At 65.3% G+C, this 56747-nt stretch carries 51 protein-coding genes (1 of these 51 cut by a window edge); 27 read left to right on the forward strand and 24 right to left on the reverse strand.

Features of this window, described 5'->3' with window-relative positions; translation table 11 throughout:
* The 5 genes in view from Q9K01_RS04170 to crcB are tightly spaced (each overlapping or abutting the next) and all read right to left on the reverse strand, a layout consistent with a single transcriptional unit that may run on beyond the window.
* A protein-coding gene (locus Q9K01_RS04170; protein ID WP_305928932.1) for a hypothetical protein crosses the window boundary here: on the reverse strand, positions 1 to 133 show its start. The gene continues 176 nt to the left of window position 1, outside the view; the window shows 133 of its 309 coding nt (coding positions 1-133); the start codon lies at positions 131 to 133; the stop codon falls past the left edge of the window.
* Complete coding sequence (locus Q9K01_RS04175; protein ID WP_305928933.1) at positions 126 to 794, reverse strand: HAD-IA family hydrolase; 669 nt, start codon at positions 792 to 794, stop codon at positions 126 to 128. Before Q9K01_RS04175 ends, Q9K01_RS04170 begins: the two co-directional genes overlap by 8 nt.
* Entirely contained in the window at positions 791 to 1390 is a 600-nt protein-coding gene (locus Q9K01_RS04180) for an FMN-binding negative transcriptional regulator (RefSeq protein WP_305928934.1), read from the reverse strand. The genes Q9K01_RS04175 and Q9K01_RS04180 overlap by 4 nt, the downstream gene beginning before the upstream one ends.
* On the reverse strand, positions 1390 to 2634 hold the full coding sequence (locus Q9K01_RS04185) for an RluA family pseudouridine synthase (RefSeq protein ID WP_305928935.1): 1245 nt from the start codon (positions 2632 to 2634) through the stop codon (positions 1390 to 1392). Before Q9K01_RS04185 ends, Q9K01_RS04180 begins: the two co-directional genes overlap by 1 nt.
* Positions 2631 to 3038, reverse strand: coding sequence for a fluoride efflux transporter CrcB (gene crcB / locus Q9K01_RS04190; protein WP_305928936.1), 408 nt, complete (start codon positions 3036 to 3038; stop codon positions 2631 to 2633). Before crcB ends, Q9K01_RS04185 begins: the two co-directional genes overlap by 4 nt.
* Positions 3039 to 3289: 251 nt before the next feature.
* On the opposite strand from crcB, the gene rpsU reads away from it, so the two are divergent.
* The 7 genes from rpsU (at position 3290) to Q9K01_RS04225 (ending at position 10342) form a co-directional block, all read left to right on the forward strand.
* A complete protein-coding gene (gene rpsU / locus Q9K01_RS04195) occupies positions 3290 to 3490 on the forward strand; it encodes a 30S ribosomal protein S21 (RefSeq protein ID WP_067611817.1) in 201 nt (66 codons plus the stop codon).
* A gap of 116 nt (positions 3491 to 3606) precedes the next feature.
* The gene (locus tag Q9K01_RS04200) at positions 3607 to 4221 is read left to right on the forward strand and encodes an FKBP-type peptidyl-prolyl cis-trans isomerase (protein WP_305928937.1); all 615 of its coding nucleotides are present in this window, start codon (positions 3607 to 3609) and stop codon (positions 4219 to 4221) included.
* A gap of 55 nt (positions 4222 to 4276) precedes the next feature.
* Positions 4277 to 4579 (forward strand): Asp-tRNA(Asn)/Glu-tRNA(Gln) amidotransferase subunit GatC, encoded by a 303-nt coding sequence (gene gatC, locus Q9K01_RS04205; protein ID WP_305928938.1) that lies wholly within the window; start codon positions 4277 to 4279, stop codon positions 4577 to 4579.
* A gap of 1 nt (position 4580) precedes the next feature.
* The gene (gatA, locus tag Q9K01_RS04210) at positions 4581 to 6065 is read left to right on the forward strand and encodes an Asp-tRNA(Asn)/Glu-tRNA(Gln) amidotransferase subunit GatA (RefSeq protein WP_305928939.1); all 1485 of its coding nucleotides are present in this window, start codon (positions 4581 to 4583) and stop codon (positions 6063 to 6065) included.
* Complete coding sequence (locus Q9K01_RS04215; protein WP_305928940.1) at positions 6059 to 6202, forward strand: hypothetical protein; 144 nt, start codon at positions 6059 to 6061, stop codon at positions 6200 to 6202. Before gatA ends, Q9K01_RS04215 begins: the two co-directional genes overlap by 7 nt.
* Before the next feature lie 209 nt (positions 6203 to 6411).
* Positions 6412 to 7911: an Asp-tRNA(Asn)/Glu-tRNA(Gln) amidotransferase subunit GatB gene (gatB, locus tag Q9K01_RS04220; RefSeq protein ID WP_305928941.1), complete on the forward strand. Its 1500-nt coding sequence runs from the start codon at positions 6412 to 6414 to the stop codon at positions 7909 to 7911.
* A 256-nt stretch (positions 7912 to 8167) separates the two neighbouring features.
* Positions 8168 to 10342, forward strand: coding sequence for a S46 family peptidase (locus Q9K01_RS04225; protein ID WP_305928942.1), 2175 nt, complete (start codon positions 8168 to 8170; stop codon positions 10340 to 10342).
* An 82-nt stretch (positions 10343 to 10424) separates the two neighbouring features.
* Here the strand turns inward: Q9K01_RS04225 and Q9K01_RS04230 are convergent, their stop codons facing one another.
* From Q9K01_RS04230 to Q9K01_RS04240, 3 genes are all read right to left on the reverse strand, one after another.
* On the reverse strand, positions 10425 to 10730 hold the full coding sequence (locus Q9K01_RS04230; RefSeq protein ID WP_305928943.1) for a hypothetical protein: 306 nt from the start codon (positions 10728 to 10730) through the stop codon (positions 10425 to 10427).
* A 95-nt stretch (positions 10731 to 10825) separates the two neighbouring features.
* Positions 10826 to 13759, reverse strand: a complete 2934-nt coding sequence (locus Q9K01_RS04235; protein WP_305928944.1) for a M16 family metallopeptidase — start codon at positions 13757 to 13759, stop codon at positions 10826 to 10828.
* A 39-nt stretch (positions 13760 to 13798) separates the two neighbouring features.
* Positions 13799 to 16024: a penicillin acylase family protein gene (locus Q9K01_RS04240; RefSeq protein ID WP_305928945.1), complete on the reverse strand. Its 2226-nt coding sequence runs from the start codon at positions 16022 to 16024 to the stop codon at positions 13799 to 13801.
* 214 nt (positions 16025 to 16238) lie between these two features.
* On the opposite strand from Q9K01_RS04240, the gene clpB reads away from it, so the two are divergent.
* From clpB to Q9K01_RS04255, 3 genes are all read left to right on the forward strand, one after another.
* Positions 16239 to 18818, forward strand: coding sequence for an ATP-dependent chaperone ClpB (gene clpB, locus Q9K01_RS04245; RefSeq protein WP_305928946.1), 2580 nt, complete (start codon positions 16239 to 16241; stop codon positions 18816 to 18818).
* Between the two features lie 266 nt (positions 18819 to 19084).
* Positions 19085 to 22537 carry a TonB-dependent receptor domain-containing protein gene (locus Q9K01_RS04250; protein WP_305928947.1) on the forward strand — a complete coding sequence of 1151 codons (3453 nt, stop codon included), beginning with the start codon at positions 19085 to 19087 and terminating at the stop codon, positions 22535 to 22537.
* A 105-nt stretch (positions 22538 to 22642) separates the two neighbouring features.
* Positions 22643 to 24637 carry an alpha/beta hydrolase family protein gene (locus Q9K01_RS04255; protein WP_305928948.1) on the forward strand — a complete coding sequence of 665 codons (1995 nt, stop codon included), beginning with the start codon at positions 22643 to 22645 and terminating at the stop codon, positions 24635 to 24637.
* A gap of 96 nt (positions 24638 to 24733) precedes the next feature.
* On the opposite strand, the gene Q9K01_RS04260 is transcribed toward Q9K01_RS04255, so the two are convergent.
* On the reverse strand, positions 24734 to 25324 hold the full coding sequence (locus Q9K01_RS04260; RefSeq protein WP_305928949.1) for a hypothetical protein: 591 nt from the start codon (positions 25322 to 25324) through the stop codon (positions 24734 to 24736).
* Between the two features lie 228 nt (positions 25325 to 25552).
* Here Q9K01_RS04260 and Q9K01_RS04265 point away from each other — a divergent pair, with 228 nt between their 5' ends.
* Together Q9K01_RS04265 and Q9K01_RS04270 are read left to right on the forward strand one after the other, a co-directional pair.
* A complete protein-coding gene (locus tag Q9K01_RS04265) occupies positions 25553 to 28492 on the forward strand; it encodes a TonB-dependent receptor domain-containing protein (protein ID WP_305928950.1) in 2940 nt (979 codons plus the stop codon).
* 359 nt (positions 28493 to 28851) lie between these two features.
* On the forward strand, positions 28852 to 29040 hold the full coding sequence (locus tag Q9K01_RS04270) for a hypothetical protein (RefSeq protein WP_305928951.1): 189 nt from the start codon (positions 28852 to 28854) through the stop codon (positions 29038 to 29040).
* Between the two features lie 172 nt (positions 29041 to 29212).
* Here the strand turns inward: Q9K01_RS04270 and Q9K01_RS04275 are convergent, their stop codons facing one another.
* The 3 genes from Q9K01_RS04275 to Q9K01_RS04285 are packed head-to-tail and all read right to left on the reverse strand — an operon-like array spanning position 29213 to position 32561.
* Positions 29213 to 30133 (reverse strand): class I SAM-dependent methyltransferase, encoded by a 921-nt coding sequence (locus Q9K01_RS04275; RefSeq protein ID WP_305928952.1) that lies wholly within the window; start codon positions 30131 to 30133, stop codon positions 29213 to 29215.
* On the reverse strand, positions 30130 to 31839 hold the full coding sequence (locus Q9K01_RS04280; protein WP_305928953.1) for a 2OG-Fe(II) oxygenase family protein: 1710 nt from the start codon (positions 31837 to 31839) through the stop codon (positions 30130 to 30132). Before Q9K01_RS04280 ends, Q9K01_RS04275 begins: the two co-directional genes overlap by 4 nt.
* On the reverse strand, positions 31821 to 32561 hold the full coding sequence (locus Q9K01_RS04285) for a 2OG-Fe(II) oxygenase (protein ID WP_305928954.1): 741 nt from the start codon (positions 32559 to 32561) through the stop codon (positions 31821 to 31823). The genes Q9K01_RS04280 and Q9K01_RS04285 overlap by 19 nt, the downstream gene beginning before the upstream one ends.
* A gap of 142 nt (positions 32562 to 32703) precedes the next feature.
* Between Q9K01_RS04285 and Q9K01_RS04290 the strand changes: the two genes are divergently transcribed.
* The 4 genes from Q9K01_RS04290 to Q9K01_RS04305 all read left to right on the forward strand — a co-directional run bounded on the left by Q9K01_RS04290 (position 32704) and on the right by Q9K01_RS04305 (position 36249).
* Positions 32704 to 33876 (forward strand): acetyl-CoA C-acetyltransferase, encoded by a 1173-nt coding sequence (locus Q9K01_RS04290; protein ID WP_305928955.1) that lies wholly within the window; start codon positions 32704 to 32706, stop codon positions 33874 to 33876.
* Between the two features lie 106 nt (positions 33877 to 33982).
* Positions 33983 to 34768: an SDR family NAD(P)-dependent oxidoreductase gene (locus tag Q9K01_RS04295; protein ID WP_305928956.1), complete on the forward strand. Its 786-nt coding sequence runs from the start codon at positions 33983 to 33985 to the stop codon at positions 34766 to 34768.
* A gap of 73 nt (positions 34769 to 34841) precedes the next feature.
* A complete protein-coding gene (locus Q9K01_RS04300; RefSeq protein ID WP_305928957.1) occupies positions 34842 to 35714 on the forward strand; it encodes a crotonase/enoyl-CoA hydratase family protein in 873 nt (290 codons plus the stop codon).
* Positions 35715 to 35766: 52 nt separating this feature from the next.
* The gene (locus Q9K01_RS04305) at positions 35767 to 36249 is read left to right on the forward strand and encodes a MarR family winged helix-turn-helix transcriptional regulator (RefSeq protein WP_305928958.1); all 483 of its coding nucleotides are present in this window, start codon (positions 35767 to 35769) and stop codon (positions 36247 to 36249) included.
* 40 nt (positions 36250 to 36289) lie between these two features.
* Here the strand turns inward: Q9K01_RS04305 and Q9K01_RS04310 are convergent, their stop codons facing one another.
* From Q9K01_RS04310 to Q9K01_RS04340, 7 genes are all read right to left on the reverse strand, one after another.
* A complete protein-coding gene (locus tag Q9K01_RS04310; RefSeq protein WP_305928959.1) occupies positions 36290 to 37288 on the reverse strand; it encodes a type II secretion system F family protein in 999 nt (332 codons plus the stop codon).
* 15 nt (positions 37289 to 37303) lie between these two features.
* On the reverse strand, positions 37304 to 38275 hold the full coding sequence (locus Q9K01_RS04315; protein WP_305928960.1) for a type II secretion system F family protein: 972 nt from the start codon (positions 38273 to 38275) through the stop codon (positions 37304 to 37306).
* Between the two features lie 78 nt (positions 38276 to 38353).
* Positions 38354 to 39649, reverse strand: a complete 1296-nt coding sequence (locus Q9K01_RS04320) for a pilus assembly protein CpaE (RefSeq protein WP_305928961.1) — start codon at positions 39647 to 39649, stop codon at positions 38354 to 38356.
* 3 nt (positions 39650 to 39652) lie between these two features.
* A complete protein-coding gene (locus Q9K01_RS04325) occupies positions 39653 to 40297 on the reverse strand; it encodes a CpaD family pilus assembly protein (protein WP_305928962.1) in 645 nt (214 codons plus the stop codon).
* Positions 40298 to 40311: 14 nt separating this feature from the next.
* Positions 40312 to 41883 (reverse strand): type II and III secretion system protein family protein, encoded by a 1572-nt coding sequence (locus Q9K01_RS04330; RefSeq protein ID WP_305928963.1) that lies wholly within the window; start codon positions 41881 to 41883, stop codon positions 40312 to 40314.
* An 89-nt stretch (positions 41884 to 41972) separates the two neighbouring features.
* The gene (cpaB, locus tag Q9K01_RS04335; protein ID WP_305928964.1) at positions 41973 to 43007 is read right to left on the reverse strand and encodes a Flp pilus assembly protein CpaB; all 1035 of its coding nucleotides are present in this window, start codon (positions 43005 to 43007) and stop codon (positions 41973 to 41975) included.
* A 92-nt stretch (positions 43008 to 43099) separates the two neighbouring features.
* On the reverse strand, positions 43100 to 43813 hold the full coding sequence (locus Q9K01_RS04340) for an A24 family peptidase (RefSeq protein WP_305928965.1): 714 nt from the start codon (positions 43811 to 43813) through the stop codon (positions 43100 to 43102).
* Positions 43814 to 43960: 147 nt separating this feature from the next.
* On the opposite strand from Q9K01_RS04340, the gene Q9K01_RS04345 reads away from it, so the two are divergent.
* Together Q9K01_RS04345 and Q9K01_RS04350 are read left to right on the forward strand one after the other, a co-directional pair.
* On the forward strand, positions 43961 to 44905 hold the full coding sequence (locus Q9K01_RS04345; protein ID WP_305929178.1) for an alpha/beta hydrolase: 945 nt from the start codon (positions 43961 to 43963) through the stop codon (positions 44903 to 44905).
* Complete coding sequence (locus Q9K01_RS04350; protein ID WP_305928966.1) at positions 44902 to 46017, forward strand: NAD(P)/FAD-dependent oxidoreductase; 1116 nt, start codon at positions 44902 to 44904, stop codon at positions 46015 to 46017. The genes Q9K01_RS04345 and Q9K01_RS04350 overlap by 4 nt, the downstream gene beginning before the upstream one ends.
* A 2-nt stretch (positions 46018 to 46019) precedes the next feature.
* On the opposite strand, the gene rnhA is transcribed toward Q9K01_RS04350, so the two are convergent.
* The 3 genes from rnhA to ispH are packed head-to-tail and all read right to left on the reverse strand — an operon-like array spanning position 46020 to position 48443.
* Entirely contained in the window at positions 46020 to 46463 is a 444-nt protein-coding gene (gene rnhA, locus Q9K01_RS04355; RefSeq protein WP_305928967.1) for a ribonuclease HI, read from the reverse strand.
* A gap of 27 nt (positions 46464 to 46490) precedes the next feature.
* Positions 46491 to 47462 carry a homoserine kinase gene (thrB, locus tag Q9K01_RS04360; protein ID WP_305928968.1) on the reverse strand — a complete coding sequence of 324 codons (972 nt, stop codon included), beginning with the start codon at positions 47460 to 47462 and terminating at the stop codon, positions 46491 to 46493.
* A gap of 9 nt (positions 47463 to 47471) precedes the next feature.
* A complete protein-coding gene (gene ispH, locus Q9K01_RS04365; protein ID WP_305928969.1) occupies positions 47472 to 48443 on the reverse strand; it encodes a 4-hydroxy-3-methylbut-2-enyl diphosphate reductase in 972 nt (323 codons plus the stop codon).
* Positions 48444 to 48517: 74 nt separating this feature from the next.
* Here ispH and Q9K01_RS04370 point away from each other — a divergent pair, with 74 nt between their 5' ends.
* The 9 genes from Q9K01_RS04370 to tatC all read left to right on the forward strand — a co-directional run bounded on the left by Q9K01_RS04370 (position 48518) and on the right by tatC (position 55875).
* Positions 48518 to 49168: a hypothetical protein gene (locus Q9K01_RS04370; RefSeq protein ID WP_305928970.1), complete on the forward strand. Its 651-nt coding sequence runs from the start codon at positions 48518 to 48520 to the stop codon at positions 49166 to 49168.
* Between the two features lie 89 nt (positions 49169 to 49257).
* Positions 49258 to 51006 carry an arginine--tRNA ligase gene (argS, locus tag Q9K01_RS04375; protein ID WP_305928971.1) on the forward strand — a complete coding sequence of 583 codons (1749 nt, stop codon included), beginning with the start codon at positions 49258 to 49260 and terminating at the stop codon, positions 51004 to 51006.
* A gap of 24 nt (positions 51007 to 51030) precedes the next feature.
* Complete coding sequence (locus Q9K01_RS04380) at positions 51031 to 51735, forward strand: SPOR domain-containing protein (RefSeq protein WP_305928972.1); 705 nt, start codon at positions 51031 to 51033, stop codon at positions 51733 to 51735.
* Between the two features lie 101 nt (positions 51736 to 51836).
* Positions 51837 to 52856, forward strand: a complete 1020-nt coding sequence (gene nagZ, locus Q9K01_RS04385; protein ID WP_305928973.1) for a beta-N-acetylhexosaminidase — start codon at positions 51837 to 51839, stop codon at positions 52854 to 52856.
* Positions 52857 to 52903: 47 nt separating this feature from the next.
* Entirely contained in the window at positions 52904 to 53680 is a 777-nt protein-coding gene (locus Q9K01_RS04390; RefSeq protein WP_305929179.1) for a segregation and condensation protein A, read from the forward strand.
* 2 nt (positions 53681 to 53682) lie between these two features.
* Positions 53683 to 54306 (forward strand): SMC-Scp complex subunit ScpB, encoded by a 624-nt coding sequence (gene scpB, locus Q9K01_RS04395; protein ID WP_305928974.1) that lies wholly within the window; start codon positions 53683 to 53685, stop codon positions 54304 to 54306.
* Between the two features lie 58 nt (positions 54307 to 54364).
* A complete protein-coding gene (tatA, locus tag Q9K01_RS04400; RefSeq protein ID WP_305928975.1) occupies positions 54365 to 54616 on the forward strand; it encodes a twin-arginine translocase TatA/TatE family subunit in 252 nt (83 codons plus the stop codon).
* Between the two features lie 24 nt (positions 54617 to 54640).
* Positions 54641 to 55096, forward strand: coding sequence for a Sec-independent protein translocase protein TatB (gene tatB, locus Q9K01_RS04405; RefSeq protein WP_305928976.1), 456 nt, complete (start codon positions 54641 to 54643; stop codon positions 55094 to 55096).
* Positions 55097 to 55104: 8 nt separating this feature from the next.
* Positions 55105 to 55875 (forward strand): twin-arginine translocase subunit TatC, encoded by a 771-nt coding sequence (gene tatC / locus Q9K01_RS04410; RefSeq protein ID WP_305929180.1) that lies wholly within the window; start codon positions 55105 to 55107, stop codon positions 55873 to 55875.
* Between the two features lie 171 nt (positions 55876 to 56046).
* On the opposite strand, the gene Q9K01_RS04415 is transcribed toward tatC, so the two are convergent.
* Entirely contained in the window at positions 56047 to 56259 is a 213-nt protein-coding gene (locus tag Q9K01_RS04415; protein ID WP_305928977.1) for a hypothetical protein, read from the reverse strand.
* A 159-nt stretch (positions 56260 to 56418) separates the two neighbouring features.
* Entirely contained in the window at positions 56419 to 56634 is a 216-nt protein-coding gene (locus Q9K01_RS04420; protein WP_305928978.1) for a hypothetical protein, read from the reverse strand.
* Positions 56635 to 56747 lie beyond the last annotated feature (113 nt).

The raw sequence follows: 56747 nt of genomic DNA on the forward strand, positions 1-56747 counted from the left end.
CGAGGAAGATGCAGCCCAGCCGTACGAGCTGGAGCGCCATGTAGCGCTTCATTGCAGGGTCGGGGCCCGAGCCGGGGCCTGAACCGGCGCCCGAACCGGCGCCTGAACCGGGGTCAGGATCGCGCTCAGCCATGCGCGATCTTGCCGAGCAGCGCCTCGAGCGCCGGCATGTCGTTCGCCACATCGGTCGCGCCGGTGGCGAGCAGTTCGTCGGGCGCATGGTAGCCCCAGCTCACCCCGAGCGCGGGTACTCCGGCGGCGCGCGCCATCTCCATGTCGAAGCTGGTGTCTCCGATCATCACCGCCGACCCCGGAGCTATGCCCGCTTCCGACAGCGCGGCTTCGAGCATGGCGGGGTGCGGCTTGGACGGATGGCGGTCGGCGGTCTGGAGCGTGACGAACAGCTCGGAAATTGCGTGTCCGGCGAGACAGGCGGTGAGCCCGCGATCGCTCTTGCCGGTGGCGACGCCGAGTAGCCATCCCGCCTCGTGCAAGCCATGGAGCAGTTCGCGCATCCCCTCGAACAGCGGCTCGCTCAGCCGCCCTTCGGTGCGCGCGGTGAAGAAGGCGTGTTTGTAGCCGTCGACGATCGCCGCGCGCTGGTTCTCGCTGGCCTGGGGCGCGAGCTGGACCAGCGCCTGCGGCAGGCTCAGCCCGACCACCCGGCGCACCTGCGCGCGCGGCGGGCAGGGCAGGTCCGCCCCCGCGAAAGCCGATTCCATGGCTTCGCAGATCGACGCCTGGCCATCGACCAGCGTCCCGTCGCAATCGAACACCGCAAGCCGCACGCTCATGCTCCGATGGTCCGCATATGGGCGGCGATCGCGGGCCTTCCGGCTGCGGTGTGGCCCTCGGCGATTCGGGCGCGTTCGGCCACGCTCTTCTTCTGCGAGAGCTTGAGGGTGGGGCGCCACTTCTGCACATCCAGCTCGAAGCCGACGATCGCACCGAACAGCTTGCTCCAGGTCGCCTCGCTCGATTCGCCAGCCTGCCACTGAGCGCCTTCGATCCGTGCCTCGTGCCGGGCGATGGCGGCGTGGAGGAATTCCTCCAGCTCCTCGTCCGTCAGGCGGCGGACACGCCCTTCCATCTCGATCGCGACGTAGTCCCAGGTCGGCACCGTATCGCGGTTGTCGTACCAGCGCGGCGAGACATAGGCATCCGGCCCGTTGACCGTGACGAGCGCGGTCGCTCCCTCGAGGTGTCCGGTCAGCGCATTGCCGCGCGCCAGGTGGAACCGCACCTGGCCCGTGCCCGTCGACAGCAGCGGGGTATGCGCCACGCGCGGTCCGTCGGGCGTGGTCAGGAAGACCATGCCGAAGCCGATCTGCTCGATCAGCGTCTCGAGCAGCTGGCGGTCCTCGCAACGGAACTGCGGGTTGGGGTGCATCAGTGCCGGCCCTTCGGCTTGCTCCGCGCCTTGCCCGGGCCTTTCCCAGCACCCTTAGAGGAGCCCTTGGCGGGGCCCTTCGCCGGCCCCTTGCTTGCCGAACCCTTGCTCGTCGGGCCCTTGGCATCGGAGGCATCGCGGCGACCGCGCCGTTCGCCGCGGCGGTCCTTGCGGATCGACTTGGCGTGCTGGCGCGCGGCCTGCTTCTTTTCCTCGCGCGATTTGGGCGGTGGTTCGTCGCGCAACGGCTCGGCGTCGCTGAGCGTGAGATCGAAACCCATCTGCTCCATCGTGGCAGCGAAATGCTCGGGCAGCTCGGCCACCGCGTCGATCTTGCCGCCGCCGGGCGAGCCGATCACCAGCCGCCGGGCGTGGAGATGCATCTTGCGGCTGATGCTGCCGGTGAGGAAGGCGTCCTGCCCGCCATATTTGCCGTCGCCGACGATCGGATTGCCCATCGCCGCGCAGTGGACGCGCAGCTGGTGGGTGCGCCCGGTCAGCGGTTCGAGTTCGAGCCAGGAGGCCTTGCGCCCGGCGGTCTCGACCACGCGGTAGCGGGTTTTGGCGATCTGCCCGTTTTCCTCGTCGACATGCATCTTTTCGCCGCCGGTACCCGGCTGCTTGGCCAGCGGTGCCTCGATCGTGCCTTCGCGGACGTCGGGGACGCCGACCACCAGCGCCCAATAGACTTTTCGCGCGCTGCGCCCGGAGAAACGGCGCGAGAAATGCGCCGCGCTGCCCGGGGTGCGCGCGATCAGCAGCACGCCGCTGGTGTCCTTGTCGAGCCGGTGGACCAGCCGCGGGCGCGGGTCGTCGCCTTGGACGAAGGCATCGAGCAGCCCGTCGACATGGCGGGTGGTCTTGGTCCCCCCTTGCGTGGCGAGGCCGGGCGGCTTGTTGAGCACGATCGCAGCCTCGTTCTCGAGTATGACCATCGCCTCCGCCTGCTCGCGATCCTCGGCGCTCAGCTCGCGTTGTTCGCGCGGCTTGCGGGTGTCGCTCTCGCCGCCGGGCGGGACGCGCAATTGCTGCCCGGTCGCGAGCCGGTCGTCGGGCTTGGCGCGCTTGCCGTCGACGCGGATCTGCCCGGTGCGCGCCCAGCGGCTGACCGTGCCGAAGCCGATCTGCGGCAGGTGGCGCTTGAACCAGCGATCGAGGCGGATGCCGTCGTCGTCGCGGCCGACGGTGAACTGGCGAACCTCGAGCTGAGGGGCGTCATCCTGGGGGGCATCGGGGGCGCTCATCCCAGCAGCCTCGTCAGCGTCAGGCCGAAGAACAGACCGGTGACCCCCAGCGCGATCGAGAGGAAGGCGTAGAGCGCGGCGATGGTGAACTGGCCGCGTTCGACCAGCACCACCAGTTCGAGGCTGAAGGCGCTGAAAGTGGTGAACCCGCCGAGCAGACCGACGCCGAGCAGCAGCCGCAGCTGGTCGCCGCCTTGCCCCGCGCGCGCCAGCCAGCCGAACAGCAACCCGATCAAGAGGCTGCCCAGCGCGTTCACCGCCAGCGTGGCCCAGGGGAACACCGACATCGCCGGCGCGCCGAGCCAGCCGGTCATCGCGCGCCCGGTCTGATAGCGCAGCGCGGCACCGAAGGCGCCACCGATCGCCACGTTGACGGTGGCGGCGAAGGGAGAGAGGGAGGACATGGTGGCTGCCTTAGCCGCGCGTAGGGCAAGTGAAAAGGCGCAGCAGCCGATGTATCGGCCTCGTGCGGGGATGCTTGCAATCGGGCTGGCTCGGCGCTATGTGGCGGCCGTTCGAGCCGGTCCGGAACGGATTCGGCGCGGTCGTCGTTGATTCGACGAGACGGTCCTCGAGACAGTCTTTCCGGCCCGATTTTTCAGGAGGCACCCCCGCCGCGGCGGGCTCTGTCCCGCTCAGCAAGGTGTTTGAATTTATGCAGATCATGGTTCGCGATAACAATGTCGATCAAGCTTTGCGCGCGCTCAAGAAGAAGCTGCAGCGCGAAGGCGTCTATCGCGAAATGAAGCTGCGCCGCCACTACGAGAAGCCCAGCGAGAAGCGTGCCCGCGAAAAGGCCGCCGCCGTGCGCCGCGCGCGCAAGATGGATCGCAAGCGGATGGAACGCGACGGCTGACAATGATCCGGCCCTCCAAGCGCCGGACTTGAAGCATTTGCCAAGCTAAGCCATGAGGGCGCGGACCGATCTCCGCGCCCTTTCGCTTTTGCGGGCGCTTTTTTCCAGGAATCACCATGACCGAAGTCACCCGCGTACCGCTCCAGCCGATCGCCAAGGGGTCGCTGACCAAGCTGTGGATCGGCATCGCCGCGGCGGTGCTGCTGGCCCTGGTGCTGGCGCTGATCGCTCTGCCCGAGGGGGTCGAGGTGGACACGCTGAGCGAGGGCAGCGGCCCGGTGCCGGCGGCTACCGACGTGGTGTTCGTGCGCTATACCGGCACGCTGGAAGACGGGACGGTGTTCGACCAGTCGCAGGACATTCCGCTGCCCGTCGAAGGCATCTTCCCCGAAGGCAATCCGCTGCCGCTCGACCGCATGGTCCCCGGCTTTGCCGAAGGCGCGCTGCAGATGCAGAAGGGCGGCACCTATCGCATCACCATTCCCGCGCGGTACGCCTATGGCGTCGAAGGCCGGACCGATCCGCAGGGCAATGTGGTGATTCCGCCGAACGAGGATTTGACCTTTCAGGTCGAACTGGTGGATTTCATGAGCATGGAGGATTTCGAGCGCCGGCTGGCCGCGCTGCAGCAGGCGCTGCAGATGGGCGGGCCTGATGGCATGATGGGCGCTCCCGAAGCTCAGCCGGAAGTCGAGGGCGGCATGGTTCCGCCGCCCGCACCGATCCAGTAGAACGCGGGCGATCGCCGCTTGAAGCGGCGCGCGCGCGGGGCTAACGCGCCTCCCCATGTCCGTCGATAAACAAACCGTCGCCAAGATCGCCTCGCTCGCGCGCATCCGCATGAGCGACGACGAACTCACCCGGATGGCGCCCGAGCTCAACCAGATCCTCGACTGGGTCGAACAGCTGGGCGAGGTCGATGTGTCCGGCGTCGAACCGATGACCGCGGTCATCCCCAACAGCCTGCGGCTGCGCGACGATGTGGTCGATGCCGATCCGCTGACCGGCGGCGGGCGGCGCGACGATATCCTCGCCAACGCGCCCGCTGCCGAACACGGCTTTTTCGGCGTTCCCAAGGTGATCGAATAATATGACCGACCTGACCCAGCTCGGCGTAAAGCCCTTGCGCGATGGCGTGGCGGCGGGCGATTTTACCGCGCGCGAAGCGGCGGAGGCGTTCAACGCCGCGGTCGCGGATGCCGCCGAACTCAACGCCTTCATCGTCACCACGCCCGATCACGCGCTGGCAGCGGCAGACAAGGTCGATGCCGACCGCGCGGCGGGCAAGCCGCTCGGGCCGATGGCCGGCGTGCCGATCGGGATGAAGGATCTGTTCTGCACGCACGGGGTGCAGACCACCGCCGCCAGCCACATCCTCGAAGGCTTCGTGCCGCGCTACGAAAGCACCGTCAGCCAGAAGCTGTGGGACGCGGGCGCAGGGATGCTGGGCAAGCTCAACCTCGACCAGTTCGCGATGGGTTCGTCCAACGAAACCAGCCATTTCGGCAATGTTGCCTCGCCCTGGCGGCGCGAAGGCACCAATGCGGCGATGAGCCCGGGCGGTTCCTCGGGCGGTTCGTCCTCGGCGGTGGCGGCGCGGATCGCGCCCGCCGCTACCGGGACCGACACCGGCGGCTCGATCCGCCAGCCCTCCGCCTTCACCGGCATCTGCGGGATCAAGCCGACCTACGGCCGCTGCTCGCGCTGGGGCGTGGTCGCCTTCGCCAGCAGCCTCGACCAGGCCGGACCGATGGCGCGCTCGGTCGAGGATTGCGCGATCATGCTCGGCGCGATGGCGGGGTTCGATCCCAAGGACGCCACCAGCCTCAAGCTGGACGTGCCCGACTGGGCCGCCGGGCTCGATGCGGATCTCACCGGCAAGACCGTGGGCATTCCGCGCGAATACCGGATGGAGGGCACCGATGCGGCGATCCTCGAGAGCTGGGAGCGCGGCAAGCAATGGCTGCGCGATGCGGGCGCGAAGATCGTCGACATCTCGCTGCCGCACACCAAATACGCGCTGCCGGCCTATTACATCATCGCCCCCGCCGAGGCATCGTCCAACCTCGCGCGCTACGACGGCGTGCGCTACGGTCTGCGCGATCTGCCCGAGGGCGCGGGGCTGCAGGACATGTATGCCGAGACCCGCGAGGCGGGCTTCGGCGACGAGGTCAAACGCCGCATTCTGATCGGCACCTATGTGCTCAGCGCGGGCTTCTACGACGCCTATTACACGCAGGCGCAGAAGGTCCGGACGCTGGTGGCGCGCGATTTCGAGCAGGCTTTCGCGCAATGCGACCTGATCCTCGCGCCGACCACGCCCACCGCCAGCTTCCCGCTGGGCGACAAGAGCGACGATCCGCTGGCGATGTATCTCAACGACGTCTTCGCGGTCCCCGCCAGCCTCGCTGGCCTGCCCGCGATGAGCGTGCCCGCGGTGCTGAACGCCGACGGCCTGCCGCTCGGTCTGCAGCTGGTCGGCAGGCCCTTCGACGAGCAGGGCGTGCTCAATGCCGGGCTGGCGATCGAGCAGCGCGCGGGCTTCACCGCGCAGCCGGAGAAGTGGTGGTGCTGAGTTTCGGTCCCGTCGAATGGATCGCCTCGATCGCGGTGGCGATCACGATGTTCGTCGTCCCGGTATGGGTCGCGAGCCGCGGCAAGACGGGCGAAGCGCGCTTCGACGCGGATGGCAAGGTAATCGAAGATGAGTAACTACCGCATCCAGCGCAGCGGCTTTTCAGCCAAGCCGGAGAAGCGGTGGTGAGTGGCGCACCGGCCGGTATTCTTGTGCTTGGTGCCATAGCATCGCTGAGAATATTCGGCCCAGAACGTCATCCCAGCGAAAGCTGGGATCTCGGGCCATCTGGGCCGACGATATTGAGAGCGATCCCAGCTTTCGCTGGGATGACGGGATTGAGACTATGACCAACTACCACATCCAGGGCGCCACGGGCGAATGGGAGGTCGTGATCGGCCTCGAAGTCCATGCGCAGGTCACCTCCAACGCCAAGCTGTTCTCGGGCGCCAGCACCGCTTTCGGGGCCGAGCCCAACACGCAGGTCAGCCTCGTCGACGCGGCGATGCCCGGCATGCTGCCGGTGCCCAATGCCGAATGCATCCGCCAGGCGGTGCGCACCGGCATGGCGATCGAGGCGCAGATCAACACATGGAGCCGGTTCGACCGCAAGAACTACTTCTACGCCGATCTGCCGCAGGGCTACCAGATCAGCCAGCTCTATCACCCCATCGTGGGCGAGGGGCAGCTGACGATCGATGCCGACGAGAAGGCGGGGATCCCCGAGGACAAGATCATCGGGATCGAGCGGATCCATATCGAGCAGGATGCGGGCAAGCTGATGCACGACCAGCATCCCACCATGTCCTATGTCGATCTGAACCGCACCGGCGTGGCGCTGATGGAGATCGTCAGCCGCCCCGACATGACCTCGCCCGCCGAGGCCGGGGCCTATGTCCGCAAGCTGCGCAGCATCCTGCGCTATGTCGGCTCGTGCGACGGCAATATGGAAGAAGGCTCGATGCGCGCCGACGTCAACGTCTCGGTGCGCAAGGTCGGCGATTCCGAGCTGGGCACGCGGACCGAGACCAAGAACGTCAATTCGGTGCGCTTCGTGATGCAGGTCATCGAATTCGAGGCGCGCCGCCAGGTCGATCTGATCGAGGACGGCGGCGAGGTGGTGCAGGAAACCCGGCTGTTCGACCCGGGCACCGGGACCACGCGGACCATGCGCAGCAAGGAAGACGCGCATGATTATCGCTACTTCCCCGATCCCGATCTGCTGCCGCTGGAACTGGAGGAGGATTTCCTCGCCGAATGCCGCGCGAGCCTGCCCGAACTGCCCGACGCCAAGCGCGCGCGCTACGAGAACGAACTCGGGCTTACGCCGTACAATGCGCGCGAGCTGACTGCCGAGGTCGAGACCTTCGCGCGCTACGAGACGCTGCTCGCGGAAACCGCGCGGCGTACGGGCAAACCCGAATCCGAGGTCGCCACGCAGGTCGCCAACTGGGCACTGTCGGTGGCGCCGGGCGTTTTGAAGTCGCTGGGCGACGAGGCCGATCCCGCGCACGCCACCGCGCAGGCGCAGGCCGCGATTCTCGAGCTGCAGGCTGCGGGCGCAATCAGCGGCGGGCAGGCCAAGGAGATCTACGAGATCGTCCTCAAGACCGGCCGCGAACCCGGCGAGATCGCCGAGAGCGAAGGCCTGAAGCAGGTCAGCGATACCGGCGCTATCGAGGCGGCGATCGACGAAATCCTGGCCGCCAACCCCGACAAGGTCGAACAGTACCGCGGCGGCAAGGACAAGCTGTTCGGCTTCTTCGTCGGCCAGACGATGAAGGCGATGCAGGGCAAGGCCAATCCGGCGGTGGTGAACGACCTGCTGAAAGCCAAACTGGGATAGGGCGCAGCACCGGGCGGCGAGCAGCCTACTCAGCAATGTTCGTCATGCTGAACTTGTTTCAGCATCCATTTCATCTCCAGGTGAAGGTCGAATGGGTGGAGAAATGGACCCTGAAACGGGTTGAGGATGACGGTGCGATGGTGTCGCCGAAAGCGCCGTGTTTCGCAGATCCAGTGCCCGCTTGAAGCGCGCCGCGATCCGCCGTAGCGACAGCGCATCACGCGCCGTCGCGCGGAACCAACGGATCGGGAGACCCATGCGCAAACCAGCCTTCATCGCCGCCCTTCTCGCCTGCACGGCCGCCGTGCCACTCGCCGCGCCGCTCGCCGCCAAGGAGGGCATGTTCACCCCCGACCAGCTGCCGCTGATCGCCGAGGATCTGCGCGCGACCGGGCTCCAGATCGCACCCGAGGCGCTGTCCGACCTGACCGGCTTCCCGATGGGGGCGATCGTCTCGCTGGGCGGGTGTTCCGCGAGCTTCGTCTCGCCCGAGGGGCTGGTGGTCACCAACCACCACTGCGCGCGCGGATCGGTGCAATACAATTCCACCGCCGAGAACAATTATCTGGTCGACGGCTTCCTCGCGCCCGCCAAGAGCGACGAGCTGCCCGCCGCGCCCGGATCGCGGATCTATGTGACCGTGGCCGAGGACGACGTGACCGCGCGGATGCGCGAGGGCACCGAGGCGCTCGACCCCACCGCGCGCTACGATCTACTCGAGCAACGCAACAAGGACATCGTCGCCGAATGCGAGCAGGACGCGGGCTATCGCTGCCTGGTCGCCAGCTTCTACGGTGGTGCGCAGTACAAGCTGATCAAGCGGCTCGAAGTGCGCGATGTGCGGCTGGTCTATGCGCCGGCGGATTCGATCGGCAAATACGGCGGCGACATCGACAACTGGCAGTGGCCGCGCCACACCGGGGATTTCGCCTTCTACCGCGCCTATGTCGCCCCCGACGGTTCCGCGGCGGACTATGCCGAGGAGAACGTCCCCTACCGGCCCGAGCATCATCTCAAGGTCAGCGCGGGCGGCTTGAAGGAAGGCGATTTCGTGATGGCCGCGGGCTATCCCGGGTCGACCCAGCGCTATGCCATGCTGGCCGAGGTCGAGAACACCTTCGACTGGCAATATCCCACCTTCGTGACTCTGCTCAACGAATGGATCGACACGATCGAAGCGGCGGCTCCGGCAGGCTCGGATGCGCGGGTCAAATACGAATCGCGGCTTGCGGGGCTCAACAATTACGAAAAGAACCTGCGCGGACAGATCGAGGGCGCACGCCGCGTCGGGCTGGTAGATCGGCGGCGGATGCGCGAGGCGGCTCTGGCCGAATGGATCGCAGCCGACGGCGCGCGTGCCCCCTATGGCACCGCGATCACGCAGCTCTCGGCACTAGCCGACGAGAGCGCGGCGGCGGCGCGGACCGATTTCTGGTACAATTACGCGACCAATGCGCAGCTGCTGTCGGCTGCGCAGCGCATCTACCGGTTGGCGCAGGAGCGCCAGAAGCCCGATGCCGAGCGCGAGCCCGGTTATCAGGAGCGCGACATGACCTTCTTCCGCCAGGGGCTGCAGGCGCTCGACCGGCGCTACGATGCTTCGGTGGATCAGGCTGAATGGCTGCTGTTCCTCGACAAATATCTCGCCCAACCGGAAGCGGCGCGGGTCAATGTGCTCGATCGCCAGCTCGGCATTAGCGGCACGCCCGATCGCGCTGCGCTCCGCAACCGGATCGAGGGATATTACGAGCAGACCCGGCTCGACGAGGCCGAGTATCGCGAGAGCCTGCTGGAGGCCACGCCGGAACAGCTCGAGGCGAGCGAGGATCCGTTCATCGAACTGGCGGTCGCGCTCTACGACTACGAGCGTTCGCTTGAGGCCGAGTCCGAAGCCCGCACGGGCCGCGAACTGGCGCTGCGGCCGGCCTATATGCAGGCGATCACCGGGTGGCAGGGCTCAGAGGGCAAGCTCGCCTATCCCGATGCCAACAGCACGCTGCGCGTGACCTATGGCACCGTGCTGGGCGGATCGCCGCGCGACGGGATGGCTTATTTGCCGTTCACCACGCTCGAAGGTCTGCTGGCCAAGGACACCGGCGAGGAACCGTTCAACGCGCCGGCCAAACTGCTGCAGGAAATCCGAGCCGAGGATTACGGCCGCTACGAGCTCGAGAGCATCGACTCGGTGCCGGTGAACTTCCTCTCCGACCTTGATTCCACCGGCGGCAATTCGGGCTCGGCGACGCTCAATGCGCGTGCGGAACTGGTCGGGCTGCTGTTCGACGGCACCTTCGAGAGCGTCAATTCGGACTGGGATTTCGACCCACGCACCACGCGCACCATTCATGTCGACACGCGCTACATGCTGTGGGTGATGGACAAGGTCGACGGCGCCGATGCGCTGATCGCCGAGATGGATATCGTCGAGTAAGCGCGCTCGATCGGCGGGCATGAAAAAGGGGCGCCGGAGAGATCCTCCGGCGCCCCTTTCTTTTTTCCGAACTTGCGGGCGTTTAGCCCTGGCGTTCGCCGGTCAGTCCCATGTCCCCGAAGGCGCCGGCATTGACCTTGCCGGTCAGCTGGTCGCCATTGACGGTTGCGGTGCAATCGAGCGTCATCGGCATCGGGACGGTCATGTCCATCTTCCACTTCAGCGTGTCGCCGTCGATGGTGCCGTCCTTGACGTCCATCGACCCCATGCCGCCGGCCATCGAGCCGGTGAAGGTCTTGCCGTCATCGCCCGGGACGACGGTAAAGGTGCCCTTCTGGTCGCCCATCGGGCTCTTGACTACGGTGTCGTACGTACCGGCTACGGACATATATGCTCTCCTGTCAGGCGGCCCGAAACGGCGGGCCTTCGATTGAACTGTCTGCGGCATCGACGTTGCTTACATCGATGTCAATACGGCGAAGCTCACTCTTCGAGCGTGATCTCCTCGACCTCGAGATCGAGCGCCTCGAGCTGGGGGCGGACCACGGCGGCATCGCCGACCACGACATAGACGATGTCGTCCTCGACGAATGTGGCGCGGGCGATGGCGTCGAGCTCGGCGGCGCTCAGGGTGCGGTAGGTGTCGGCGAGTTTCTCGTAGTAATCGTCGTCGCGATTGTAGCGCACGATCGTCACCACTCCGCCCAGCACGTCACCGGCGGTCTCGAACTGACCGGGAAGCTCGCGCATATTGCTGTTGACGATGCGCTCCAGCTCGTTGGGCTCGACGCCGCGGGTGGTCACGAATTCGTCGATCTCGCGCTGGACTTCGGTGATCGCATCCGCAGTCCGGTCGGCCTGCACCGGCGCGCGGACGCCGTAATACACCCGATCGAGCGCGGTGCCGATCCCGCCGCCGGCGCCATAGGACCAGCCCTTGGTCTCGCGCAGGTTCATGTTGATCCGCGAGAGGAAGCCGCCGCTCAGCGCTTCATTGGAGGCGCCGAGCAGAGTGAGATCGTCGGTTGCGCCGCGCAGGTCGAGGACCTGTCCGCCATAGATCACCGATTGCGGGGAATTGGGGCGGTCGAGCAGGACGATGCGCTGATGCGGGGTGGGGATCGGGGCATCGTAGCCGCGCTGGGGTGCCGGGCTGGCCGGAGCCTGCCAGTCGCCGAAGCTGGCCTCGAGCAAGCGCGTGGCCTCGGCCAGCGTGGTGTCGCCGACGACGTAGATGCGCGCGGTATCGGGGCGCAGCCAGCGGTCGTGGAACGCCTGCAGATCGCTTGCGGTGAGCGCCTGCAGCCGCTGCGCCGAGCCGAGGCCCGAGGACGGCAGGCCGTAGGGATGATCGCCGTAGAGCGTGCGCCGCAGCGCGCGGTCGGCGAGCTGGTTGGGCTCCTTGAGCTCGGCGGTCAGCGCATTGAGCAATTTCGCGCGGCTGCGCTCGATATCGCCGGTGCGGAAGCCCGGCTGGCGGATGAATTCGGCCAGCAGTTCGAGCGAGGGCGCCAGATTGGGCGACAGGCCGTCGAGCGAGAAGGTCGTCCAGTCGGCGTTGAAACCGGCGGAGATATTCGCCGCCAGCCGTTCCTGCGCGATCGCGAACTCGGTCGAGTTGAGGCGCCGGGTGCCTTCGTCCATGGTCGCGAGCATCAGCCGCTGTGTGCCCAGATCGGCGCGGGTTTCCGCCGCGCGGCCGGCGTCAAATTCGACCAGCACCGACACGGTCGGGACCGCCTCGCGCTGGGCGAAATAGACTTCCATCCCGTTGGATAGCGTCGCGCGCTCGATATCGGGGAATTCCAGCCCGCTCAGCGTGCCGATCTCGGGCAGGGTGTCGCGCTCGGCCTGCATGAATGTGGCCAGCGATACCGGCTCGCAGAACTCCGGCTTGCAGTAATTGGCCTGCGTCAGCTCCGCGAGGCTGGGGAGACCGGCGGCATTGGCGCCGGTCGCCGCGCCGCCGCGGTTCTCGCCGCCCTCGGTGCGTTCGCCGGGGTTGAATACGAGGTTGAAGACCGGACGCGAGAGCCAGGTGCGGGTCAGGTCGCGGACCTGCTCGGGCGTGGCCGCAGCCATCTGCGCGAGCTCTTTCTCGACATGGCCGGGATCGCCCATGTACAATTCGCCCGCCGCCAGCTGCGGTGCCTTGCCGCCGAAGCCGCCGACCGATTCCAGCCCCCGGATCACGCCCGCCATGGAGCTGACCTTGGCGCGTTCGAGTTCGTCGGCGGTCGGGCCGGTGGCGATGAACTCGGCGATCTGCGCATCGAGCTTGGCAGCGACTTCGGCAGGATCGACCCCCGGCTTCACATCGGCCTGGACGACGAAGACGCCGGCATCCTCGAGCGTATAGTTGAAGGTCGAGACCGAGACCGCCACCGGGTCCTCGCGCACCAGCGCGTTGTCGAGCCGCGAACTCGACAGTCCACCAAGCACCGCCGAGGCGAGGTTGAGCGGCACCGCTTCGGGCGAGTTCGAGCCCGGCACGGTCCACATGCGGAACAGGCGGGTGGTCGCGATATTGTCGGTGGTGACTTTGGTCTTCTCGGCCGGGAGAGTGGGCACGGTCACCACGGGATCGACCACTTCGGGCCCGGCGGGAATGGCGCCGAACCATTTCTCGACCTTGGCGCGCGCGGTGGCGGTGTCGATGTCGCCGGCCAGCACGAGGACCGCATTGTTGGGGCCGTAGTGATCGCGGAACCAGCTTTGCACATCCTCCATCGAGGCCGCATCGAGATCACCCATCGAGCCGATGGTCGAGTGATGGTAGCGATGGCCCTTGGGGAAGAGGTTTTCGAAGATCTCGTAGCGCAGCAGGCCGAAGGGATTGTTGTCCCCCTGGCGCTTCTCGTTCTGGACGACGCCGCGCTGATTATCGAGCTTTTCCTGCGTCACCGCATCGAGCAGATGTCCCATGCGGTCGCTCTCGAGCATCAGGATGCGATCGAGCGCGCCGGTCGGCACGGTCTGGAAGTAATTGGTGCGATCGGGGCTGGTGGTGCCGTTGACGTCGGTTCCGCCCATCTGCTGGATGTATTCGAACCAGTCGGCGGGGGCGTTCTCGGTGCCGTTGAACATCAGATGTTCGAACAGATGCGCGAAGCCGGTCTTGCCCGCGGGTTCGTGCTTGGAGCCGACGTCGTACCACACCGACACGCCGACCAGCGGCGCCTTGCGATCCTCGTGGACGACGACGGTGAGCCCGTTGTCGAGCGTGAACTTCTCGAACGGCAGTTCAACTTCCGCGACCAGCTCCGAGAGCGGCGCGGGCTCGATCGGCACCGCAGCGTTAGCGGCAGGACGATCCGCAACCGCAGCGGCCGAGGCGCTGGCGAGCGGTTCGGCGGCGGTGGTCGAACAGGCGGCGACGCTCAAAGCGATCAGGCTGGTCGATAGAAGGCGTATCATGGCGAATCCCTTTGGAAGTGCTGCTGCCTGCGTAAATGCTTATCGCCGGTTGGTCACGGTTTTCCGGCTGGCGGCGTTGGCGAGCACATCCTCGCGCCAGAAATGGACCGGTTTCAAGCGGTGCTGGACGAACAGCGCAGCCTGATCGGCATAGTGCTTGCTTCGGGGTCGCGTGGTCGCCGCACCGAAGGGCTGGATCGAGCGGGAAGAAACCCTTTCGCCTTGCGTCCATTCGACCCATTGGATGAAGCTGTCGCCGTGGCGGACCGACAGCCGCCCGTCGTCGGCGACGTCCCAGCTGGTGGAGGCGCGCAGGGTGTCGGAGCCGCCATCGAGCGGCAGATCGACAGTGCCTTGGCGCAGTCTCAGCAGTGCGCTCATCGGCGGATCGATCCGCCCGAAATGCTCCTCGAGATGATCGACCGCTTCGCGCAGTTCCTCGCGCAGATCCGGCTCGGGCTTGTTCTGGTATTCGGACGACATGAAGTCGCGGATCACCAGCAAGGCCAGCGAATCCGCCGGACCGATATTGTCGGCGTCGAAATCCCAGCCGAGCAGCAGATCTCTGGCGCGGTCGAGTTCGGCATCGTCCGACAGGTCGATGGCTTCGAGCGCCTCCCACAGCCGCGCGACATAGCCCGAGCGGGCGTAGACGGTGTCGTATTTGATCGCCTCGAGCCGGGCTCGGTCGATCCGGTCGCTGGCGCTCATCAGCTCCCAGGCGCGGCGCGAGCGATTGGTCTGCTTCATCTCGACGCCGAGTTCGGGCGCGAAATCGTCGGGCGACAGATCGCTGCCTGCGCCCGCCGCAGTGAAGGGCGTGTTGTTGGCGTTGTAGAGCCAGCCGCTCGCCGGGTTCACGTAGCGCGGCAGCTTTTCATAGGCGACCGGGCCCGCCCAGATCAGCGAGGGATCGTCGCCAGGGAGGATGCCGCGCCAGTTCAATCCGGGCTTCCGGTCGGGCAGCGCGGCGTTGTAGATATAGGCGATGTTCCCTTCCTGATCGCCATAGATGAAATTGGTGCTGGGGATGTCCATCCGCGCGAGGATGGTCTGGAACTGTTCCAGATTTTCGGCCTTGTTTAGCCGGTAATAGGCGTCGAGCTGACCGAGATCGTCGATCCCGCCGTAGCGGATGGCGAAGGCGCCGCTGTCGTTGACGATCACCGGGCCGTGGACGCTGCGATGCACCGTGCGGCGGATCGGCAGTGTGACCGGGCCGATACGGACCGGCAGGGTGACGGTTTCTTCCTCGAGCTCGAGCCAGCGGTCGCCCAGCTTGTATCGCGTGCCGCTGTCGTCGAGCACGAGCTGGTAGACATCGACCATGTCGGGGCGGTTGACCGTGTTGGTCCAGCCCAGATTCTCGTTGTGGCCGAGGAAGGGGAAGGGGCTGCCGGGGAAATTGGCACCCGCGTAATGCCAGCCTTCGCCGCTTTCGACGACCAGCTCGTACCACGCCACTCCGCCGCGCCAGGGCTGGTGGGCGTTGGAAATGAGCATGGTCGGCCCGCCGGATTTCTCGGGCGCGATGGCGAAGGCGTTGGAGCCGGACAGTGCGCCGTCCTCACCCATGGGTATAGGGAAGGCGCGGGCGGTGGTCTCGGGCTCGTCCCCGGCGCGGATGACGCGTGCCGGCGGGATGCCGTCGTCGGCCGCTGCGGGGTCCGGAACGATCGCCGGGCCGAATTCGGGCCGCATCGGTTCATTTGCGACGAGCGGTTCGATGATGTTGTTGAGCCCGAAGAAGAACGGCTGACGCAGCGCGAAACCGGCGGCGATATCCGTTCCGTCGACGGGGAAGAGGTTGGCGAGCTTGATCTCGTCGGGGTGCTCGCGGGCATATTGGTTGAGCCCGCTGGCATAGGCTTCGAACAGCGCCCGGGTGTCGGCAGGCAGCGTCGGGTAGTGCCGCTCGGCGGTGTCGCGCGCACCGAGCAGGTGATAGACGTAATCGACCGCCGCTCCGTCCTGTCCCGCGATCGCGCCATAGCGACCCACGCTCATCGCGGCGACGTCCTGCAGCGTGAAGAAATCATCCTCGGCATGGGCGATGGCGACGCCATAGGCGACATCGGCATCGGTTGCGCCATAGATATGCGGTACGCCGAATTCGTCGCGGATGATCTCGGCGGTATATTCGCCGGCAGGCGGCGACACGCCATCGCGCTCGGCCCAGAACGGCTCCCAGGTCGCCAGTGCGACAAAGGCGAGCAGCACGACAAGAAGCAGGGCGAAGCCCATGCGCGAAAGCCATTTGGTCATGAAATTCCTCTCTTGGCGCAAGGGAGTAGCCGCCTCGCGTCCCGGGACAAGCCCGCGCGCGAAGAAAATTTGCGCAGAGCCCCTGTCTCCGCGGGCAAGTACCCCTATGTTCGCGTGAGGCACCGCGAGCAGGTGAAGATATTTGGGAAGCGCGACCTTGTGTTGCGAAATAGCAACACCATATCCGCTGGGTCATCCATAGAGGGGCTGTTCTATGAATCTGGAGAAATTCACCGACCGCGCGAAGGGCTTCCTGCAGGCCGCGCAGACCGTTGCGATCCGCATGAACCACCAGCGGATTTCGCCCGCTCACCTGCTCAAGGCGATGATCGAGGATCCCGAAGGCATGGCCTCGGGCCTGATCGCGCGCGCCGGCGGCAATCCGCGGATGGTCGAGGACGAGATCGATGCCGCGCTCGCCAAGGTGCCCGCGGTATCGGGCAGCGGCGCGCAAGCGACCCCAGGGCTCGACAATGATGCCGTGCGGGTGCTCGATCAGGCCGAACAGGTCGCCGAGAAGTCGGGCGATGCCTATGTCACCGTCGAACGGCTGCTGGTGGCGCTGTCGCTCGCCAGCACGACTTCGGCGGGGCAGGCGCTCAAGGCGGCCAATCTCGATCCCGCCAAGCTGGAGGCGGCGATCAGCGAATTGCGCGGCGGGCGCCGGGCCACTTCGGCGAGCGCCGAGGAATCCTACGATGCGATGGAAAAATACGCCCGCGACCTCACCCAGGCGGCGCGCGACGGCAAGCTCGATCCGGTCATCGGCCGCGACGAGGAAATCCGCCGCACCGTCCAGATTCTCGCCCGCCGGACCAAGAACAACCCCGCGCTGATCGGCGAGCCCGGCACCGGCAAGACCGCGATCGCCGAGGGGCTGGCGCTGCGGATCGCCAATGGCGACGTGCCCGACAGCCTCAAGGGGCGCACGCTGATGAGCCTCGACATGGGCTCGCTGATCGCGGGCGCGAAATACCGCGGCGAGTTCGAGGAGCGGCTCAAGGCGGTGCTCGACGAGGTCAAGAACGCCGACGGGCAGATCATCCTGTTCATCGACGAGATGCACACGCTGATCGGGGCGGGGGCGAGCGAGGGCTCGATGGACGCCTCCAACCTGCTCAAGCCCGCGCTCAGCCGCGGCGAACTGCATTGCATCGGCGCGACCACGCTCGACGAATATCAGAAATACGTCGAGAAGGACCCGGCGCTGCAACGCCGTTTCCAGTCGGTCTATATCGACGAACCCACGGTCGAGGACACGATCTCGATCCTGCGCGGCATCAAGGACAAATACGAACTCCACCACGGCGTGCGGATCACCGATGGCGCCATTGTGGCCGCGGCGCAGTTGTCGAACCGCTACATCCAGAACCGCTTCCTGCCCGACAAGGCGATCGATCTGATGGATGAGGCCGCGAGCCGGATCCGGATGGAGGTCGAGAGCAAGCCCGAAGAGATCGAGGCGCTCGACCGCCGGATCATCCAGCTCAAGATCGAGGAACAGGCGCTCGGAAAGGAAACCGACCGCGCTTCGATGGACCGGCTCGAGGCGCTGCGCAAGGAGCTGTCCGAACTCGAGCAGCAGTCGAGCGAGGTGACCACCCGCTGGCAGAACGAGCGCGACAAGATCCACGCCGAAAGCCGGCTCAAGGAAGACCTCGACGCGGCGCGGATCGAACTCGAACAGGCGCAGCGCGCAGGCGATCTCGCCAAGGCCGGAGAGCTGTCATACGGGCGAATCCCCGAGCTGGAAAAGCAGCTCGAGGAGGCTGCAGGCCACACCGAAAACGCGCTGCTGCGCGAGGAAGTGACCGAGGAGGACATCGCCGGAGTGGTCAGCCGATGGACCGGGGTGCCGGTCGACCGGATGCTCGAGGGCGAGCGCGAAAAGCTGCTGCAGATGGAAGAGATCCTCGGCAAGCGGGTGATCGGCCAGCGCCAGGCGATCGACGCGGTGTCCAAGGCCGTGCGGCGTGCGCGCGCGGGCCTGCAGGATCCCAACCGGCCGCTTGGCAGCTTCCTGTTCCTCGGCCCCACGGGCGTGGGCAAGACCGAGCTGACCAAGGCGCTCGCCACCTTCCTGTTCGACGACGACGACGCGATGGTGCGCATCGACATGAGCGAGTTCATGGAGAAGCATGCGGTCGCGCGGCTGATCGGCGCGCCTCCGGGCTATGTCGGTTACGAGGAGGGCGGGGTGCTGACCGAAGCGGTGCGGCGCCGGCCCTATCAGGTCGTCCTGTTCGACGAGGTCGAGAAGGCGCACTCGGACGTGTTCAACGTGCTGCTGCAGGTGCTCGACGACGGGCGGCTCACCGACGGGCAGGGCCGGCGAGTGGATTTCTCGAATACGCTGATCATCCTGACCTCGAACCTGGGCAGCCAGTATCTCGCCAATATGGACGACGACCAGAAGGTCGAGGATGTCGAGCCGCAGGTGATGGATGTGGTGCGCGGGCATTTCCGCCCCGAATTCCTCAACCGGCTGGATGAGATCATCCTGTTCCACCGGCTGGGGATGGAGCACATGGCACCGATCGTCGAGATTCAGGTCGGCCGGGTGCAGAAACTGCTTTCGGATCGCAAGATCACGCTCGATCTGACCGACGCCGCGCTGCGCTGGCTCGGCCGGGTCGGCTACGATCCCGTCTATGGCGCGAGGCCGCTGAAACGCGCCGTCCAGCGCTACGTCCAGGACCCGCTGGCGGACCGGATCCTCAAGGGCGAGGTGCCCGACGGCGCCACGGTGCGGATCGACGAGGGCGACGGCGAACTGCAAATGGAGATCGCCTGACGCAAGGAACCAACCGTCCAGCAACAAAGAACAAGCTGTTTGTTGCATTTGTTACAATTGTGTGATTCCGGCCACAGCCGCGGCGAAACTCGCTTCGGCGCTTTGACAAGGCGTTCTGACTGGCGCAGTTAACGTCCCATCGAAGGGGCTGGAATTCCACATCATCAACATTTCGGAACCCGCCGTTGGGGAAACGGCAGGCTCCCTGATGGAGTGTTGAGGGGTGTGGGGGTCGCCAGACCCAGTTGTCGCGACTGGAGTTCACAATGACAAAGCTGCACCAGAATTCACTCAGGGGCCTGGCGGTATCCGCCTCGGTCCTCGCTCTCGTTTCCGCCGCGCCCGCATGGGCGCAGGCCGCCGACGAAATCGAATGCCCCGTCGGTCAGGAAGAAGTGCGTGGCGAATGCGTCATCCAGTCGGATTCTCCGGATGGCGTCTCGAACACCAATCCCACTGCCCAGGACGTCGTCGATGTCACCGATACCGGTGCTCTGGGCGGCCAGACGCCGGGCGCGATCGTCGTCACCGGTTCGCGCATCAAGCGCGACACCTATTCCAGCATTTCGCCGCTTCAGGTTCTCACCAGCGATACCGAGAACGAAGCGGGGTTGTTCGATCCCTCGCAGATCCTGCAGCGTTCTGAATCCGCTTCGGGCCAGCAGATCGATGCGACTTTCCAGGGTTTCGTGCTCGATAACGGCCCCGGTTCGCAGACGCTGAACCTGCGCGGCCTCGGCGCCGACCGCACCCTGCTGCTGGTCAATGGTCGTCGCCTCGCGCCCGCCGGTGTGGAAGGCGCTCCCACCAACCCTTCGATCAACCTGCTCCCGGGCTCGCTCATCGATCGCTACGACCTGCTGCTCGACGGTGCCTCGTCGGTCTACGGCTCGGACGCGGTGGCCGGCGTCGGCAACATTATCCTGCGCAAGGATTTCGACGGGCTCGAACTGTTCGCCAGCGGCAACATCAACCCCGAAGGCGGGGGCGATGATTACACGGTCAGCGGCGCATACGGACTGAACCTCGATCGCGGCTTCGTCGGGATCGGTGCCGAGTATTCCTACCGCGACACGATCCGTCTGAACGATCGCGGTTTCTTCTCGGGTTGCGACACCGATTACGAGGTGACGCAGGACGGTGAAATCCGTACCGTCGGCATTGCAGCAAAGGCGATCGTCGAGGCGCGTACCCCGGGCGTCACCGTCCGCGAGCAGCCCTGTAAGATCACCAGCCAAGTGGGCCGCGCAATTCTGCCGTATCAGCGGTATGGTTCGGTGTTCTACACGCCGGGTCAGGGCAACACCGGCATTCCGAACTTCGATGTCGCCACGGTCAACGGTCGCGATATCGATGCCGACGGCGATGGTTTCCGCGACGTCGATTACGCGTTGATCGATCGCAACGGGTCGAACCTCGACCAGGTGTTCCTGAGCGAGCAGAAGCTCTACAACGTCATGGCTTACGGCGAATACACCTTGCCGGGCGAGATGAACATCACGCCGTTCTTCGAAGCGAACTACAGCCGCGCTGAAATCTTCGCCGACAACACCGGCGCGGCCCAGCTGTTCCCCTATGTGCCCGCTTTCAACCAGTTCAATCCCTGCTTCCGTCCTCAGGACGGCGGCAGCGGCGTCGACTGTCCGGCCGCCGAAGCTGCGCTGTTCGGCAACCCCGGTGTCAACCGCGGTCTCAGCCTGCCGACCCGTACCGTCGTTTCGGTTCGCGGCGATCGTAACAACACCGATGTGGTCCAGGAGCAGTACCGGGGTGTGTTCGGGCTGAAGGGCGACTTGCCCTTCATTGCTCCGAGCTGGTCGTTCGAAGTTACCGGCGTCTATTCGCGCTCGGAAGGCTCCTCGGTTCGTCGCGGTATCCGCGAGGACAAGCTGGCGTTCGCCTTGGGCATCGATCCGACCGCCGATTTCGACGGCGACGGCATCGCGGACAACAATGGCAACGGCATCGCCGACGACTACATCGATGCGCCTTATGGTGGCGTTCTGGGTGGACCGACGCTCGCGGCGTGCAACGCTGCTGGGCTGAGGAATCCCGGTCTCGCCATGCCCGACCTGCTGCAGGGCTGCGTTCCGGTGAACCTGTTCTCGCCGACCCTGCTCGGAACGCCCATCGGCGATTTCGCAACGCAGGCCGAGCGCGACTACCTCTTCGGCGTCCGTAGCTTCGACACCACTTACGAGCAGATCGTGGCCTCGGCATTCGTGACCGGCGACCTGTTCGAATTGCCTGCCGGTCCGGTAGGTGCGGTGTTCGGCGTCGAATACCGCAAGGACAAGATCGATTCGCAGCCGGACGTCGTTGCATCGGACGGCCTGTTCTTTGGCTTCTTCGCCGACCAGGGTGCGCAGGGCAGCAAGGACATCAAGGAAGCGTTCGCCGAATTCGATATCCCGCTCGAGGCCAACAAGCCCTGGGTGCGCGAGCTCAACCTCAATCTGTCGGGTCGTGTCACGGATGAGGAGTTCTACGGCACCAACTTCACCTATTCGGTGAAGGGCGGCTGGCGTCCTATCGATCCCTTGCTGATCAAGATGAGCTACGGCACATCCTTCCGCGCTCCCAACCTGCGGGAGAACTTCCTGGCGGGGCAGAGCGGCTTCCTCACGCTGACCGATCCCTGCGCGGTTCCCGTGGACGCCTATGTCAATGGCGCCTACAATCCGACGCTCGACAATCGTGACCAGAGCATTCTCGCCAACTGCCAGCGCGAAGGCCGCGATCCGACCCGGGTGGGCATCGACTCGCAGATCCAGAACGTGATCCGGACCGCCAGCACGGAGATCACGTCGGGGGGCAGCCTGGATATCGATCCCGAAACCTCGCGCTCGATCACTGCCGGTTTCGCCTTCGAGGAGACCTTCGGCGACGGCTACGACGTTTCGCTCGGTTTCAACTACTTCGATATCAAGCTGAAGGGGTCGATCGTCGAACCGTCGGCTCAGTTCATCCTGAACGATTGCTTCACTCGTGCGGACGCTTCGCGGAGCCCGTTCTGTGACCGTATCTCCTACGATACCGATCCCAGCACGCGCCTTCTGGTATCCGACGTGAACTCCGGCTTCATCAACCTCAACCAGGAAAGCGTTCGCGGTATCGATCTCAACGCCAACTTCGGCAAAGAGGTTTCGCTGTTCGGCAAGTTCGTCGATTTCGGCCTGAACATTCGGGCGAACCATCTGATCGAACGCAGCAATCTGTTCATCGATGACACCGGCAACCAGACCTTCGACGAAGATGCGGGTGAATTCGGCCTTCCCAAGTGGACCGGTCGCGCAACCTTCACGGCCGACATCGATAAGTTCCGCCTGACCTATCAGCTCAATTACACCGGAGCGGTCGAGCAGGATCCGGACGATATCGACGAGTTCAGCGACGCCTTCGGCAACGGCCCAGATGGCCTTCCCACCGGCTTCGTCAGCGATACCTGCCTCGGTGGCGGTTCCGCCAACGGGCGGATCCCGGGTGACGGCGTCTTCTGCCGCGATGTCGGGTTCGCCAAGGAGCAGTTCCTCCACACGGCTTCCATCCGTTACAGGGAGGATCGCTACAGCATCCTGCTCGGCGTCAGCAATATCTTCGACACCGCGCCGCCGCTGGTCGACAGCAATGAAGTCCTTGCAATCGCCAACACCGCAATCGGTAACGGCTACGACTACGACGGTCGCGAATTCTTTGCTTCGGTAGAGTTCGAATTCTAACTCTGTTCATCTCGAACGGTTTGTAGACAGCGAGCGGCCCCATACTTCCCGTGTGGGGCCGCTTTGCGTATAAGCGCAGCATTCAACGTATTTGGGAGTCGCAAAGTGAGAAATTTCAGAACCACGCTCATGGCCGCTACGGCCGGCATCCTGGCCGCCACGATGAGCCCCGCCGTGCTTCAGGCGCAGGGCCAGCCCAGCGTACCGGTCGAAGTCTGGGCGCTGCGCGACGTCATCAACGCCGTCCAGGTCTCGCCGGACGGGAAGCATGTCCTCGTCCACAAGGTGGAGAGCAAGGAAGGCGAATACCTCCTCGAGATCTACAATACAGACGACATGACCAAACCATTGAAGCGGCTCAACGCCGACCCGATGGAAATCATCAACGTCCAGTGGGTCAGCGACAATTTCCTGTTCGGAACCGCGTGGCAGCAGAACCGCAAATCGGTGAAGGGCCCCGAAGAGGGAACTTACGATTACAAGGCATTCTCCTACAATCTGGAAACCAACAAGTTCAAGGAACTGCCGGGCAATTTCGCCCTGGTGAACCTGCTCCCCAAGGAGCCCGACACGATTCTGATCGGGTCGGGCAACGCGGTCGCCGATGCCACCGGCGTGGACCCCTTCGCGGCGTTTCGCCCGCGCTCCTATTATCGGTTCAATCTCAACACCGGGGCGCGCTCGCTCGTCTTGAAGGGCAACGAGAAGTTCCCGACCGCGGTTTTCGACAATGACGGCAATCCGCGTTTCACCAGTTCGGTAGAGCCGGGATCGAACGAACTCGTTACCTATTATCGCGCACCCGGCGATAGCTCGTGGAAGGAGTTCGGCGAGCGTTACAGCCAGAACGAGCACAAGAACCTGTATCGCGTTCTTGGCGGGTTCATGGGGCCGGTAGGCTTCAAGGCCGACGATCCCAACATCGCCTACATCATCGACAATCGCGGCGAGGACAAGGCCGCGCTGTGGGAATTCAATGTCGCAACCGGGCAGTTCGGCGAGAAGCTCGCCGGCACCAACGCTGCGGATATCATGGGCATTCAGACCCATTCCATCCCGGGCAAGGATACGCTCGTCGCGGCCCGCTATCCTTGGGACAAGATGCAGCGGGTGTGGTTCGACGAGGAAGAAAAGGCGCTCTACGAGGCGCTCGAGCAGCAGATTCCCAACGCTCACCAGGTGAGCATTTCCAGTCGCTCGCGTGACGGCAACACCATGATTGTGACCAACCGCGGGCCCAAGGATCCCGGTTCCTACTGGCTGGTCCGCGAGGGTCGCATGGCCAAGCTCGGGAGCCGCAATCCGCTGCTCAAGCCCGAGCAGCTCGCCGATGTCGAGTTCATCCGCTACCCTGCGCGCGACGGAAAAATGATCCCCGCCTATGTCACCAAGCCCAAGGGCGAGGGGCCGTTTCCGCTGATCGTGCTGCCGCACGGCGGGCCGCATGTGAACGAGGTCATCACCTATGACGAATGGGGGCAGCTGCTCGCCAATGCCGGCTATATGGTGCTGCAGCCGCAATACCGCATGTCGGTGGGCTGGGGGCAGGATCATTTCGATTCCGCCTATGGCCAGCATGGTCTCGCCATGCAGGACGACAAGGACGACGGCGCGAAATATCTCGTCGAGCAGGGCCTCGTCGATCCCGATCGGATGGCGATGTTCGGCTGGTCCTACGGTGGCTATGCCGCGCTCGTGGCCGCCTCGCGCGAACCGAACCTGTACCAGTGCGTCATTGCCGGCGCGGCTGTCGCGGACCCCGAGAAGGTCTACAAGATGCGCAGCAACGCCTATACGCCCAAGGCCATCGACGAATGGGCCAAGCGCCGCGGCATGATCGGGATCAACCCGATCAACGAGGTCTCCAAGGTCAACGTCCCGGTGCTGATGGTTCACGGCGACGTCGATGCGCGCGTGATGTACTTCAATTTCGAGGACTACAAGAAGGCCATGGAGCGGGCCGGCAAGACCGATGCGCAGTTCTTGACCCTGGAAGGCGCGGACCATTTCTACAACACGCTGATGTACGAGCATCAGGAAGCCTTTTTCACCAAGATGCTCGACTTCCTGGCGAACGATTGCGGTCCCGGCGGGCTGTAAGGGCTCCCTGCCGCACCAACAAGAAACCCCCGCAGCCTCGAAAGGGTTGCGGGGGTTTTTCTATGCGCAGACTATGTCCGGAGCGGGGACGAGCCCCTATTCGATGCGGCGCCCCTTGACGCCAGTCTGGCCGGCGATGCGGATGAAATAGGATCCCAGCGCCGCCTTCTTGAAGACCACTTCGTCTCCGACGCGCGGAGGCCTCAGGCGCATGGGAACGTTGCTCATCTGCCATTTGCTGCCTTCGGCGATGGCGATGACATAGGTATCCCCACCAAGCCGGCGGACACCGGTGATCGTCGATTCCAGCATCGAGGTGTCGTCCTCGGTGTCGCTGCTTCCGAAAATGCCGCCCTCGGGCATGGTGAAGCCGAACAGGCTGCGGCGCGTTTTGCGGACATCCTCGCGATCGACGATGCTCACCTCGCCACTCTCGGTTGCTGCGACCATCGCTCCTGCGGTGCTGTCGAAGCAGGCGAGCCGCTCCGTCGGCTCGGAGATGCTGCGGCAGGCCTTGAGCGCGGCGACATAGTCCGTCGCAGGGGCCGCGACTGCATCTGGATCCTGCGCTCCCGCTGCCGAAGCGCCGAGCGCCAGCGCCAGGCCCATGCCGAAGCCGCGTTTCAGCCTTCCCGCCCGACTGAAGACCGGCTTCCCTGGGCGGATCGGAAATGCGTCTGCAAACATTCGAGTAATCCTCTGCGCTGGCAATTTGTCCGCTATGGGCCGTTTCGGAGGACTAGAGTCAACTGTAACCGCAATGTCACACCGATGAAGTTCCGGCAGCCAAGCGTCCGACTTCCATTGCTGCGCCGCCCCGGAATGCCTTAGACCGCTGCCATTCGGACGAGAGTCCGGACTCTGATCTTATACAATGGGGGGCGGTGGTCGCTTCCCGTTATAAAGGGGATAGCAATGTCTTATCGCTTCACGAAGGCTTCGCTGCTCACGGGCACGATCATGGCTGGTGCCATGTTCGCCGCGCCGCTGCACGCGCAGACCGCAACCGGCAACACCGACGATGCCACGGACCAGGAGCCCGCGCTCCAGGCTGAGCCCGATGTCATCGGTGCGCCGATCGTCGTGACCGGCTCGCGCATTGCGCGTCGCAATGTCGAAACCGCCGCTCCCGTTGCCGTCGTTGGCGATGAAGAGTTCCAGCTTTCGGGTACGGTCAACGTCGAGAACGTCATCAATACCCTGCCGCAGGTCATTCCCGGCACCACCTCCTTCTCGAACAACCCCGGCAACGGCACCGCGACGCTCAACCTTCGCGGTCTCGGCACCAACCGTAACCTCGTGCTGGTCAATGGTCGCCGCTGGATGTTCTTCGATACCGCCCAGGTCGTCGATCTCAACACCATCCCCTCGTTCCTGATCGACTCGGTCGACGTCGTGACCGGCGGTGCTTCGGCCGTTTACGGTTCTGACGCGCTTGCAGGCGTCGTCAACTTCCGCCTCCGCAATGTCGAAGGCGTCGAAATGGGCGGCCAGTACGGCCTGACCGAAGAGGGCGACGGCGAGACCTACGAAATCCACGGTGCGATCGGCACGGCGTTCGCCGATGGCCGCGGTAGCGCCACCGTTTTTGCCGAATATTACAACCGCTCCTCGGTGTTCCAGGGCGATCGCGGCTTCTCGCGCTTCGCGCTGAGCGACACCGTGTTCGGCCCCCCGCTGACGCAGGGCGGTTCGTCGATCCTTCCTCAGGGTCGTCTGACCTATCTCGGTGACGGCGATACGACGGGTACCGAATTCGATGCCAACGGCCTCGTCGTGTTCGACAGCCCCGGCAACTTCCGTCCGTTCGCCGGCGACGCGTACAACTACGCTCCCGTCAACTATCTCCAGGTTCCGCAGGAGCGTTACCTGCTGGGTGGCTATGCCGATTACGACATCGGCGGCGGGCACACGTTCTACACGGAAGTCGCTTTCGTGAACAACCGTGTGGCGACCGAGCTGGCTGCCACCCCGATCGCGCTCAACGTGGGTGTCGATCTGGCGACCGTTCAGCAGTTCCTTACGGCTGCCGATTTCGCGCAGCTGCAGCAGCTGGATGCGACCGAAACCGGTGCCGACGCGAACGATGGGATCGTCGATCTCCAGGTTCGTCGCCGTACCATCGAGACCGGTCCGCGTAACTCGCTCGACGAGCGCAATGCATTCCGCGTTCTTGGCGGCGTGCGTGGCCCGATCGGCGACTATCTGCAGTATGACGCGAACTACTTCTATGCACGGACGCGGAACGCCAACATCCAGCAGGGCAACATTTCGGCTTCCGCCTTTGTTGCCGGTCTCGATGGCACCGGTACGCCGATCAACATCTTCGGCCTGAACACGCTGACGCCGGAGCAGGTCGATGCGATTTCGATCCAGGCCCAGAACGGCGATGTCTCCACGCTGGAAGTGGTCAATGCCACGATCTCCGGTACGCTGGGCGACTTCGCTATCGGTCGCGCCGAGCCCATCGGGTTCGCGGTGGGTACCGAGTACCGCAAGGTCGCTTCGGAATTCCTCCCCGACACCGCGCTGTCCTCGGGCGACGTGATCGGCTTCAACGCCGGTGACGCAACCGAAGGCAGCTACGATGTGAAGGAAGCGTTCGGCGAATTGAACGTTCCGCTCGAATTCGGCTCCATGCGTCTCGAACTCAACGGCGCTGCCCGGTATTCCGAGTATTCGCTCGAGACCGTCGGCGATGCCTTCACCTACGCGGGCGGCGTCCAGTTCTCGCCGATCCCGGATGTGATCTTCCGTGCACAGTACCAGCGCGCCATCCGTGCGCCCAACGTCGCAGAGCTCTTCCAGGGCACGGCGATCGGGTTCCCGGCGGCAACCGACCCCTGCGGTACTGCGGCGGCAACGTCCGGTCAGTTGCGTGACCTGTGTCTCGCCAATGGTGTCCCGGCTGCCAATCTGGGCAATCAGCTGGCGATCCAGCCCGATGTGCAGATTGCGGCGCTGTTCGGCGGCAATCCGAACTTGAGCGAGGAAGTGTCCGACAGTTTCACCGCAGGTGTGGTGTTGCAGCCGGCCTTCGTTCCGGGTCTGACCATCACCGCCGACTACTTCGATATCCAGGTCGACAACGCGATCACCACGATCGGGCTGCAGACCGCTCTCGATCTGTGTTTCGGCGGCAATGGGCGTGCCCCGGCGGCGAGCATCAACGCTCCGAACTGCGCGAACTTCGTCGGGACGCGTGAGGCGAACGGTTCCTTCGACCGTCAGAACGCTCCGGTGCTTGGTGGCGCAAACATCGCGTCGCTCGGCGTGTCGGGTGTCGATCTCGAGGTGGCGTACACCTCCTCGCTCCCGTTCTCGCTTTTCACCGACACGGGTGAGCAGCGGGTCAACCTGACGTTCCTCGGTACCTGGACCGAAAGCTCGTTCTTCGTTCCTGACGTCGCCAATCCCGACGCAGTGATCGAGTGTGCCGGACAGTTCGGCCTGACCTGCGGCGAGCCCACTCCGGAGTTCAAGTGGACGAGCCGTGCTTCGTTCATCGATGGTCCGGTGACCACGTCGATCGCATGGCGTCACGTCAGTGCTGTCGGTGACGACGATGCCGATACCAACTATGCGGCCTTCAACGGCGTCGAAACGATCGAAGCTTACGATCTGATCGATCTCTCGTTCGGTTTCGACATCTACGAGAACTTCAGCATGAACATCGGCGTGAACAACCTGTTCAACACGCTTCCGGACACCCCGGTGTTCGACGCGAACGGCGACGTGGTTGGTCGCCCCAACTCGCTGCTGCTGGGCGACAACCAGGAGCAGGCCAACACCTACCCGAGCACCTACGACGTGCTGGGTCGCCGTTACTTCGTGTCGGGCACGTTCAAGTTCTAAGAACGCGCTCGCCGCAAGGCGAAAGAAAGAAGGGCGGTGGACTTCGGTCCGCCGCCCTTTTTCTTTGCCGCATGCAGTTCTTGTCGCCAGCCTCTTTCGGGACGGTCGAAGCCCGGAGACATGGAAGCGGACCAATTCCTGACTGGCTCATGTTCTCAAGGTAGCCGCCTTACTCTGACGGGATCCGCACTGCGTTATAAGTGGTCTGGATTCGATTGAGCTCGGTTCGCGAATGAAGAAGTGGTCGCTCTGCCTTGCAGAGATGTCTTCCTGCCCGATTATACTCCCGGCAATTTGTCGCGGGCAAATAGTGCAGATAGTTTGCCGAGGCGCAATCAGCGCAGGATGAGGAGGCCGACATGAAAGAGCTTTGTGTGAGAGCAGCTGTTGCAGTGATGATCCTCGGCTGGGGGACGGCGCCATTGCACGCGCAGTCCAGCGACGCCGCATTTCTCCAGTGCATGCAGGACTGCCAGGACTGGCAGCCGAACGCCCAGATCGAGCGCCAGTGCGAGAACTGGTGCTATGTCCGCTACCAGCCAAATTGAAGCAACGTCATCGGCAAGATCCCCGTGGCGAAGAGACCTGACACAAGGGCTTTTCGCCACGGGGCATCGTCTAGTTTACCACACCCGATACAGACTAGAAATTCGGTGAATTCATCCGGAAGCTGACGGTGCCGACCTGGATGGTTTTTTGCGTTCAGGTGCGAAGTTCAAGCTACCTGAACACAATAAAGTCGCCAAAAGGACGACCGGATGGCTCGCAAACGCCACTTGTTGTCTGCAAACCGAGGTCGGCTGCAGCGAAGGCCGCGACCAGCCGCGCGCGATCGTCTGCAACGGCACAGGCCCGAGCCAGCGTGTCGATCCGACCGATTTCGTTGCGCGCCTGGCGCTCGATGGAAGCGAGCGTCTCGAGCATCCATGGGACTCCGGCCCGTCCGCCCATCTGCAGCGTTCGGCGGGCGGCTTCGGGTATTTCCCATCCGGGCGAATGACGTCCGAAGCGCTGTTCGCCCGCAACAGCCGTTGCGGCTGCGGCGTCAAGCGCGACTTGCAGGCCGCCGGGGCCCATGGTGAGCGCCGAACTCGCGCGCGCGACCACAGAAGCCTCGTCCAGAGCCCAAGCTATTGCCTCGGCCCGCGGCCGGTTGTGCTCGAGGATCGGACCGTCTCCACGATGGACCAGCAGACCAACACTGCCGCCTGGGCGCAGGACCCTCGCGATTTCGCCGGCCGTCGCGTCGATATCGCCATATTCGAAGCCGAACTGGCTCGTCACCGCGTGGAAACGGGAGTCGGGAAAGGGAAGCGCTTCCATCGCCACCCCCGCGCGTATCTTCGTTCCGCGCGGGGCAGGCGGAAGCTGCGGAGCGAGATCGGCGCCGGTGAGCTTGAGATCGCGCCGACGTGCCAGCATCCATCTGAGCACCCGGCCGTCGCCCGTGGCCAGATCGAGCAGTTGCGCCGACCTGGGCAATTTGGCGATAAAATCGTACCAGACAGCCTTTTGCGCGTCCTCAATGCCGCTACAGCCCTCGGGCAGGCAACCGCCACCGGACGGAGTGCGATCGCCGCCCGCGTTGTTGGCCCAAAATTCCGTCCATGGACCGCCGCCGGGCGGGCTGTTGCCGGTCATGGTCTTCGTCCTTCCAAAGGCACGACATCGAAAGCGACCGTCATCCGTTCCCCCGTCCCGAACGATGTGGTGCCGTGGTAAAGCGTGCTGGGGAACAGGGCGAGATAGCCCGGTTCGGGGCGGATGGTCGCCAGCGGTGCCAGATCGCTGCGAAGATCGCGGGCGGGCCGACCGATTTCCAGCCAGCCCTGCCGTTCTTCTCCCGACGCATCCTCGGGAACGATCAGGTACAGCGCGGAAGAGAGCACGCCCTGCGGGTGGATATGCGCGATGTGATAGTCGCCGCCGCCGCTCAGCCGCACCGACCAGGATCCTGCGAGTCCCAGCGGCGCTTCGGCGTGCCGCAGCAGCGGGTGGGCCGCGTCCGGTGCGGGCAGTCCTGACCGGTATCGCTCGATCGTCGCAAGGATTGCCGCGCGCAGTTCGGCCAGCACGGGCTCGGTCCGATCGAACAGGATGCCGCGCGTCTGCGTTCCCCCGCGCAAGCTCTGCCCCAGCGGGAGCGGCGAGTTGCCGTGCAGTTCGCGCAGCTGCGCCACGACCCGGTCGAGCAGGTCCTCGCTGCCGCAAAGCGCCAGGCGCTGGACCAGCCCTTGCTGGCCATGCAGCCATTCGGAGCGCGGATCGTCGGTCAGCCGCCAGACCACTCCCCGCAAGGCCCAGGCCCCGATGCTCCAGGGCTCGCGCTCCAGCGCCCGCTCAAGCAATTTGTCGGCCCGCTCGAACTCGCCGGTCCGAATGCGATGGCGCGCCTCGTGAATCCAGCGCTGCGGCTCGTCCAGGCTCAGCCCGGAGAAAATCGCCTCGGCCCGCGCGTCGTCGCCCGCGGAGCCGGCGTTGACCGCTTCGAGCAGTGAGAAGGCCTCCTGCTCCGGAAAGCGCGCGCGGGCCTCGGCGGCGACTTCGGCCGCCTCGGCGGCGAAATCCAGCCCGGCGAGCGCTTCGGCATGGGCATGGGGGATATTCGTATCGGCGGGCTGGCGGCGCGCCGCTTCGCGGTAATGGTCGGTGAAATCCCTTTCCCCCGCGGCGAGCTTGAGCTGGGCGAGGAACTTAAGGCCGTCGAGCCAGGCGGGAGCCTGCGCCGTGACCTGTTCCATGATTTGCCGCGCTGCATCGCTGCGCCCGGCGACATCGAGCGCCTGCGCCTTGCCCAGCCACAGGTCCGGCTCGCCGGGGTTGACCGCCAGGGCCGCATCGAAGCGGGTTTCGGCATCGGCTTCGCCGCGTTCGATCGCGACGCGGGCGCGGCCATGCAGTCCGCGGCCATGCTGCGGATCGAGCGCGAGACAGCGGTCGTAGGCGCGTGCGGCATCCGCCATCCGCTGCGCCGCACGCGCGGCATTCCCGCGGGCGGACCAATAGCGCGGTAGAGCCTGCGCCCGAGCTTCGATCGCGGCCAGCAGGTCGCAAGCTTCGGCGTGGCGCTCGAGCCGCCCCAGCGCGATGGCGCGGTTGATCGCGAACTCCGGATTGCCGGGCGCCAGCGACTGCGCGCGGGCGAACAGAGCTTCCGCTTCGGCTGCATCGCCGCCGCGCAGCGTCAGCGAGCCGGCATCGTTATGGAGATCGGCGTTGTCCGGCCATTCGGCCAGCCCCTGGGCCAGGATCGCCCGGGCTCTCGCCGGATCACCCGCGCGTTCGGCGGCGATCGCACGCTCGTGCCATTCGCGCGGGGTCGACGGGTTCACCTGTCGCGCAGCCATCCGGTGATCGCATAACGCCCCGTCGGGGCAAACGGCGGCACATAGGTGACCGCGTGGCTTTGCGGTACGGCGAACAGGTTGAGCGCGTTGAACCGCGGGCGGAAGCCCTCGACGATGTCGCCGTCCTCGTCGAGGAAGGTGAGATAGCCCCCCCAGTCGGGGTGCCAGTCCTCTCGCGCGACATTGAGCACATAGGCGACGCGCCAGCCTTCGGCGACGTGGCTGTCGATATGGCGCCCGAGATAGTGCTGCGCGGCATAAAAGGTGGCTTGGCCGTCGGCGCGGACGATCTCGGGGATGCCGGTCACTTCGCGCACGAGATCGAGGAAGTCGGGGGCGTTGAGATATTCGAGCAGCAATTCGTAAGGTCCGCCGGGATCCCAGCCCTGACTGAGCGCCTCGACGATGGGATAGTGCGCATAGCGGAAGCCGTAATCGCCCCGCGCGCTGGCCTCCTGCGCCTGCCGACCGAGGCGGTTGGCCTTTTCGACCCCGGCCTGCGTCGCCAGTTCGGCGTTGGAAATGGATTGCGGCGGAGTGTCCGCGGAGTCGCCGCCGCGCATCGCCAGGCTCCAGCGAGTCGTCTGCAGGATCGACTGGATCTCGCGCGCGGTCTGGGGGGTCAGCACATCGCGAACCTGTACGCGGGTGCGCTCGGCAAAGCGGCGGGCCAGGGCAGGGCGGTCGAGCCCGGGATTTATTTCGAAGAGCGCTTTATCCATGATCCGCGACCGCTTCTGCCTCGCGGCTCTTGTCTTGGCAACCCAGGCGCAGGGGCCGATCGGGTCAGCGGCTTGACCGCCTCTGCCCCGCCCCTTAGGCAATCGAAAAACAGGTAGCAGATCGAAACCGGAGAGAGCCGCAATGCCAGAAGCCTATATCGTCGAAGCCGTCCGCACCGCCGGGGGCAAACGCGGAGGGCGGCTCTCCGGCGTCCATCCGGTCGATCTTGCCGCAAGAACGCTCGATGCTGTGATCGAGCGCAGCGGGATCGATCCCAAGGCCGTCGACGATGTCATCATGGGCTGCGTCAGCCAGGGCGGCGAGCAGGCGATGCAGGTCGGGCGCAACGCGGTGCTGGCGACCAAACATCTGGGCGAGGGCACGCCCGCGGTCACCATCGACCGCCAGTGCGGCTCGAGCCAGCAGGCGATCCAGTTCGCGGCGCAGGCGGTGATGAGCGGAACGCAGGATTGCGTCATCGCCGCCGGCGTCGAGAGCATGAGCCGGGTGCCGATGGGTTCGACCGCGATGTTCCACATGAAGGAAGGGCTGGGGAACTACAAATCTCCGGGTCTCGAGGAGAAGTATCGCGGCATCCAGTGGTCGCAATTCATGGGCGCGGAGATGATCGCCCAGAAGCATGGCTTCTCGAAGGACGATCTCGACGAATTCGCGCTCCAGAGCCACCGCAAGGCTGCGAAAGCCACCGAAGCCGGCGCGTTCGAGAAGGAAATCGTCCCGATCGCGATCGAGACCCCCGAGGGTGATGCCATGCACACGGTCGACGAGGGCATCCGCTTCGATGCGACGCTCGAAGGCATCCAGTCGGTCAAGAAGCTGTCCGAAGACGGCAAGATCACCGCCGCTTCCAGCAGCCAGATCTGCGATGGATCGAGCGCGGTGCTGGTGGTGTCCGAACGGATGCTCAAGGAGCACGGGCTCACGCCGCTGGCGAGAATTCGAAATCTGACCGTAACCGCGGGCGATCCGGTCATCATGCTGGAGGAACCGCTGTTCGCCACCGACCGGGCGCTGGAGCGCGCCGGGATGAAGATCGAGGATATCGATCTCTACGAGGTCAACGAGGCCTTTGCTCCGGTTCCGCTGGCCTGGCTCAAGCACACCGGTGCCGATCCCGACCGGCTCAACATCCACGGCGGCGCCATCGCACTCGGCCATCCGCTGGGCGCCAGCGGTACCAAGCTGATGGCGACGCTGGTCCATGCGCTGCGCCGCGAGGGCAAGAAATTCGGCCTGCAGACGATGTGCGAAGGCGGCGGCGTCGCCAATGTGACGATCGTCGAAATCGTCTAGCCAAATCGCAACCCCGGTCTAGGTCGCCCGTAGCCCGCAGTTCCCCGAATCCAAGTGCAATGTACCGGCCTCCGCCGGACCCATTCAGCCTATCAGGAGAGAACAGATGGAAGTTTCCGCCAATACCCCCGCAGTCGTTACCGGTGGCGCCTCGGGCCTGGGTGCCGCGACCGCGCGCGCCCTCGCCGCCAAGGGCGCCAAGGTCGCGATCTTCGACATGAACGAAGAGAAGGGCTCCGCCCTGGCCCAGGAGCTGGGCGGCGTGTTCTGCAAGGTCAACGTGACCAGCGACGAGGAAGTCGACGCCGGTTTCGCCAAGGCCCGCGAAGCGCATGGCCAGGAGCGCATCCTGGTCAATTGCGCCGGTATCGGCAACGCCATCAAGACCGCCAGCCGCGACAAGCAGTCGGGCGAGATCAAGAGCTTCCCGATCTCCGCCTTCGATTTCGTGATCCAAGTCAATCTGATCGGCACCTTCCGCTGCATCGCCAAATCGGCCGCCGGGATGATGACGCTCGAGCCGCTGAGCGAGGACGGCGATCGCGGCGCCATCGTCAACACCGCCTCGGTCGCGGCGGAAGACGGCCAGATGGGCCAGGCCGCCTATTCCGCTTCCAAGGGCGGCGTCGTGGGCATGACCCTGCCGATCGCGCGCGATCTGATGCGCGAGGGCATCCGCGTGAACACGATCCTGCCCGGCATCTTCAACACCCCGCTGATGAACGCCGCACCGCCGCAGGTGAAGGAAGCGCTGGCCGCCAGCGTGCCGTTCCCCAAGCGGCTCGGCAATGCCGAGGAATACGCCAAGCTCGCCATGTGCATGATCGAGACGGGCTATTTCAACGGCGAGGATGTCCGCCTCGACGGCGCGATCCGGATGGCGCCGCGGTAACAACCAGTACGAACGGAAGGGCGGCTCTCGGGCCGCCCTTTTCACATGTGCCGCCAGGACTTGGGAGAGAGACATGGCCGACTATACTCAGATCAAGCTCGATATCGCCGATGGCATCGCCACGCTGACGCTGCATCGTCCCGAGAAGATGAACGCCTTCACCCGCGTGATGATGGACGAGATCATCAGCGCGATCGACACGACCGATGCCGACGACAGCGTCCGCGCGGTGATCTTTACCGGTCATGGCGACCGCGCCTTTTGCGCCGGGGCGGATCTGACGCCCCAGGGCGGCGGCCATGTGTTCTCCGATCCCAACCCGGTCGAGGACCTCTCCGACGAGCGCGTACGCGACGGCGGCGGGCGGCTGGTGCTGCGGCTGTTCAATTCGCAAAAGCCGCTGATCTCGGCCTGCAACGGGGTCGCGGTGGGGGTGGGCGCGACGATGCAACTGCCGATGGACATCCGCCTCGCCGCCGAAGATGCGCGCTTCGGCTTCGTCTTCGCGCGGCGCGGGATCACCCCCGAGGCGGCTTCGAGCTGGTTCCTGCCGCGGCTCGTGGGAATGCAGACCGCGCTCGAATGGTGCATGACCGGGCGGATTTTTTCCGCCGAAGAGGCTCGGGACCGCGGGCTGGTGCGCTCGCTCCACCCGCGTGCGGAACTGATGGACGCGGCAAATGCGATCGCCCGCGAGATCGCCGACAACACCTCTGCGGTCTCGGTAGCGATGACCCGCGCCATGCTGTGGCGGCTGTCCGCGACGGAGCACCCGATGATGGCGCACCGGATCGACAGCCGCTCGATCTATCGCCTCAGCCGCAGCGCGGACGCCAAGGAAGGTATCGCCAGCTTCCTCGAGAAGCGCACGCCCGAATATCCGGACACGGTCGGAGCGGACATGCCGGACTTCTACCCGTGGTGGGACGAGCCCGCGTATAAATAGTTGCGCCTGATACGGTCTTGCCAAGGCGGGCGGGACGGCTAAGCTTCCGGGCATGTCGAAACGTCAGCCTACCCGCCAACCTTCCCAGCGCCTTGCGGACTTCCTGCCCTATCAATTGTCGATCGCGTCCAACGCGGTCTCGACCCGGATCGCCGAACAATATCGCCGCCGCTTCGCACTGCGGACCACCGAATGGCGGATCATGGCGGTGCTGGGCGACAGCGGACCGTTGACCCAGCGCCAGCTCACCCAGCTGACCTTGATGGACAAGGTTCCGGTCAGCCGTGCCTGCAAGGAGCTGGAGCAGCGCGGGCTGGCCGAGCGGACCCCCAACGAGGCCGACGGACGCTCGCATCTGCTCCAGCTGACTACGGAGGGACGCGGGGTCCATGCCGGGATCATGCCGCTGGCCAAGAAGATCGAGGCCGAACTGTTTTCCGTTCTCGACGCGGGCGAGCGCGATCAGTTGCGCACTATGCTGGTGCGATTGCGCGAAGCTGCGGGCGATTTCGACGCCGAGAGCCTGGTCGGCTAGAGTCGGCAGAACGGCTCGGTGCCGACCGCAGGATCGTCGCTCAAATCCCGCCCGAGAAGGCGTCGGATATCGAACAGGCCGCCGGTCCGAGAATGACGATGAAGAGCACCGGCAGGATGAACAGGATCAGCGGCACGGTCATGATCGCGGGCAGGCGCGCGGCCTTCTCCTCGGCCCGCATCATCCGCGAATTGCGGAATTCGGCGGACAGCACGCGCAGCGCGGAAGCCAGCGGGGTGCCGTATTTCTCGGTCTGTACCATGGTCGTGACGACGCCCTTGATGTCCTCCAGATCGACCCGGTAGGCGAGGTTGTTGAAAGCTTTCCTACGCTCGTTGAGGAAGGATAGCTCGATCGCGGTCAGCGCGAACTCGTCGCCCAGTTCGGGGTAGGCGCGACCCAGTTCCTTGGCCACGCGGTTGAAGGCGGCATCGACCGTCAGACCGGCCTCGGCGCAGATCACCAGCAGGTCGAGCGCGTCGGGCAGACCCTTGCGCAGCGCGTCGGTCCGCTTGCTCGCCAGGTTCTTGAGATAGATCTCGGGACCCTTGTAGCCCAGGCCCACCGCAGCGGTGAGCGCGAACAGCTTCTTCATGGCGCCCCACTCGGGGAAGCTGTTCATGAGATAGACGTAGAGGAACACCAGCCCGCCCAGGATCAGCGGCAGCGCCAGCCGCAGACCGATGATGAGGACTGCCAGTTCCTTGTTGCGGAAGCCGGCGTGGGCCAGTTTTTGCTGGATGTCCTCGATCTGGCTCTGCTGCAGCACCTTCATGCTGTCGAGCGTATCCTTCACCTTGTCCGTGGTGTCGGAATTGCGGACCAGCTTCTGGCGCTTCTTGGCGTTGTTGGTGACGATCCCCGCCTTGAGTTCGTCGCGGCGCTCGTTGAGCGCCTTGACGCGCCGGGCCATCGGATCCCTGATCGTCACCGCGGTGTAGATCGCGAAGATCACGGCGAAAGCGGCGATTCCGGCGAGAATCGATCCGACCATGATGACGTCGAAGCCGAGGAGGGTGGGGCCGGCGGGCGTGTTCATTGTGCTTTCCGTCCCTTAGATTTCGAAGCTGACCATCTTGGCCATGATGAAGACCCCGATGCTCATCCAGACCAGCCCGCCCAGGCCGGCCACGATCAGGCGATCCTCGGTGAAGAAGCCGCCGACGTATTCCGGATTGATCCACCAGACCATGCCGAAGACGATGAAGGGCAGCGCGCCGACGATGTAGGCCGAAGCCTTGGATTCCGAGCTCATCGCGCGGATCTTGAGCTTCATCTGCCCGCGTTTGCGCAGCACGTCTGAAAGGTTGGACAGCGTTTCCGCCAGATTGCCGCCCGTTTCGCGCTGTATGGCGAGCGTGATGCAGAAGAAGTTGAATTCCGGGATGCCGAGGCGATCCGCCGTGACCTGAAGCGCCTCTTCCATCGTGCGGCCGATCTTGATCCGCTCGACGATTGATTTGAATTCCTCGCCGACGGGGCCGGAGATTTCCTGTGCGACCACGGCCAGCGTTTCGGTTACCGGGAGGCCGGAGCGCAGCCCGCGGACGAGCAGTTCGATGGCATCGGGAAACTTCGCGTTGAACTGGGCGGTGCGCTTCTTGACGAAATAGCCGACCAGCATGTGCGGTATGCCCGCCCCGAAGAGTACCCCGACGCCCAGCGCGAGGGGCAGGGCCCCCGATCGCAGATACAGCAATACGGTAAACGCGAGCGTCAGACCGAGCGACGCGTAAGCGTATTGCGAGAGGCTCCAGCCCTTGCCCGTCCGGTCCAGCCGGATGGCCAGCGCCTCGATCCGCGAGGTCGACCCTGCAACCTTCTGCAATCTCGGTTTGCGCGCTGCGATCGCCTTCTTGAACTGCGATTCCACCTTGGTGTCGGTGCTCTCCGAATGACGAAAACGCACCTGCTGCAGCCGGCGTTGCCCCGCCTTGGCAGGGGACGGGCCGGACAGCATGGCATAGCCGAGCACCAGCAACCCGAGGGTGCCGGCGATGACCAGCAGGAACTGGATCGTGCTCATGTTGCGTCTCCGGCTATCTTCATTCCATCATGCGTCTTCGAGCAGGAAGCGAACGGGGTCCGTTTCCTGCTCCTGGCATCAGTCCGCAGCTGCCGCGACCGGCGAGGCGGGTTTGGGCTTCTTTGCCAGCAGCGATTTCAGATCGAAGCTGCCAAGCAGCGATTTCTTGCCGGCATCGACCGCGGCTTCCGCCTGTTCCTCGATACCGCCGATGATGCGCTCGCCGAGCGATTTGATCGCCGATGCGGCCTTGCTCTGGCCGTTCGCTTCGATGAAGGGCTGACCCAGCTTGGCGGCGGTGGCGGCACCCTTCTGATCGAAAGCGACGGTGAAATCGATCTTGCGCTCGATCGAGGCTTCGAAATCGGCTTTGCTGATCTCGGCAGTTCCCGCTTGCACCTTGTTGGCGACGACGATCGGCAGAGCGTGGCTGGCATTGGTCTTGAGCCAGGACAGCAGCCGGATCGAATCGCGGGCGGAGGCGAGCGTCATCTCGGTCGCCAGCACCACGATGTTCACGTCGTTGAGCAGATGCGGGAAATTGATCAGCATGTTGCGCGGCAGATCGACCACGGTCATCTCGAAGGCTTGGCGGAACTCTTCCTCCAGCTGGAGGAAGGCCGCTCCATCGGTCATCAGCGGCGAATTGATCGGCGCCTCTGCGGACAGGATCGCGAGATTGTCGTGCGCGCGGATCATGGCGCGCTCGATGAACAACCCGTCGATCCGGCTGGGATTGTCGATCGCGTCGGTCAACCCGCGACCCGGTTCCAGATCCAGCGCCAGCGCCCCGGTGCCGAAATGGATGTCGAGATCGAGCAGCGCGGTGGAGAGATGCTTGTTCGCGGCGAAGTACCAGCTGAGCGAGGTCGCCAGCGTGGAAGCGCCGACGCCCCCGCGGGTGCCGACGATCGCGGTGGATACGTGGCTCTTGACCGCTTCGGCTTCGCCGGTGCGCGGCGCGCTGAACACCGTCTGCGCCTGGTTGAGCGAATCGCGCAACGCAGTCGCCGACAGGGGCTTGAGCAGGTAATCGTGAATCCCGCTCGCGAGCAGATCGCGATAGAGCCGCACATCGTTGACCTGGCCGATCGCAATCACCACCGTACCGGGTTCGCAGACCTCGGCGAGCGAGTTGATGTCGTTGAGCGGGTCGCCGCTCTCCGACAGGTCGACCAGCAGGATGTTGGGGCTGGCGCTGACCGAAAGCGACTGGATGGCGTTGCGAAGACCGCCCTTGTTGCATTTCTCGGGAGCCCAGCCGAGTTCGATGACCACGGGCCGCAAGACGTCGAGCGCGTTCTCGTCGCAGATATAGGCGGCGAAGGGGTCGCGACCATTGCCGCTGGCGCCGGATTTCCAAGGTGCATTCATGGCTTATTCCCCTCCGGTGTCGACTTCGCCGAGCCCGCCGACCCCGGTCGGTTCGGCAGCCCGGTAGGCGTTGATCGCCTTGGTCGAGGTGGTCACGACGGTCTCGCCAGTGCCCGTCTGGCCGGCGATCAGATCCTCCGGATTGGCGACCATGGCAGCGAGGTTCGAATTCACGCCGCAACCGAAACCGGGATGGGTCGCATTGTTGTAATTGGCTTCGGTCTTCACCGACCAGTCGGGGCACCCCGGAACCGCGGCGGTCGAGCGGGTGATCACCACGCGCGCCTGGCCCGGCGCAACGTAGCCTCCGGTCATCGGCGAGCCTTCGGCCACCATCAGCCCATAACGGCCGGCGAGCGCGGATACCGCTTCGCGGGTCGCAACCGAATTGCCCGGATCGTCAATCGAGATGCGATCGCCATAGCGCAGATCCATCGCCTCGAACCAACCCGCCAGCCGCTGCTGCTCGGAGATCGGCAGACCGCCTTGCGGGGCGTCGATGTCGAGCGTGTAGTTGGCGCGCTCTACCACCGGTTGCTTGACGCTGTAGAGCGAACGGTTTTCTGCCATCCCGCCGCATCCGGCGAGCGCGACGCCCAGCGAAAGGGCGACGGCTCCGGCGATCTTGCGATTGAAATTGATACGCATGGGTCTAGGTCCCCTCACTTGAAGCTGAAGCCGGGAGCGGCGGCGACGTTGCCGTCACGCTCCTGCCGGCGCGGTGCCGCGGGCTGGGTGGCGGCCTGCGCGTCCGGAGCGCGCAGCACCTGCGGCGCGACCGGAATGGCGTCGGAAACCGTGGGTCCCGGACGGCTCGCTCCCGATACTCCGTCGTTCTCGTAATAGCCGAGCAGGCTCTGGGCCGTATTGGGCGACTGATAGCCGTCGGTCGGCAGCGCGATCCGGTTGCCGTCGATCGGCTTGACCAGATAGGGCGTGACCACGATGACGAGCTCGGTTTCGCCGCGACGGAAATTGGTCGAGCGGAACAGATTGCCCAGGATCGGTACATCGCCCAGGCCAGGGGCCTTCTCGATCGAGTTCTGGGCGCTGGTCGACAGCAGCCCGGCGATCATGAAGCTCTGCCCGGAGCCCAGTTCCACCGTGGTTTCCGCGCGGCGGGTGATGAGGGCAGGGACCTGGAAACCGTTGAGATTGATTGCTCCCTGGGTGGACAATTCGGAGACTTCGGGCCGGACCCTGATCGAGATCCGTCCGTTCGCCAGAACCGTCGGAGTATAGGCGAGGCTGACGCCGTAATTCTTGTATTCGATCGTCGTGGTGCCCAGCCCCTGGGCGAGCGGGATCGGGAACTCGCCGCCGGCAAGGAATTCGGCGGTTTCACCCGAGAGTGCGGTCAGATTGGGTTGCGACAGGGTCGTCACCAGACCTTGCGTTTCGGCGAGGTCGAGCGCCGCCCCGATGTCGAGACCGAGCAATTGCCCCGCAAAGCCGAGAGTCGATCCGATATCGGCACCCGGAATGCTGGTCCCGGGTCGCTGCTGGACCTGTCCTGTTACCGGATTGATGAACTGATCGGTGACCGTCACCCCGACGCCCAGCGAGCCACCCGGCGCCAAGACGTTGGGCTTGCTGCCGTTGGCCACGCCGAACTGGAAGCCGCCGGTGCTGTCGATGGTGGCGAGATTGGCACCCAGCGTGCGCACGAGCGAGCGGCTGACTTCGGCGAAGCGCACCTGCAGATTGACCTGCAGCGGAGTCGCCATTCGCAACCGGCTGATGACATTGGTTTCATCGCCCACGAAAGCTTCGACCAGCGTCTGCGCTTCGGCGGCGTCTTCGGGCGCCGCCACGGTGCCGGTCAGCAACACGGTGTTGGTGCCCATGGTGGCGACCGAAACCTTGGCTTCGGGCATCGCCAACGCGAGCATCTGATCGATGCTGCCGATGTTGGATCCCACGCGGACGTTGGCCGACCAGATGATGTCGCCCGCCGCGTTGCTGGCATAGATCGTGGTCTCGCCTCCGGCGCGGCCGAAGACATAGAGCTGACGCTGCGATTTCACCTGAACATCGGCGATCTTGTCGTCGGCGACGAAAATGTCGCTCATGCTGCCGGGCACGTTGATCAATTCGCCCTTGCCGATCGAAAGGACGATGCTCTGCGAGGGCCTGACCGAGCTTTGCGCTGAGGCGACGGTCGTCGGAATGCTGGCCAGCGGCGCAAGCGCCAAGCTGGCGAGCAGCATCTTTGCAGTAAGACGACGTTTCATTGGTTTAAGCCCCCTGATGGCTTCGAAGTGGTCGGCTGCGGTCATATCCTGCGTCACCGATCCCTCTCGTGGAGTGTGCAGCTTGCCGGTCATCGCGTCTTTCCGACCGGTACGACGGATGTTTCCTGGCCACGGGTGACGCGCACGATCGGCCCGCTCGGAATGGTACGGGTCTCGGCTGCCGGCATCGGAACGCCGGGAATCCCGCGCGGCGCCTCTGTGCTGCGGTCGGCGGTGCGCGGCGCAGTCTGGGGCGGAACCGAGGAACGCTGGAAGCGGGAGACATCGCCGCCGGTGGCGAAGGAGCCGCGCGCATCGCTCGGCTTTGCCATGGCCTGGCGCAGCAGCTTCTCTTCCTCTTCGGGCGTTGCGTCGTCGGGAATGACGATGTCGCCGCGGGCGAGGACCTGCTCGAGTTCGCTCTGGCTGTCGGCCAGCGAGCGCAGCGACAGGCTGAGGGTGCCGACGGTTTCGGCGACCGCGATCTTTTCGGCGATCTTCGGGGTCACTTCGAGGGTGACGGTGCGGGTTTCCCGGACGACCGTCTTGCCTTCGACGACTTCCTGCGTGGTCGACTGGTCGGTCGCAAGCACGCGAAGGTTACGCAAGATGGTTTCCGAGGCGTTCAGCGGCGGCCCCTCGACCCCGTTGACCGTCTGGGTCAGCATGATGTCGACCCGGTCGCCCGGGAAGACGAAGCCGGCGACACCGGTCTTGGCCGAAACCGGCACCGTCACGGCGCGCATGCCCGGCCCGAGCGCAGCGGCAAGGAAGCCGCTGTCGCCGGGGCTCACGAGGGAACCCTGGGTGACGGGCTGGCCGGCGGTGATCGGATGACGCACCACCGTGCCCAGCAATCTGGTCATATCGGATTCGCCTTCGACGAAATAGGCGTCGGCGACCATTTCGCCCGGCCACAGCTGAAATCCGATGGCATCGGCGGTGATGATGGTGCCGACCGGCAGCGCCCGCTGCGCCACCAGAACCTTGGGACCTTTGGGAACGGCCTGCGCCGCTTGCGCCTGAGGCGCCGCAGCGCCCGCGAACATGCTTCGTGCGATCAGGGCCGTTCCGATCGCGATGACCAGCGCGCCGACCAACAGAACCAGCTTCTTCCTATCCATGGCTTTACAAGGCCCCTTGTTTGTCCGCCTGCAAGACGCGACGGACGGCTATGGTTTCGGGGCATAAGGCCCGATTGGTTAAGATCGCGTTTTCAACCCCATGCCGCCGCGGGCAGGGCGGCGACGAAATCACCGGTGGCTATGGTCCAGATGCCGCCCGCTGCGATGGCGAGGCCGTAGGGCACGCGAATCTGCTCTTCCTGCCGGCGCAGCACACGCAGCGAGGCCAGCGTGACGACGGTCAGAAGCAGGACCGGCAGCATGGCCACCCCGAGCATCAGGGCCAGGCCTCCTGTGACGGCTGGCGACAGGGCGGCTGGCAAGGAAAGGCTGGGGCCGCCCAGAACGGCACTGGCGAAGGCGGCTGCAATCAGCGTGCAGGCGATCAGCACGCCGAGATCGCGCCGGGGAGTGGGGGTGGGCTCTCGTGAGTGGCCCACTTGCCAGGCTCCCATGACGAGCGTCAGCACCCAGCCGACCATCACCATCACGACGAGGAGATCGAGAAAGGCCGCCGGGGGGATCCACAGCGCCAGCGCAGTCAGCAGCTTGACGTCGCCGCCGCCCATCTGTCGCATCGCGAAAAACAGGCAGCACAGCGCCAAGGTGAGCCCAGCGACGCCGAGCTGGATCGCGACGCCGGGCCACAGCGCTAGCCCGCTCGCCCACCAGAACAGGGGCGCAGCCAGCGCGATGGCGGCGTTCAGACGGTTGCCGATCGTTCGGCTGCGCAGATCGGTGACGATCGCCACCAGCAGTGCGATTGCCAATGCGCCGAGCAATACGTAGGTGAAAAATCCGTGCATTGGGCCCCTGGGGATCGCGCTTCGCGGGCGTGCTCCAGGAACGTGCTACAGGAACGTGCTTACCAAACGGTAACCATCGGGGAGGCAGCGATCGCGACGTATCAACAGGACGGGGCTAGCGGTGGCCCGGGAGGGCCGGGCGAGCCAATCGAGAGGCGCGAAATCCCCCCTGCCGCGCGCGAATCGCACTGGACGGCTGCCGACGGTCATCGGCTGAGGCGGATCGACTGGCCCGGCGACGAGACCGCTCCGCGCGGATCGATCCTGTTCCTGCCGGGGCGCGGCGATGCCTATGAGAAATATCTGGAGACGCTCGGGCAATGGCATCGCGCCGGCTGGCGGGTGACCGCGGCGGATTGGCGCGGGCAGGCGGGGTCGGGCCGCCTCGGGGCGGACGCGGTCACTGGGCATATCGACGATTTCGGCACCTGGGTGAACGACCTTTCGCAGCTATGGAAGGTGTGGCAGGCGGAGACGCCGGCGCCGCATGTGCTCGCCGGCCATTCGATGGGCGGACATCTGGTGCTGCGGGCGCTGGTGGAGGGTCGGGTCGATCCGGCTGCCGTCGTTCTGAGCGCTCCGATGATAGGGACGGCGGGGCCGCCGCTGCCGCCGCGGGTTCAACATTGGGTCGCCAGACTGATGACCGGGATCGGAGCTCCGTCGCGACCGGCGTGGAAATGGAGCGAGAAGCCGGGCGAGATGCCGGCGTCCCGCCAGGCGCTGCTGACGCATGACGACGCTCGCTACGCCGACGAATTGTGGTGGCGCGAACAGCGGCCTGAGCTCGCGATGGGGCCGGGTAGCTGGGGCTGGGTGGAACGCGCCTTCGCCTCCCGACGCGTCCTCGACGCCGCAGGAGCGATGGAGGCGGTCGAGACGCCGGTGCTGCTCGTTTCTACCGCAAACGACAAGCTCGTCAGCCACGACGCGGTCGTGCGCGCGGCGGCGCGCCTGCCGCGCGGAGAATTGCTCGCCTTCGGTAGCGAGGCGCGGCACGAGATCCTGCGCGAGATCGATCCGGTGCGCGACCGCGCACTGACGGCGATCGCCGATTTCCTCGACCGCACTGCGCCGCCGCAACCCGCATGACCGCCTATGACTTCGCCATCGTAGGCGCCGGGATGGCCGGGGCGAGCCTCGCCGCCGAGCTGGCCGATCACGCTTCGGTCCTGCTGGTCGAAGCGGAGGACCGGCCCGGATATCACGCGACGGGTCGCTCCGCCGCCTTCTGGGAGGAATGCTACGGCGGTCCGGAGATCGTCCCGCTGACGCTGGCATCGGGGGCCTATCTGCGCGAGCATGGATTCCTCCACCAGCGCGGCGCCCTGTATATCGGACGCGACGAGGATGCGCCGCTGCTGGACGATTTCGTCGAGGAATTCTCGGGAACGGGCGCGACTATCGAGAGGCTCGATAGGCAGGCGTTGGTTGCAAGGGCTCCGGGCCTGCGGTCGCAATGGAAAGGCGCAATTTGGGAGCCGGCATGTTCGGATATCGACGTGGCAGGCCTGCACGCGCATTATCTGGCGCTGGGGCGCGAGCGCGGCGTCCGGCTGGAAACCCGGGCGCGGCTGATTGCCGCCGCCAAGAGCGGTGATGGCTGGGCGTTGCGGAGCGAACGCGGCGAGACCTTCGTCGCCCGGATGCTGGTCGACGCGGCGGGGGCCTGGGCGGATCAGTTGGCCCGGCTCGCCGGCGCGCAACCCATGGGCATCCAGCCGTTGCGGCGGACGGTGGTGCAATTGCGCACCGATCCCGCGCCGCCAGCCGACTGGCCGCTGGTGCTGGATATCGGCGGAGGCTTCTATTTCAAGCCCGAGGCCGGTCGGCTGTGGCTCAGCCCCAGCGACGAAACGCCCAGTGCCCCCTGCGATGCCGCGCCCGAAGAACTGGCGGTGGCGCAAGCGATCGAGCGTCTGTCGCAGGTGGTCGACTGGCGGGTCGAGGCCGTCGAGCATCGCTGGGCGGGCCTGCGCAGCTTCGCGCCCGATCGCCTGCCGGTCTATGGCTTCGATCCGCAGGTGGAAGGCTTCGCCTGGTTCGCGGGCCAGGGCGGCTACGGGATACAGACTGCACCCGCGGCTGCGCGGCTGACCGCGCAAGTGCTGCTCGGCAATGGGCGCGACGCCATGACGGCGGGGCTCGAAGCGGCGCTTTACGCGCCGGAGCGGTTCACTGCGCCCGGACGCCGGCCTGAATAATTCTATCGTGCGGCGGCGATGCGATCCGCTTCGTCGCTGGCGAGTTGGTCGACGCGGTCGTTCTCCGGGTGCCCGGAATGGCCCTTGACCCAGTGCCAGGTCACCTGGTGGCGGTCGGTCAGCGCGATCAATTCGTGCCACAGATCGGCGTTGCGCACCGGCTTCTTGCTGGCGTTGATCCAGCCGCGCTTCTGCCAGCCCTCGACCCACTTGGTGATGCCGTCGATCAGATATTTGCTGTCGGAATAGATCGCGACCTCGCAGGGCTCGATCAGCGCGCCCAGGCCTTTGATCGCCGCCGTCATCTCCATGCGGTTGTTGGTGGTGGCGGGATCGCTGCCGGACAGTTCCTTCTCGTGCGGCCCCAGGCGCAGCAGGGCGCCCCAGCCGCCGGGGCCGGGATTGCCCTTGCAGGCTCCATCGGTGAACAGTTCGACGCGTCTCATGCAAAAATCCCTAGCGTGGTCGCCGAGCTAGGCGAAGAGCCGTTCGCCATGCGCCCGGTAATATTTCCAGCGGCGGATGAAATCCATCGGGTCCTTGCGCGTGACCAGCGCGTCGGTGGGCGTGTCGAGCCAGTCCTGCGCGCGGCTGGCGGTGAAGCGCAGGCAGGCACCCTGCGCGAGCAGCGGCAGCGCCCGCCGTTCAGCGGGCTCGAGAGGGCGGACCGATTCGTAGCCGCCGACCAGAGACCGCCCGATATCGGCCGAGAATACCGCGCCGCCGCGGTCGAAGCACCAGGCGGCATGGGTGACCGCCAGATCGTAGGCCATCATATCCTCGCAGGCGAAATAGAAGTCGATCAACCCGGTCACCCGCTCGCCCAGCATGAGGACGTTGTCGGGAAAGAGATCGGAATGGATGATCGATTGCGGAAGATCGTCGGGCCAGCGTCCGACCAGTTCGCGCGCCTCGCCAAGCCATTCGCCGAGTTCCGGATCGATTTCGGCGAGCTTCGCGACGCCGCAGCGCTCGAGGATGACCAGGCAGGCATGGACATCCAGATCGTTGGCGCGCGTGCCTTCGAAATCCCTCGCAGCCAGATGGACGCGCGCCAGGGCTTCGCCGACAGCATGGGCCTGCGTCGGAGACGGCCGATCTGGCGAGATACCCGGGAGATACTCGATCAGCGCCAACGCCTTGCCGTCGAGATGGCGAAACGCGGATCCCTCGCGGTCGTGGATCGTCGCGGGGACCGCGCAGCCTCTGGCGGCGAGATGATCGAGCAGGCCGAGGAAGAATGGCAGTTCGCGCGGGTCGGTCCGCTTCTCGTACATCGTCAGGATGAAGCGCGCGCCCGCTCCGTCGGCGCCGCTGGTTTCCACCAGCCAATTGCTGTTGGAGACTCCTTCGGCAATGCCCTTGGCCGAGATCAGATCACCGACATCATAGGCTGCAATCAGCGCGTCGAGATCTCCGGATGCGAGATGGGTGTAGACCGCCACTTGGGCAGGTCAGTCCGACTCGGTCAGTTGTCGGGGGAGCTTGAAGACCATCTTCTCCTCCGCCGCCGCGATGGTCTGCTCGTGAACGTCGCGCCATTGCGAAAGCCTATCCACGACCTCGCGCACCAGTATCTCGGGCGCCGAGGCACCAGCGGTCAGCCCGAGAGTACCCACGCCATCGAGCCATTCGGGCTCGATCTCGTCGGCGCGCTGGATCAGCCGCGCATTGGTGCCGAGCCGCTCGGCAACCTCGACCAGACGAAGCGAGTTCGATGACGCGGGCGAGCCGATCACCAGCACCAGATCGCTGGCGGGCGCGATCTGCTTGACCGCAGCCTGGCGATTGCTGGTGGCGTAGCAGATATCCTCCGCTTTGGGTCCCTGGATGTGCGGAAAGCGTGCCTCCAATGCGGCGATGATCTGTGCGGTATCATCCACCGACAGCGTCGTCTGCGTTAGATAGGAGAGCTCGTCCTGCGCGGTGAAGGGAAGTCCTGCGACATCTTCGACCGCTTCGACCAGCGTCATCCGGCCTTCGGGCACCTGCCCCATCGTCCCGATGACCTCGGGATGGCCGGAATGGCCGATAAACAGGATATGGCGGTTTTTCTCGATCTGGCGTTCGGCCTGGCGATGAACCTTGCTCACCAGCGGGCAGGTCGCGTCGACATAGAGCAGCTTGCGCCGCTCCGCCTCGGCCGGGACTGCCTTGGGGACGCCATGCGCACTGAACACCACCGGCATGTCGTCGGGAACCTCGTCGAGTTCCTCGACGAAAATGGCGCCCTTGGCTTTCAGCCCCTCGACCACATAGCGGTTGTGGACGATCTCGTGGCGGACATAGACTGGCGCGCCGTATTTCTCGAGCGCGCGCTCGACGATCTCGATGGCGCGGTCGACCCCGGCGCAAAAGCCGCGCGGGGCGGCGATGAGCAGCGTGAGCGTCGGCTTGAGGCTGGCGGGTTGCAAGGGGGCATTCATAAGCCTCCCCCTAGCGCTTTGCGCGCGCCCTCGCTAGGGGATGCGACCATAGGATTTCGAGGGATACGACACGCATGACTTTCCGTTTCCGCCAGTTTTCCGCGATCGCCCTCGGTCTCGGCCTTGCCGCCTGCGCAAGCGAAGGCAATCTCGTGGTCGATCAGGGCGTCGGGATCACCGCCGTGCGAAGCGTTTGCCCGGCGGTCGGCATTCCCGACTACACCGGCGACATGACCGTGTTCCGCGATCCGGAATCGCGCCTGGCGAGCGATATCGACGTGACCGCGACGATCACCAATCTGCGCGCCACCTGCAACGAGACCGGCGAGCGGATCTATTCCGAGGCCGCTTTCGACGTGGTCGCGCGTCGCAGCGACACGCGCGGGGCCCGTCAGGTCACGCTGCCCTATTTCTCTACCGTTCTGCGTGGCGGCAGCGCGGTGGTCACCAAGCAGGTCGGCACGGTGACCCTGACTTTCGCGGACGGCGAAGCCCGGGCGACCGCCCGTGCCACTGCCGGCGCCTATGTCGATCGCGGCGAAGCGACCCTGCCCGCGGATATCCGCGAGCAGATCACCCGCCGGCGCGAACCGGGCGACCCCGATGCCGCGCTCGATCCGCTGGCCGATCCCACCGTTCGCGCCGCAATCGAGCGCGCCACTTTCGAGCTGCTGGTCGGCTTCCAGCTGACCGAAGAGCAGCTCGCCTACAACGCGACCCGCTAGAGCGCATGGCGGCGCCGCTGCGGCGGTGCGCCGGCATCCAAGGGTTCGATCCACACGCGTTCCTCGCGGGCGCGCAGCCTGGCCGAGACATGACCGACACACAGACCCTCCACGCCCATTACGCCGCCAAGATCGACGCGGTGCTCAACGCGCTCGAGATGGAAGGCGATCTGCCGCCCGAGAGCGACCGCAGCAATGTCGCGGTCGAACCGCCGCGCGATCCGGCGCATGGCGATCTGGCGACCAATGCCGCGATGGTGCTGGCCAAGCAGGCGCGGAGCAACCCCCGCGCGCTCGCGGACAAGATCGTCGCGCATCTGGAGCGCGACCCGGAGATCACGGCGCTCGACATCGCCGGGCCGGGTTTCATCAACATTCGCCTGACGCAGGACGTCTGGTTGCGCGAACTCGCCACTATCGCCGCGCTGGGCGAGGATTACGGCCGTTCGGCCAAGGGCAGCGGCACCCGCGTCAACGTCGAATTCGTTTCCGCAAATCCGACCGGGCCGATGCATATGGGCCATTGCCGCGGTGCGGTGGTGGGCGATGCGCTGTGCGGGCTGCTCGCCTTTGCCGGGCACGAGGTGATCCGCGAGTATTACGTCAACGATGCCGGCGGGCAGGTCGAGGTGCTCGCCCGCTCGGCGCATCTGCGCTATCGCGAGGCGCTGGGCGAGGATATCGGGACCATCCCCGAGGGGCTCTATCCCGGCGACTATCTCAAGCCGATCGGCAGCCGGCTGGCCGAGGAATATGGCGACCGCTACCGCGATGCCCCTGAAGCGGAGTGGCTCGAGCAATTCCGCACGGCTGCGGTCGCCGCGATGATGGAGATGATCCGCGCCGATCTCGCGCAGCTGGGCATCCATCACGACGTGTTCTCTTCCGAGGCCGCGTTGCAGGCGGCGGGCAAGCCCGCCGAGGCCGAGGCCTGGCTACGCGCGCAGGATCTGGTCTATGACGGCGAACTCGAGGCGCCCAAGGGCAAGGCGCCTCCGGAAGACTGGGAACCGGTCGAGCTGCCGCTGTTTCGCTCCACCGAGTTCGGCGACGACCAGGATCGGCCGATCCGCAAGTCGGACGGCAAATGGACCTATTTCGGCGCCGATCTCGCCTATCATTTCCAGAAGGCGGAAACCGCCGATGCGCTGATCGACATCTGGGGGGCGGATCATTCCGGCACGGTCAAGCGGATCACCGCCGCAGTCGCCGCGCTGACCAGGGGCGCGGGGCGCGATGTGCCCTTCGACGTCAAGCTGGTCCAGATGGTAAAGCTGATGCGTGCCGGCGAACCGGTGAAGATGTCCAAGCGCAGCGGCAATTTCATCACCATTGCCGATGTGGTCGAGGAAGTCGGCAAGGATGTGGTCCGCTTCACCATGCTGACCCGCAAGCCCGATGCGCAGATGGAATTCGACTTCGCCAAAGTGGTCGAGGCGTCCAAGGACAATCCGGTCTTCTACGTGCAATATGCCCACGCGCGCATTCACTCGACCCTGCGCAAGGCGGCGGAACAGGGGCTGGCACCGTCCCCCGCTGGGCTGGAACTGCTGACCGAGGCGGATCTCGCGCTGATCCGCGAGGCGGCGCAGTTCCCGCGCATGGTCGAAGCCGCCGCCCAGGCGCGCGAGCCGCACCGCATCGCCTTCTACCTCAACGATCTCGCCAGTGCCTTCCACAGCTTCTGGAACGCGGGTAACGACGATCCCTCGCTGCGGATGATCCAGTCCGACAATGAGACACTGACCGGAGCGCGGCTGTTCCTGGCGACGCAAGTCGGGCAGGTGATCCGCAATGGTCTCGCCATATTGGGCGTCGAGGCCGTCGAGGCAATGTAGCCGAGGAAATGTAGGGGGCGTCGGGTGACTGCGGGCGAAAACGGACATACGCAAAGCGATCCGGGCGAAGAGTTCGATCTCGGCAGGGAAGGCGAAAGCCTGCCCTGGTTGGAATCGGTCGACGACGAGGACGAGCACGAACACGGTTTCGACACCACCAGGCTGATCGGCATCGGCTTGCTGATGATCGTGGCGCTGGGCCTCATCGTCGGCGGGATCTGGTGGTTCACCAATCGCGCGGTCGGCGGCCCGGAGCCGGATGGCTCGCTGATCGCAGCGCCGGCCGAACCCTATCGGGTCCGACCCGAGGACGAGGGCGGCAAGACCTTCGCGGGAACCGGCGACACCAGCTTTGCGGTGGGCGAGGGCCAGACCCGCGAGGGTCGTCTGGCCACGCTGCCGGCCACCCCCGAGCCCGAACCGCAGCCGAGCGAAGCGGCCCCGAGCGCAGAAGCTGCGAACGAACCGGCTCCCCCGCGTTCGGGAGCGCTGCCGACGGGCACTGCGGTCCAGGTCGGCGCCTATTCGAACCGCGCGGATGCCGAAGCCGGCTGGCGCACTCTCACGCGCCAGACCGAAGTCCTCTCGGGCGTCGACTACCGCATCGTCGAGGGACGTGCCGATATCGGGACCGTGTTCCGGCTCCAGGCTGCGGCCGGCGATGCGGCCTCCGCGCGGCGCATGTGTCAGGCGCTCAAGAACGACGGGCTGCCCTGTACGGTCAAATAGAGCAAGGGCGCAGGGGAGCACCGCCGACTCCGCTTGGCGATTTCCACATGCAGCTGGAGGGCTCGCTTGCGAAAGCAGCGTGAAACTGCGATTCCATTGCCATGACACCTGCGATCTTCGGCATTTCCGGCCTTGCCCTCACCGACGAAGAGCGCGCCTTCTTCACCGAGGCCGATCCGGTGGGATACATCCTGTTCGGTCGCAATTGCGGGACTCGCAGCCAATTGCGCGCGCTTACCGACGACCTGCGAACCCTGCATGGCCGAGACAAGCTGTTCATCGGCATCGACCAGGAAGGCGGGCGGGTCGCGCGGATGAAGCCCCCCGAATGGAGTGCCTTTCCGCCCGGGGCGGTGTTCGACCGGCTCTACCGGATCGCGCCTGCCAGTGCGATCGAGGCGGCGCGGCTCAACGCCCATGCGCTTGCGCTCGAACTGGCGGAAGTGGGGATCACGGTCGATTTCCACCCGCCGCTCGACCTGCCGCAACCCGGCGCCCATGATGTGATCGGCGATCGCGCGCTGGGGCACGAACCGATGCAGGTCGCGGCGCTGGGCCGGGCGATCCTCGACGGGTTTGCCAAGGCAGGTGTGCTCGGCTGCATCAAGCACATGCCCGGCCACGGCCGCTCGGTGGTCGACACTCACAAGGAAATGCCGACGGTGACGGCAAGCGATGAAGAGCTCGCGCACGACCTCGCGCCCTTCATCCGGCTCAACCGCACCCCGCTGGGGATGACCGGCCACCTGCTTTTCACCGCCTGGGATGCCGAGCGGCCATCGACCCTGTCGCCGATCATAATTCAGGACATTATCCGCGGGCGGATCGGCTTCGACGGCCTGCTGCTGACCGACGATATCGATATGGAAGCGCTTGCGGGCTCGATCCCCGAGCGCGCGGAAAAAGCGCTCGCGGCAGGGTGCGATGTGGTGCTCAATTGCTGGGCGAAGATGGGCGACATGACCGGCATCGCCGAGCGCTGCGGCGCGATGTCCGCGTCCGGCCTGCAACGGCTCGAGCGCGTCCACGATGCCATCGGAGAACCGCCCGACAGCCTGGATCGCGACGAGCTGATCGCCAAGCGCGACGCATTACTGTCCATTGCCGAGGATGCCGGGTGAGCCAGGAAGGGCTGCTCCTGGATCTGCCGGATAGTTCCGATCAGGGGATGGCGGAGGCCGACGCCTGGACCGAGAGTTCGGCGGATCGGCGGCAGGAGGACGGTGATGCGCTCTACCTCGACCTCGATGTCTGGGCCGGGCCGCTCCACCTCCTGCTCGATCTCGCGCGGCGACAGAAGGTCGATTTACGGCAGATCTCGATCCTCGCGCTGGTCGATCAATATCTCGACTATATCGAACAGGCCGAAGCGCTGAAACTCGAACTGGCGGCCGATTACCTCGTGATGGCCGCATGGCTGGCCTATCTCAAATCCTCGCTGCTGTTGCCCAAGGAAGAGCAGGAGGAGCCGTCCGCCGAGGAGCTGGCGCTCAAGCTGCAATTGAGGCTTCAGCGACTGGGGGCGATGCGCGAGGCGGCGGCGCGGCTGATGGGGCGCGATCGGCTGGCGCGCGACGTGTTCCTGCGCGGCGCCCCCGAAGGGTTGCGGATCGAGCATCGGACGCGTTGGAGGTGCGACCAATACGCGCTCATCGAGGCCTATGGTCGGGTCAAGGCGCGCACCGCGCCCGCGGTTCATATGGTGCGCGATCGCCCGGTGATGTCGCTCGACAGCGCGCTCGCCCGGGTTTCGGCGATGCTCGGAGTGACGCTCGACTGGTTGGAGTTGCGCGAATTCCTTCCGCCGCACGCAGAACCGCGGCTGCGCCGCTCGGCGCTGGCATCCAGCTTCGTCGCCGCGCTCGAACTGGCGAAGATGGGGCGGGCCGAACTGGCGCAGGACGAGATCTTTGGGCCGCTGCGGCTGCGCCGCATCAAGCCATGACCATGGACGATCTGATGCGCGGGGTGGAGGCGGCGCTGTTCGCTGCCGATGAGCCGATGAGCGCCGAGGCGCTGGCGGGATTTTTGGGCGATGCGCCCCTCGCAGAGATCCGCTCCAGCCTGTGCGACCTGGCGGAGCACTATGCCGAACGCGGGGTGCGGCTGGTGGAGCGCGGCAGACGCTGGCACTTCGAGACCTCGCCCGATCTCGCGCATCTTCTGCGGCGCGAACGCGAGCAGAGCCGCACGCTCAGCCGCGCGGCCACCGAGGTGCTTGCGATCATCGCCTATCACGAACCGGTCAGCCGCGCCGAGATCGAATCAATCCGCGGAGTGCAGACCTCGGGCGGAACGCTCGACGTGCTGATGGAGGCGGGCTGGGTGAAAATCGCCGGTCGCCGCGAGGTGCCCGGGCGTCCGACGATCTATGCCACGACGCCCGAGTTCCTCGACCACTTCGGGCTCGCCAGCCGCCGCGATCTGCCCGGCATCGACGAACTGCGCGCCACCGGCCTGCTCGATCCGGTCGAGGATGCCTATGACGCGCTGATCGGCGAGGGCGAGGTGGACGGCCCGTCGGAGGCCGGTCAGACCGGGGCGCAGGAGAACGAGGGCAGCGAAGCCTGACTGGCGCGAACCGCTCGCAATGTCTATATGGGGCGCAACGCTACGAAAAGGTAATCCCATGTCGCTCGGCCCCTGGCAGCTCATCATCATCGCTCTTGTCATCCTGGTCCTGTTCGGACGCGGACGAATTTCCGAGATGATGGGGGATTTCGGTAAGGGAATCAAAAGCTTCAAACAGGGAATGAACGAGGAAGAAAAAGCCTCGGACGGTCCGTCTCCGCGAATCGAGGGTCCCGCGCACGAAGCTAAGCCGGCAGGCGAAACCGCGGTCGAAACCAAAGCTGCCGACCGTTCCGAATCCGGGCGTTGAATAACGGCCTGAAGGACTGACGCCATGTTCGATATCGGTGCCAGCGAACTGCTGGTGATCGTGATCGTCGCGATCCTGGTGATCGGCCCGAAAGACATGCCGCATGCCCTGCGGACAGCAGGGCGCTGGATCGGCAAGATGCGCAGGATGTCGGCGCATTTCCGCAGCGGGATCGACACGATGATTCGCGAGGCGGAACTCGAGGATGCCGAGAAGGAATGGCGCGAACGCAACGCGCGCATCATGGCCGACACCTCCGGCAGCGATGCCCCCGCGGCGATGGAGCCGCTCCCGCAGCACCAGACGTCCCAAAGCAACGGTCCGCCAGCGCCAGCCGACGACTACGATGCCCGCGCCGAAGCGGCGATAGCCCGTGCGAAGCCCGCAGCCTCAGCCACCCACGCCGGCGAAACCGGAGCGGGCGATGATGACCAGCCCTCACTGCCGCTCGATCCGGCGGCCCCGAAGAAGGACGGCTGAGCCCCGTGATGAAGGATATCGACGAGAGTCAGGCTCCGCTGCTGGACCATTTGGTCGAACTGCGGGGGCGGCTGGTTCGCTGCGTACTCGCGCTGGCGGTGGCGTTCGGCGTGTGCCTCTATTTCGCGGACCAGATTCTCGGCTTCCTGATCCAGCCGCTAAAGGGTGCGTTTCAGGGCGATCAGGGGCAGCTGATCTTCACAAAGCTTTACGAAGTGTTCTTCGTAGAGCTGAAGGTTTCGCTCTTCGCAGCCTTCTGCATCAGCTTTCCGATCATTGCCAACCAGTTATGGGCGTTCATCGCGCCCGGGCTCTATGCCAAGGAGAAGCGCGCGTTCCTGCCGTTTCTGCTCGCCACGCCGCTGCTGTTCACGGCGGGCGCATCGTTGGCCTATTTCGTCGTCATGCCGACCGCATTCCGGTGGTTTCTAGGGTTCGAGGGCGAAGCCGGCGGACTGACGATCCAGGCGCTGCCAAGTGCGAACGACTATCTCAGCCTCGTCATGCAGTTCATCCTCGCCTTCGGGATCAGCTTCCTGCTCCCGGTGCTGCTGCTGTTGCTCCACCGCGCCGGAATCGTTACCCGCGCGCAATTGGTCGGCGCTCGCCGCTACATCATCGTGCTCGTGCTTGCGATCTCGGCGATAATCACCCCCCCCGATCCTGGATCGCAGCTGCTGCTCGCGGTTCCCCTCCTGCTGTTGTTCGAAGGTTCGCTGTTGCTCATGCGCATCTTCGACCGGAGAACTGCCGCGACCGAAGAGGCGGCGAGCGAATAGAGCTTTGGGCCCTGCTCTTACTGGCTGCTCATCGGCGTGTGCAGCAGCGAGGTTCATTGCACCCTCCGTTCCTGCCTCGATCGGCAATCGACACGCCCCTTCGCATCAACGCCAGGCACAAAAAAACGGGGCCGAAAGGCCCCGTTTCGTTATTCCGAATGTCGCAGTCGCTTACGGGCTGACGGCGTCGTCGTCGCCATTGTCGGCGGCGATCAGGATTCCGCCGATGACCGCGGCAGCGGCGAGCAGAGCGACGATGAGCGAAACGCCACCGGCCATTTCGGATTCACCCTCGATCGGAGCGGAAACGCGGTCGGCGGCGATCGCCGGAGCAGCGGCCATGGTTGCGGCAGCGGCTGCTGCTGCGAGAAAACGGAACTTCATTATCAATCTCCTTGCGAGAACTATACCTGTCTCGTTCAGGGGGTCCTTAGGTGAACTCTTACGCTAGTGCAACAATAAATCTGGCCGGCAATCATCCTCCGGGAGGCGAGAATTGCAGGCGGGGTGAAACGATTGTCCGGGGCTAACCGGGCTTGCGAATCAGGGGCTTACCGGATCGTCGTCTTCGGAAAGAAACACGATCGAAGCGGCCACGACGGCGATGCCGATGAGGTAGATGAGCGGCGAATTGCCGCCAAGTTCGCTTTCGCCCGAAACAGGCGCGGTCTGGCGGGCGTTGCCGGCGGTTTCCCGCGCGGCGATCGGGCCGGCGATCAGGGAAGCGGCGGCTCCGGCGATCATTAGTTTACGAACCATGCAACGAACCTTTGTCATTACGAGTATACGAAAGGAGCTCGAAGCCGCCTTCCGAACAGATATTCCGCGAAGTATCACCCACCATGATCTTCGCACGAACGGGCGCGCCTAGA

Source organism: Qipengyuania benthica (assembly GCF_030717865.1).
Classification (GTDB): domain Bacteria; phylum Pseudomonadota; class Alphaproteobacteria; order Sphingomonadales; family Sphingomonadaceae; genus Qipengyuania; species Qipengyuania benthica.

Excerpts from the sequence above, each read along its gene's own strand:
- clpB (WP_305928946.1), top strand. The coding sequence starts at position 16,239 with ATGAATCTGGAGAAATTCACCGACCGCGCGAAGGGCTTCCTGCAGGCC.
- Q9K01_RS04250 (WP_305928947.1), top strand. The coding sequence starts at position 19,085 with ATGACAAAGCTGCACCAGAATTCACTCAGGGGCCTGGCGGTATCCGCC.
- Q9K01_RS04265 (WP_305928950.1), top strand. The coding sequence starts at position 25,553 with ATGTCTTATCGCTTCACGAAGGCTTCGCTGCTCACGGGCACGATCATG.
- Q9K01_RS04230 (WP_305928943.1), bottom strand. The coding sequence starts at position 10,730 with ATGTCCGTAGCCGGTACGTACGACACCGTAGTCAAGAGCCCGATGGGC.
- tatB (WP_305928976.1), top strand. The coding sequence starts at position 54,641 with ATGTTCGATATCGGTGCCAGCGAACTGCTGGTGATCGTGATCGTCGCG.
- Q9K01_RS04330 (WP_305928963.1), bottom strand. The coding sequence starts at position 41,883 with ATGAAACGTCGTCTTACTGCAAAGATGCTGCTCGCCAGCTTGGCGCTT.
- Q9K01_RS04240 (WP_305928945.1), bottom strand. The coding sequence starts at position 16,024 with ATGACCAAATGGCTTTCGCGCATGGGCTTCGCCCTGCTTCTTGTCGTG.
- Q9K01_RS04310 (WP_305928959.1), bottom strand. The coding sequence starts at position 37,288 with ATGAACACGCCCGCCGGCCCCACCCTCCTCGGCTTCGACGTCATCATG.
- Q9K01_RS04185 (WP_305928935.1), bottom strand. The coding sequence starts at position 2,634 with ATGAGCGCCCCCGATGCCCCCCAGGATGACGCCCCTCAGCTCGAGGTT.
- gatB (WP_305928941.1), top strand. The coding sequence starts at position 6,412 with ATGACCAACTACCACATCCAGGGCGCCACGGGCGAATGGGAGGTCGTG.
- Q9K01_RS04415 (WP_305928977.1), bottom strand. The coding sequence starts at position 56,259 with ATGAAGTTCCGTTTTCTCGCAGCAGCAGCCGCTGCCGCAACCATGGCC.
- Q9K01_RS04270 (WP_305928951.1), top strand. The coding sequence starts at position 28,852 with ATGAAAGAGCTTTGTGTGAGAGCAGCTGTTGCAGTGATGATCCTCGGC.
- rpsU (WP_067611817.1), top strand. The coding sequence starts at position 3,290 with ATGCAGATCATGGTTCGCGATAACAATGTCGATCAAGCTTTGCGCGCG.
- Q9K01_RS04200 (WP_305928937.1), top strand. The coding sequence starts at position 3,607 with ATGACCGAAGTCACCCGCGTACCGCTCCAGCCGATCGCCAAGGGGTCG.
- Q9K01_RS04390 (WP_305929179.1), top strand. The coding sequence starts at position 52,904 with ATGGCGGAGGCCGACGCCTGGACCGAGAGTTCGGCGGATCGGCGGCAG.
- Q9K01_RS04340 (WP_305928965.1), bottom strand. The coding sequence starts at position 43,813 with ATGCACGGATTTTTCACCTACGTATTGCTCGGCGCATTGGCAATCGCA.
- argS (WP_305928971.1), top strand. The coding sequence starts at position 49,258 with ATGACCGACACACAGACCCTCCACGCCCATTACGCCGCCAAGATCGAC.
- Q9K01_RS04180 (WP_305928934.1), bottom strand. The coding sequence starts at position 1,390 with ATGCACCCCAACCCGCAGTTCCGTTGCGAGGACCGCCAGCTGCTCGAG.
- scpB (WP_305928974.1), top strand. The coding sequence starts at position 53,683 with ATGGACGATCTGATGCGCGGGGTGGAGGCGGCGCTGTTCGCTGCCGAT.
- Q9K01_RS04325 (WP_305928962.1), bottom strand. The coding sequence starts at position 40,297 with ATGCGTATCAATTTCAATCGCAAGATCGCCGGAGCCGTCGCCCTTTCG.
- Q9K01_RS04315 (WP_305928960.1), bottom strand. The coding sequence starts at position 38,275 with ATGAGCACGATCCAGTTCCTGCTGGTCATCGCCGGCACCCTCGGGTTG.
- Q9K01_RS04285 (WP_305928954.1), bottom strand. The coding sequence starts at position 32,561 with ATGGATAAAGCGCTCTTCGAAATAAATCCCGGGCTCGACCGCCCTGCC.
- Q9K01_RS04305 (WP_305928958.1), top strand. The coding sequence starts at position 35,767 with ATGTCGAAACGTCAGCCTACCCGCCAACCTTCCCAGCGCCTTGCGGAC.
- Q9K01_RS04225 (WP_305928942.1), top strand. The coding sequence starts at position 8,168 with ATGCGCAAACCAGCCTTCATCGCCGCCCTTCTCGCCTGCACGGCCGCC.
- tatC (WP_305929180.1), top strand. The coding sequence starts at position 55,105 with ATGAAGGATATCGACGAGAGTCAGGCTCCGCTGCTGGACCATTTGGTC.
- gatA (WP_305928939.1), top strand. The coding sequence starts at position 4,581 with ATGACCGACCTGACCCAGCTCGGCGTAAAGCCCTTGCGCGATGGCGTG.
- Q9K01_RS04370 (WP_305928970.1), top strand. The coding sequence starts at position 48,518 with ATGACTTTCCGTTTCCGCCAGTTTTCCGCGATCGCCCTCGGTCTCGGC.
- Q9K01_RS04290 (WP_305928955.1), top strand. The coding sequence starts at position 32,704 with ATGCCAGAAGCCTATATCGTCGAAGCCGTCCGCACCGCCGGGGGCAAA.
- cpaB (WP_305928964.1), bottom strand. The coding sequence starts at position 43,007 with ATGGATAGGAAGAAGCTGGTTCTGTTGGTCGGCGCGCTGGTCATCGCG.
- rnhA (WP_305928967.1), bottom strand. The coding sequence starts at position 46,463 with ATGAGACGCGTCGAACTGTTCACCGATGGAGCCTGCAAGGGCAATCCC.
- Q9K01_RS04175 (WP_305928933.1), bottom strand. The coding sequence starts at position 794 with ATGAGCGTGCGGCTTGCGGTGTTCGATTGCGACGGGACGCTGGTCGAT.
- gatC (WP_305928938.1), top strand. The coding sequence starts at position 4,277 with ATGTCCGTCGATAAACAAACCGTCGCCAAGATCGCCTCGCTCGCGCGC.
- Q9K01_RS04275 (WP_305928952.1), bottom strand. The coding sequence starts at position 30,133 with ATGACCGGCAACAGCCCGCCCGGCGGCGGTCCATGGACGGAATTTTGG.
- crcB (WP_305928936.1), bottom strand. The coding sequence starts at position 3,038 with ATGTCCTCCCTCTCTCCCTTCGCCGCCACCGTCAACGTGGCGATCGGT.
- tatA (WP_305928975.1), top strand. The coding sequence starts at position 54,365 with ATGTCGCTCGGCCCCTGGCAGCTCATCATCATCGCTCTTGTCATCCTG.
- Q9K01_RS04300 (WP_305928957.1), top strand. The coding sequence starts at position 34,842 with ATGGCCGACTATACTCAGATCAAGCTCGATATCGCCGATGGCATCGCC.
- Q9K01_RS04280 (WP_305928953.1), bottom strand. The coding sequence starts at position 31,839 with ATGGCTGCGCGACAGGTGAACCCGTCGACCCCGCGCGAATGGCACGAG.
- Q9K01_RS04420 (WP_305928978.1), bottom strand. The coding sequence starts at position 56,634 with ATGGTTCGTAAACTAATGATCGCCGGAGCCGCCGCTTCCCTGATCGCC.
- ispH (WP_305928969.1), bottom strand. The coding sequence starts at position 48,443 with ATGAATGCCCCCTTGCAACCCGCCAGCCTCAAGCCGACGCTCACGCTG.
- Q9K01_RS04350 (WP_305928966.1), top strand. The coding sequence starts at position 44,902 with ATGACCGCCTATGACTTCGCCATCGTAGGCGCCGGGATGGCCGGGGCG.
- nagZ (WP_305928973.1), top strand. The coding sequence starts at position 51,837 with ATGACACCTGCGATCTTCGGCATTTCCGGCCTTGCCCTCACCGACGAA.
- Q9K01_RS04295 (WP_305928956.1), top strand. The coding sequence starts at position 33,983 with ATGGAAGTTTCCGCCAATACCCCCGCAGTCGTTACCGGTGGCGCCTCG.
- Q9K01_RS04320 (WP_305928961.1), bottom strand. The coding sequence starts at position 39,649 with ATGAATGCACCTTGGAAATCCGGCGCCAGCGGCAATGGTCGCGACCCC.
- Q9K01_RS04260 (WP_305928949.1), bottom strand. The coding sequence starts at position 25,324 with ATGTTTGCAGACGCATTTCCGATCCGCCCAGGGAAGCCGGTCTTCAGT.
- Q9K01_RS04235 (WP_305928944.1), bottom strand. The coding sequence starts at position 13,759 with ATGATACGCCTTCTATCGACCAGCCTGATCGCTTTGAGCGTCGCCGCC.